The sequence below is a fragment of the Ruegeria arenilitoris genome (genome assembly GCF_013031355.1).
In the GTDB taxonomy this organism is placed as follows: domain Bacteria; phylum Pseudomonadota; class Alphaproteobacteria; order Rhodobacterales; family Rhodobacteraceae; genus Ruegeria; species Ruegeria arenilitoris_C.
The window spans coordinates 56,493-111,944 of sequence record NZ_WPZO01000004.1 but is presented as its reverse complement, the minus strand read 5'-3'; the positions used below and the strand labels follow the sequence as shown (position 1 = coordinate 111,944).

Annotated in this window: 58 protein-coding genes and 1 pseudogene (2 of these 59 running past the window's edge); 26 read left to right on the top strand and 33 right to left on the bottom strand. The window is 59.4% G+C overall.

The window, feature by feature from the left end:
• Positions 1–713: the 5' portion of an NADP-dependent malic enzyme gene (locus GOX63_RS11560; protein ID WP_170326132.1), read on the bottom strand. 1,543 nt of this gene lie to the left of the window's left edge; 713 of the gene's 2,256 nt are visible here — the first part of the coding sequence; it begins with the start codon at positions 711–713; its stop codon lies beyond the left edge, outside the window.
• A gap of 160 nt (positions 714–873) precedes the next feature.
• Here GOX63_RS11560 and mutS point away from each other — a divergent pair, with 160 nt between their 5' ends.
• The gene (mutS, locus tag GOX63_RS11555; protein WP_170326422.1) at positions 874–3,489 is read left to right on the top strand and encodes a DNA mismatch repair protein MutS; all 2,616 of its coding nucleotides are present in this window, start codon (positions 874–876) and stop codon (positions 3,487–3,489) included.
• Positions 3,490–3,520: 31 nt separating this feature from the next.
• Here mutS and GOX63_RS11550 read toward each other — a convergent pair whose 3' ends face one another.
• Together GOX63_RS11550 and hrcA are read right to left on the bottom strand one after the other, a co-directional pair.
• Entirely contained in the window at positions 3,521–4,084 is a 564-nt protein-coding gene (locus GOX63_RS11550) for a nucleotide exchange factor GrpE (RefSeq protein ID WP_170326131.1), read from the bottom strand.
• 10 nt (positions 4,085–4,094) lie between these two features.
• The gene (gene hrcA / locus GOX63_RS11545; protein ID WP_170326130.1) at positions 4,095–5,159 is read right to left on the bottom strand and encodes a heat-inducible transcriptional repressor HrcA; all 1,065 of its coding nucleotides are present in this window, start codon (positions 5,157–5,159) and stop codon (positions 4,095–4,097) included.
• A gap of 112 nt (positions 5,160–5,271) precedes the next feature.
• On the opposite strand from hrcA, the gene rph reads away from it, so the two are divergent.
• From rph to GOX63_RS11525, 4 genes are read left to right on the top strand one after another with little or no spacing between them, the layout of a single operon-like run.
• Positions 5,272–5,985 (top strand): ribonuclease PH, encoded by a 714-nt coding sequence (rph, locus tag GOX63_RS11540; RefSeq protein ID WP_170326129.1) that lies wholly within the window; start codon positions 5,272–5,274, stop codon positions 5,983–5,985.
• Entirely contained in the window at positions 5,982–6,596 is a 615-nt protein-coding gene (rdgB, locus tag GOX63_RS11535; RefSeq protein WP_170326128.1) for an RdgB/HAM1 family non-canonical purine NTP pyrophosphatase, read from the top strand. The genes rph and rdgB overlap by 4 nt, the downstream gene beginning before the upstream one ends.
• Positions 6,586–7,740 carry a radical SAM family heme chaperone HemW gene (hemW, locus tag GOX63_RS11530; RefSeq protein WP_170326127.1) on the top strand — a complete coding sequence of 385 codons (1,155 nt, stop codon included), beginning with the start codon at positions 6,586–6,588 and terminating at the stop codon, positions 7,738–7,740. The genes rdgB and hemW overlap by 11 nt, the downstream gene beginning before the upstream one ends.
• Positions 7,741–7,743: 3 nt before the next feature.
• A complete protein-coding gene (locus GOX63_RS11525) occupies positions 7,744–8,097 on the top strand; it encodes a YbaN family protein (RefSeq protein WP_170326126.1) in 354 nt (117 codons plus the stop codon).
• Here the strand turns inward: GOX63_RS11525 and GOX63_RS11520 are convergent.
• The 7 genes from GOX63_RS11520 to GOX63_RS11490 form a co-directional block, all read right to left on the bottom strand.
• Positions 8,087–8,980 carry a ParB/RepB/Spo0J family partition protein gene (locus tag GOX63_RS11520; RefSeq protein ID WP_170326125.1) on the bottom strand — a complete coding sequence of 298 codons (894 nt, stop codon included), beginning with the start codon at positions 8,978–8,980 and terminating at the stop codon, positions 8,087–8,089. The two genes, GOX63_RS11525 and GOX63_RS11520, sit on opposite strands and share 11 nt — an antisense overlap.
• 20 nt (positions 8,981–9,000) lie before the next feature.
• A complete protein-coding gene (locus tag GOX63_RS11515) occupies positions 9,001–9,804 on the bottom strand; it encodes a ParA family protein (RefSeq protein ID WP_170326124.1) in 804 nt (267 codons plus the stop codon).
• Positions 9,797–10,411 (bottom strand): 16S rRNA (guanine(527)-N(7))-methyltransferase RsmG, encoded by a 615-nt coding sequence (rsmG, locus tag GOX63_RS11510; protein ID WP_170326123.1) that lies wholly within the window; start codon positions 10,409–10,411, stop codon positions 9,797–9,799. Before rsmG ends, GOX63_RS11515 begins: the two co-directional genes overlap by 8 nt.
• On the bottom strand, positions 10,408–12,276 hold the full coding sequence (gene mnmG / locus GOX63_RS11505) for a tRNA uridine-5-carboxymethylaminomethyl(34) synthesis enzyme MnmG (RefSeq protein WP_170326122.1): 1,869 nt from the start codon (positions 12,274–12,276) through the stop codon (positions 10,408–10,410). Before mnmG ends, rsmG begins: the two co-directional genes overlap by 4 nt.
• 12 nt (positions 12,277–12,288) lie before the next feature.
• Positions 12,289–13,575, bottom strand: coding sequence for a tRNA uridine-5-carboxymethylaminomethyl(34) synthesis GTPase MnmE (gene mnmE / locus GOX63_RS11500; RefSeq protein WP_170545771.1), 1,287 nt, complete (start codon positions 13,573–13,575; stop codon positions 12,289–12,291).
• Between the two features lie 30 nt (positions 13,576–13,605).
• Entirely contained in the window at positions 13,606–14,877 is a 1,272-nt protein-coding gene (rho, locus tag GOX63_RS11495; RefSeq protein ID WP_170326120.1) for a transcription termination factor Rho, read from the bottom strand.
• Between the two features lie 122 nt (positions 14,878–14,999).
• Positions 15,000–15,449, bottom strand: a complete 450-nt coding sequence (locus GOX63_RS11490) for a CopD family protein (protein WP_170326119.1) — start codon at positions 15,447–15,449, stop codon at positions 15,000–15,002.
• A gap of 404 nt (positions 15,450–15,853) precedes the next feature.
• Between GOX63_RS11490 and GOX63_RS11485 the strand changes: the two genes are divergently transcribed.
• Genes GOX63_RS11485 through dnaQ form a run of 4 tightly spaced genes read left to right on the top strand, consistent with a single transcriptional unit; the run spans position 15,854 to position 18,588 of the window.
• Positions 15,854–16,453, top strand: a complete 600-nt coding sequence (locus tag GOX63_RS11485; RefSeq protein ID WP_170326118.1) for a Maf family protein — start codon at positions 15,854–15,856, stop codon at positions 16,451–16,453.
• Complete coding sequence (locus GOX63_RS11480; RefSeq protein ID WP_170326117.1) at positions 16,450–17,283, top strand: shikimate dehydrogenase; 834 nt, start codon at positions 16,450–16,452, stop codon at positions 17,281–17,283. Before GOX63_RS11485 ends, GOX63_RS11480 begins: the two co-directional genes overlap by 4 nt.
• Positions 17,280–17,873 carry a dephospho-CoA kinase gene (coaE, locus tag GOX63_RS11475; RefSeq protein ID WP_170326116.1) on the top strand — a complete coding sequence of 198 codons (594 nt, stop codon included), beginning with the start codon at positions 17,280–17,282 and terminating at the stop codon, positions 17,871–17,873. The genes GOX63_RS11480 and coaE overlap by 4 nt, the downstream gene beginning before the upstream one ends.
• Positions 17,866–18,588, top strand: a complete 723-nt coding sequence (dnaQ, locus tag GOX63_RS11470; RefSeq protein WP_170326115.1) for a DNA polymerase III subunit epsilon — start codon at positions 17,866–17,868, stop codon at positions 18,586–18,588. The genes coaE and dnaQ overlap by 8 nt, the downstream gene beginning before the upstream one ends.
• Positions 18,589–18,614: 26 nt before the next feature.
• Here dnaQ and secB read toward each other — a convergent pair whose 3' ends face one another.
• Together secB and GOX63_RS11460 are read right to left on the bottom strand one after the other, a co-directional pair.
• Complete coding sequence (gene secB / locus GOX63_RS11465; protein ID WP_170326114.1) at positions 18,615–19,112, bottom strand: protein-export chaperone SecB; 498 nt, start codon at positions 19,110–19,112, stop codon at positions 18,615–18,617.
• Between the two features lie 64 nt (positions 19,113–19,176).
• The gene (locus GOX63_RS11460) at positions 19,177–19,665 is read right to left on the bottom strand and encodes an FxsA family protein (protein WP_170326113.1); all 489 of its coding nucleotides are present in this window, start codon (positions 19,663–19,665) and stop codon (positions 19,177–19,179) included.
• Between the two features lie 107 nt (positions 19,666–19,772).
• Between GOX63_RS11460 and GOX63_RS11455 the strand changes: the two genes are divergently transcribed.
• Genes GOX63_RS11455 through GOX63_RS11445 form a run of 3 tightly spaced genes read left to right on the top strand, consistent with a single transcriptional unit; the run spans position 19,773 to position 22,056 of the window.
• A complete protein-coding gene (locus tag GOX63_RS11455; RefSeq protein WP_170326112.1) occupies positions 19,773–20,432 on the top strand; it encodes a Tim44/TimA family putative adaptor protein in 660 nt (219 codons plus the stop codon).
• On the top strand, positions 20,429–21,469 hold the full coding sequence (gene mltA, locus GOX63_RS11450; RefSeq protein WP_170326111.1) for a murein transglycosylase A: 1,041 nt from the start codon (positions 20,429–20,431) through the stop codon (positions 21,467–21,469). Before GOX63_RS11455 ends, mltA begins: the two co-directional genes overlap by 4 nt.
• Positions 21,469–22,056 (top strand): Smr/MutS family protein, encoded by a 588-nt coding sequence (locus GOX63_RS11445; RefSeq protein ID WP_170326110.1) that lies wholly within the window; start codon positions 21,469–21,471, stop codon positions 22,054–22,056. The genes mltA and GOX63_RS11445 overlap by 1 nt, the downstream gene beginning before the upstream one ends.
• Here the strand turns inward: GOX63_RS11445 and GOX63_RS11440 are convergent.
• From GOX63_RS11440 to hslU, 3 genes are all read right to left on the bottom strand, one after another.
• Entirely contained in the window at positions 22,053–23,273 is a 1,221-nt protein-coding gene (locus GOX63_RS11440) for an MFS transporter (RefSeq protein ID WP_170545768.1), read from the bottom strand. The two genes, GOX63_RS11445 and GOX63_RS11440, sit on opposite strands and share 4 nt — an antisense overlap.
• Positions 23,270–24,370, bottom strand: coding sequence for an alpha/beta hydrolase (locus GOX63_RS11435; RefSeq protein ID WP_170326108.1), 1,101 nt, complete (start codon positions 24,368–24,370; stop codon positions 23,270–23,272). The genes GOX63_RS11440 and GOX63_RS11435 overlap by 4 nt, the downstream gene beginning before the upstream one ends.
• Positions 24,371–24,466: 96 nt before the next feature.
• Positions 24,467–25,774 (bottom strand): ATP-dependent protease ATPase subunit HslU, encoded by a 1,308-nt coding sequence (gene hslU, locus GOX63_RS11430; RefSeq protein ID WP_170326107.1) that lies wholly within the window; start codon positions 25,772–25,774, stop codon positions 24,467–24,469.
• A gap of 198 nt (positions 25,775–25,972) precedes the next feature.
• Between hslU and GOX63_RS11425 the strand changes: the two genes are divergently transcribed.
• Both GOX63_RS11425 and GOX63_RS11420 read left to right on the top strand, forming a co-directional pair.
• Positions 25,973–26,374 carry a DM13 domain-containing protein gene (locus GOX63_RS11425; protein ID WP_170326106.1) on the top strand — a complete coding sequence of 134 codons (402 nt, stop codon included), beginning with the start codon at positions 25,973–25,975 and terminating at the stop codon, positions 26,372–26,374.
• Positions 26,375–26,483: 109 nt separating this feature from the next.
• A complete protein-coding gene (locus GOX63_RS11420) occupies positions 26,484–27,725 on the top strand; it encodes an MFS transporter (protein ID WP_170545766.1) in 1,242 nt (413 codons plus the stop codon).
• Positions 27,726–27,748: 23 nt separating this feature from the next.
• Here the strand turns inward: GOX63_RS11420 and GOX63_RS11415 are convergent, their stop codons facing one another.
• The gene (locus GOX63_RS11415; RefSeq protein WP_170326104.1) at positions 27,749–28,099 is read right to left on the bottom strand and encodes a hypothetical protein; all 351 of its coding nucleotides are present in this window, start codon (positions 28,097–28,099) and stop codon (positions 27,749–27,751) included.
• Positions 28,096–28,653, bottom strand: a complete 558-nt coding sequence (gene hslV / locus GOX63_RS11410; RefSeq protein ID WP_170326103.1) for an ATP-dependent protease subunit HslV — start codon at positions 28,651–28,653, stop codon at positions 28,096–28,098. The genes GOX63_RS11415 and hslV overlap by 4 nt, the downstream gene beginning before the upstream one ends.
• 196 nt (positions 28,654–28,849) lie before the next feature.
• On the opposite strand from hslV, the gene GOX63_RS11405 reads away from it, so the two are divergent.
• Positions 28,850–29,044, top strand: coding sequence for a DUF1127 domain-containing protein (locus tag GOX63_RS11405; RefSeq protein WP_170326102.1), 195 nt, complete (start codon positions 28,850–28,852; stop codon positions 29,042–29,044).
• Between the two features lie 57 nt (positions 29,045–29,101).
• Here GOX63_RS11405 and GOX63_RS11400 read toward each other — a convergent pair whose 3' ends face one another.
• Both GOX63_RS11400 and GOX63_RS11395 read right to left on the bottom strand, forming a co-directional pair.
• The gene (locus GOX63_RS11400) at positions 29,102–29,464 is read right to left on the bottom strand and encodes a Lin0512 family protein (RefSeq protein WP_170326101.1); all 363 of its coding nucleotides are present in this window, start codon (positions 29,462–29,464) and stop codon (positions 29,102–29,104) included.
• Positions 29,461–29,811, bottom strand: coding sequence for a Lin0512 family protein (locus tag GOX63_RS11395; RefSeq protein ID WP_170326100.1), 351 nt, complete (start codon positions 29,809–29,811; stop codon positions 29,461–29,463). Before GOX63_RS11395 ends, GOX63_RS11400 begins: the two co-directional genes overlap by 4 nt.
• 212 nt (positions 29,812–30,023) lie before the next feature.
• Between GOX63_RS11395 and GOX63_RS11390 the strand changes: the two genes are divergently transcribed.
• Complete coding sequence (locus GOX63_RS11390; RefSeq protein WP_170326099.1) at positions 30,024–30,797, top strand: hypothetical protein; 774 nt, start codon at positions 30,024–30,026, stop codon at positions 30,795–30,797.
• Between the two features lie 54 nt (positions 30,798–30,851).
• Here the strand turns inward: GOX63_RS11390 and trxA are convergent.
• The 8 genes and pseudogenes from trxA to regB all read right to left on the bottom strand — a co-directional run.
• Positions 30,852–31,190: pseudogene (trxA, locus tag GOX63_RS11385) on the bottom strand (thioredoxin); the annotation flags it as partial.
• Positions 31,191–31,232: 42 nt separating this feature from the next.
• The gene (gene addA, locus GOX63_RS11380) at positions 31,233–34,592 is read right to left on the bottom strand and encodes a double-strand break repair helicase AddA (protein WP_170545763.1); all 3,360 of its coding nucleotides are present in this window, start codon (positions 34,590–34,592) and stop codon (positions 31,233–31,235) included.
• Positions 34,589–37,516, bottom strand: coding sequence for a double-strand break repair protein AddB (gene addB, locus GOX63_RS11375; RefSeq protein ID WP_170326096.1), 2,928 nt, complete (start codon positions 37,514–37,516; stop codon positions 34,589–34,591). Before addB ends, addA begins: the two co-directional genes overlap by 4 nt.
• Positions 37,509–38,195 carry a nucleotidyltransferase family protein gene (locus tag GOX63_RS11370; protein ID WP_170326095.1) on the bottom strand — a complete coding sequence of 229 codons (687 nt, stop codon included), beginning with the start codon at positions 38,193–38,195 and terminating at the stop codon, positions 37,509–37,511. Before GOX63_RS11370 ends, addB begins: the two co-directional genes overlap by 8 nt.
• On the bottom strand, positions 38,192–39,196 hold the full coding sequence (locus GOX63_RS11365) for an aminoglycoside phosphotransferase family protein (protein ID WP_170326094.1): 1,005 nt from the start codon (positions 39,194–39,196) through the stop codon (positions 38,192–38,194). The genes GOX63_RS11370 and GOX63_RS11365 overlap by 4 nt, the downstream gene beginning before the upstream one ends.
• Positions 39,193–39,666 carry a tRNA (adenosine(37)-N6)-threonylcarbamoyltransferase complex ATPase subunit type 1 TsaE gene (tsaE, locus tag GOX63_RS11360; RefSeq protein ID WP_170326093.1) on the bottom strand — a complete coding sequence of 158 codons (474 nt, stop codon included), beginning with the start codon at positions 39,664–39,666 and terminating at the stop codon, positions 39,193–39,195. The genes GOX63_RS11365 and tsaE overlap by 4 nt, the downstream gene beginning before the upstream one ends.
• A gap of 41 nt (positions 39,667–39,707) precedes the next feature.
• Positions 39,708–41,213 carry a PAS-domain containing protein gene (locus GOX63_RS11355; RefSeq protein WP_170326092.1) on the bottom strand — a complete coding sequence of 502 codons (1,506 nt, stop codon included), beginning with the start codon at positions 41,211–41,213 and terminating at the stop codon, positions 39,708–39,710.
• Positions 41,214–41,273: 60 nt separating this feature from the next.
• Complete coding sequence (gene regB, locus GOX63_RS11350) at positions 41,274–42,671, bottom strand: sensor histidine kinase RegB (RefSeq protein WP_170326091.1); 1,398 nt, start codon at positions 42,669–42,671, stop codon at positions 41,274–41,276.
• Positions 42,672–42,761: 90 nt separating this feature from the next.
• Between regB and GOX63_RS11345 the strand changes: the two genes are divergently transcribed.
• The 3 genes from GOX63_RS11345 to GOX63_RS11335 all read left to right on the top strand — a co-directional run bounded on the left by GOX63_RS11345 (position 42,762) and on the right by GOX63_RS11335 (position 44,430).
• Positions 42,762–43,382, top strand: a complete 621-nt coding sequence (locus tag GOX63_RS11345; protein ID WP_170326090.1) for an SCO family protein — start codon at positions 42,762–42,764, stop codon at positions 43,380–43,382.
• A 76-nt stretch (positions 43,383–43,458) separates the two neighbouring features.
• Complete coding sequence (locus GOX63_RS11340) at positions 43,459–44,013, top strand: ActR/PrrA/RegA family redox response regulator transcription factor (protein WP_058283361.1); 555 nt, start codon at positions 43,459–43,461, stop codon at positions 44,011–44,013.
• Between the two features lie 27 nt (positions 44,014–44,040).
• Complete coding sequence (locus GOX63_RS11335) at positions 44,041–44,430, top strand: hypothetical protein (protein ID WP_170326089.1); 390 nt, start codon at positions 44,041–44,043, stop codon at positions 44,428–44,430.
• Between the two features lie 37 nt (positions 44,431–44,467).
• Here the strand turns inward: GOX63_RS11335 and GOX63_RS11330 are convergent, their stop codons facing one another.
• Positions 44,468–45,061, bottom strand: a complete 594-nt coding sequence (locus tag GOX63_RS11330) for an HD domain-containing protein (protein WP_170326088.1) — start codon at positions 45,059–45,061, stop codon at positions 44,468–44,470.
• Positions 45,062–45,266: 205 nt separating this feature from the next.
• Here GOX63_RS11330 and GOX63_RS11325 point away from each other — a divergent pair, with 205 nt between their 5' ends.
• A complete protein-coding gene (locus tag GOX63_RS11325; RefSeq protein WP_170326087.1) occupies positions 45,267–45,581 on the top strand; it encodes a hypothetical protein in 315 nt (104 codons plus the stop codon).
• Positions 45,582–45,682: 101 nt separating this feature from the next.
• Positions 45,683–47,071: an adenosylhomocysteinase gene (gene ahcY / locus GOX63_RS11320; protein ID WP_170326086.1), complete on the top strand. Its 1,389-nt coding sequence runs from the start codon at positions 45,683–45,685 to the stop codon at positions 47,069–47,071.
• A 57-nt stretch (positions 47,072–47,128) separates the two neighbouring features.
• On the opposite strand, the gene GOX63_RS11315 is transcribed toward ahcY, so the two are convergent.
• The gene (locus tag GOX63_RS11315) at positions 47,129–47,776 is read right to left on the bottom strand and encodes a DUF899 family protein (RefSeq protein ID WP_170326085.1); all 648 of its coding nucleotides are present in this window, start codon (positions 47,774–47,776) and stop codon (positions 47,129–47,131) included.
• Positions 47,777–47,974: 198 nt separating this feature from the next.
• Here GOX63_RS11315 and GOX63_RS11310 point away from each other — a divergent pair, with 198 nt between their 5' ends.
• Both GOX63_RS11310 and GOX63_RS11305 read left to right on the top strand, forming a co-directional pair.
• The gene (locus GOX63_RS11310; RefSeq protein ID WP_170326084.1) at positions 47,975–48,316 is read left to right on the top strand and encodes a DUF2853 family protein; all 342 of its coding nucleotides are present in this window, start codon (positions 47,975–47,977) and stop codon (positions 48,314–48,316) included.
• A 293-nt stretch (positions 48,317–48,609) separates the two neighbouring features.
• A complete protein-coding gene (locus GOX63_RS11305) occupies positions 48,610–49,599 on the top strand; it encodes an alpha/beta fold hydrolase (RefSeq protein WP_170326083.1) in 990 nt (329 codons plus the stop codon).
• Between the two features lie 9 nt (positions 49,600–49,608).
• Here the strand turns inward: GOX63_RS11305 and GOX63_RS11300 are convergent, their stop codons facing one another.
• From GOX63_RS11300 to tsaD, 4 genes are read right to left on the bottom strand one after another with little or no spacing between them, the layout of a single operon-like run.
• Positions 49,609–50,031: an EVE domain-containing protein gene (locus tag GOX63_RS11300; protein ID WP_170326082.1), complete on the bottom strand. Its 423-nt coding sequence runs from the start codon at positions 50,029–50,031 to the stop codon at positions 49,609–49,611.
• On the bottom strand, positions 50,031–50,300 hold the full coding sequence (locus GOX63_RS11295) for a YciI family protein (protein ID WP_170326081.1): 270 nt from the start codon (positions 50,298–50,300) through the stop codon (positions 50,031–50,033). Before GOX63_RS11295 ends, GOX63_RS11300 begins: the two co-directional genes overlap by 1 nt.
• A 1-nt stretch (position 50,301) precedes the next feature.
• Positions 50,302–51,264 (bottom strand): NAD(P)H-dependent glycerol-3-phosphate dehydrogenase, encoded by a 963-nt coding sequence (locus tag GOX63_RS11290; protein WP_170326080.1) that lies wholly within the window; start codon positions 51,262–51,264, stop codon positions 50,302–50,304.
• A complete protein-coding gene (gene tsaD / locus GOX63_RS11285; protein WP_170326079.1) occupies positions 51,261–52,358 on the bottom strand; it encodes a tRNA (adenosine(37)-N6)-threonylcarbamoyltransferase complex transferase subunit TsaD in 1,098 nt (365 codons plus the stop codon). The genes GOX63_RS11290 and tsaD overlap by 4 nt, the downstream gene beginning before the upstream one ends.
• A 97-nt stretch (positions 52,359–52,455) precedes the next feature.
• Between tsaD and GOX63_RS11280 the strand changes: the two genes are divergently transcribed.
• The 3 genes in view from GOX63_RS11280 to GOX63_RS11270 are tightly spaced (at most 54 nt apart) and all read left to right on the top strand, a layout consistent with a single transcriptional unit that may run on beyond the window.
• Entirely contained in the window at positions 52,456–53,169 is a 714-nt protein-coding gene (locus GOX63_RS11280; protein WP_170326078.1) for a uroporphyrinogen-III synthase, read from the top strand.
• Positions 53,170–53,223: 54 nt separating this feature from the next.
• Entirely contained in the window at positions 53,224–54,441 is a 1,218-nt protein-coding gene (locus tag GOX63_RS11275) for a COG4223 family protein (RefSeq protein WP_170545759.1), read from the top strand.
• Positions 54,442–54,451: 10 nt separating this feature from the next.
• On the top strand, positions 54,452–55,452 hold the 5' portion of the coding sequence (locus tag GOX63_RS11270) for a heme biosynthesis protein HemY (RefSeq protein WP_254435937.1). The gene runs 544 nt beyond the window's last position; only the first 1,001 of its 1,545 coding nucleotides appear in the window; it begins with the start codon at positions 54,452–54,454; the stop codon falls past the right edge of the window.

The window sequence follows — 55,452 nt, the reverse complement described above, 5'->3', positions numbered from 1 at the left end:
CACTGGTTCATGCCCTCGGTCCGGCCCTGATAGATCACGCCCTTGGTGTCACAGACGATGCAGTTCTCATGTCGCGCGCCCATCGATTTGAGCAGTTCGATACAGGCAATCCCCGCCGCGCCCGCACCGTTCAGGACGATCTTCACGTCCTCGATCTTCTTGCCCGAGATATGCAGCGCGTTCAGCAGACCCGCCGCACAGATCACCGCCGTGCCGTGCTGGTCGTCGTGGAAGACGGGGATATCCATCTCTTCCTTCAGGCGCTGTTCGATGATGAAACACTCGGGCGCCTTGATGTCTTCCAGATTGATGCCGCCGAAAGTCGGACCCATCAGTTTTACCGCTCGGCAGAACTCATCTGGGTCTTCGGTGTCCAGTTCGATATCGATCGAGTTCACATCCGCGAACCGTTTGAACAGGACCGATTTCCCCTCCATCACCGGTTTCGAACCCAGCGCGCCCAGGTTACCAAGGCCCAGAACCGCCGTCCCGTTTGAGATCACGGCTACCAGATTGCCCTTGTTGGTATAGTCGTAGGCAGTCTCGGGCGCTTCGGCGATGGCTTCACATGGAACGGCCACACCGGGGCTGTAGGCCAGCGACAGATCGCGCTGCGTGGTCATGGGAACGGTGGCCTGCACCTCCCACTTGCCGGGGGTCGGGTCCAGGTGAAAGGCCAGCGCCTCTTCTTTGGTGATCTTCGTTTTGGGCATCTTTTTGGTCGTTTCCATGACTTCGGGGCTGTCGCCTCATAGCGCAGGAGAACGCGCGCCTCAATGAGAATGAGTTTTCGGCTTTTACTGAAGATGCGGGATTTGTAAGGTCGCGCCCGGAACACGCCAGAAGGGGGCCGCCTTGTCCACAGTCACGCCTATGATGGCGCAGTATCTCGAGATTAAAGAGGCCCACGCGGACGCCCTGCTGTTCTACCGCATGGGCGATTTCTACGAGATGTTTTTCCAGGATGCCGTGAACGCCGCTGAAGCGCTGGACATCGCCCTGACCAAGCGCGGCAAGCACAATGGCGAGGATATCCCGATGTGCGGCGTGCCGGTGCATTCGGCCGAGGGCTATCTGTTAACCCTGATCCGCAAGGGCTTCCGCGTGGCTGTTTGCGAACAGATGGAAAGCCCGGCTGAGGCGAAGAAAAGAGGCTCTAAATCGGTGGTTCGGCGCGATGTCGTCCGATTGGTGACACCCGGCACGCTGACAGAAGACGCCCTGTTGGAGGCCCGTCGCCACAACTTCCTGGCCACTTATGCCGAGGTTCGGGACGAAGCCGCGCTGGCCTGGGCCGATATCTCGACCGGCGCGTTTCACGTGATGCCTTTGACCTCGGTCCGGCTCAGCCCGGAATTGGCGCGGCTGGCCCCGTCCGAGTTGATCATGGCTGACGGGGTGCAGGACAAACTGGGCGAGCCGGTGCGTGATCTGGGGATTTCGCTGACGCCGATCGGGCGCGCCAGTTTCGACAGCACGGCGGCGGAGAAACGCATTTGCGGTTTGTTTCACGTGGGCGCGCTGGATGCGTTCGGAAGTTTTGGCCGGGCCGAAGTGTCAGCAATGGGCGCGCTGATCGACTATCTGGAGATCACCCAAAAGGGCAAACTGCCCCTGCTGCAAACGCCGCTCAAAGAATCCGAAGATCGCGTCGTGCAAATCGACGCCGCGACGCGACGCAATCTGGAACTGACCCGGTCCTTATCCGGCGGTCGCGCCGGTTCGCTGCTGTCGGTGGTCGATCGGACCGTAACGCCGGGCGGCGCGCGGCTGTTGGAGCAACGCCTGTCGAGCCCCTCGCGCAATCTGGACGTGATCCATGCCCGGCTCGACGCGGTGAGTTTTGCCGCTGAGGACAGCCTGACCACCTCGGACCTGCGCGAGGCGCTGCGCAAAACGCCGGATCTGGACCGGGCCTTGTCCCGCCTTTCGCTGGACCGCGGCGGCCCCCGCGATCTGGCCGCGATCCGCAACGGGCTGACCCAAGCCACAGCGATTGCTGAGATTTGCGATGGTCAAGATCTGCCTGTCCTGCTGGCGACCGCCCTGCAAAATCTTGTTGGCTTTGATGATCTGCTGAACCTGCTGGACGAGGCCCTTGTCGCGGAGCCACCCCTTCTGGCGCGCGATGGTGGCTTCATCGCGCCTGGTTTCGACGCCGAATTGGACGAAGCCCGCACCCTGCGCGACGAAGGCCGCTCGGTCATTGCAGGGTTTCAACAGAAATACGCGGAACATACCGGCATCACCTCGTTGAAGATCAAGCACAACAATGTGCTGGGTTACTTCATCGAAACCACGGCCACTCATGCCGAGAAGATGCTGAACACGCCGTTCTCTGAAACCTATATCCACCGACAGACCACCGCCAATCAGGTGCGGTTCACCACTGTGGAACTGTCCGAGATCGAAACCCGCATTCTGAACGCCGGAAACCTGGCGCTTGAGATTGAAAAGCGGCTCTATCAAAGGCTTTCTGACGAAATTCTGGCCCTCGCCGCCCGCCTGAACCAAGCCGCCCGGGGGCTCGCTGAACTGGATCTGACCACTGCGCTGGCCGATCTGGCGCGCGGTGAAAACTGGTGCCGCCCGCAAGTCGACACCTCACGCGCCTTCGATGTGCAAGGCGGTCGCCATCCGGTCGTCGAACACGCGCTGCGCCAACAAGGCGGTGACGCCTTCATTGCCAATGACTGCGATCTGAACTCTGACGAAGGCGCGGCGATCTGGTTGCTGACCGGTCCCAACATGGCCGGTAAATCAACCTTCCTGCGCCAGAATGCCTTGATCGCTCTGCTGGCCCAGATGGGCAGTTACGTCCCGGCCGAACGGGCCCATATCGGCGTCGTTAGTCAACTGTTCAGCCGCGTCGGCGCCTCGGACGATCTGGCGCGAGGCCGCTCGACCTTCATGGTCGAGATGGTGGAAACCGCAGCGATCCTGAACCAGGCCGACGACCGTGCGCTGGTCATTCTGGACGAAATCGGGCGGGGTACGGCCACATATGACGGCCTTTCGATTGCCTGGGCCACGCTGGAACACCTGCACGCCGCCAACAAATGCCGCGCGCTGTTCGCCACCCATTACCACGAATTGACCGCTCTGGCCGGCAATCTGGAAGGTGTCGACAACGCCACCGTCGCCGTCAAGGAATGGGAAGGCGAAGTGATCTTCCTGCACGAGGTTCACAAAGGCGCCGCCGACCGGTCCTATGGCGTTCAGGTCGCGCAACTTGCCGGTTTGCCTGCTTCGGTGGTTGAGCGCGCCCGCGTGGTTCTGGACCAGCTGGAGAAAACCGAACGCGAAGGCGGCAAGCAAAAGGCTTTGATCGACGACCTGCCGCTGTTCTCGGCCGCGCCGCCACCACCACCTCCGGCGCCCAAAGCCTCACCCGTCACGGATATTCTGGATGGTGTCCTGCCGGATGAGCTGACCCCGCGCGAGGCGCTGGACCTGATCTACAAACTGAAAGAGGCGGCCAGAACCTGACCGCCTCAATATTGTTCGGATTTTAAGCTGCTTAGCTTGCAGGCGTCGACGACACGCCAACCTGCGCCGGACGCAGCAGGCGATCATGCAGCATGAAGCCTTCGGCTGAGACCTGAATGATGTCACCGGCACGAGTGCCCGGTACAGGCGCTTCGAACATCGCTTCATGAATGTTCGGATCAAACCGATCACCAACCTCGGGGGTGATTACCTGAATCCCGTGCTTCTGGAAAACGTCTTTCAGCGCGCGCATGGTCAGTTCAACACCTTCCAGCAGGCCGGCGGCAACCTCTTTCTGCTCATCGGTCGCGGCCTCAAGCGCGCGTTTCATGTTGTCGTAGACCGGCAGCATGTCGCGGGCCAGTTTTGACCCACCATAGTTTTCTGCATCGCGACGCGCTTTGTCACCGCGTTTGCGCGCATTCTCGGCATCCGCCAGCGCGCGCATGAACTTGTCCTTGTAGTCGTCCCGCTCGGCACGCAGTTCATCCAGTTCCAGCGCTTCGTCGCTGAATTCCGCGATTTCTTCGGCCAGCGCTTCCGCTTCGGCTGTTGCGATATCGTCTAGAAAATCTTCGTTCTTGGGCTCTGCCATCTCTTACCCTCTAGCTCCGGTCGGATATCAGCTTGCCGACCAGTTGCGCCGTATAATCCACGATCGGCACGATCCGTCCATAATTCAGACGCGTGGGCCCGATGACCCCGACCGCACCGATTATCTTTCGATCAGCGTTCATATATGGAGACACCACCAAAGAGGAACCCGAAAGTGAGAAAAGTTTGTTCTCAGAGCCGATAAAAATGCGCACACCCTCGCCTTCTTCGGCCAATTCGAGGAATTCGGCGATGTCACGCTTGCGTTCAAGATCGTCAAACAGGCTTCGGATTCGGTCCAGTTCCTCTTCCTGACCCGGTTCATTCAGCAGATTCGCCCGTCCACGCACGATCAGACGGGCCGAGTCGCCGCCGTCCCCGTCCCAGGCGGCCATACCGCTTTCGACCATCGCCCGCGCCAGCACGTCGATCTCTTGCTTGCGGGCATCGATCTGCGTCTGCATCTGACGGCGAACTTCGCTCAGCGTGCGCCCCTCGATCAACGCATTCAGGAAATTCGCCGCCTCGCGCATCGAACTAGGCGTTTGCCCCGGTGGTGGCGTGAACAGGCGATTTTCGACATGTCCATCGGCAAACACCAGAACCACCAGCGCTCGGTCATGGGCCAGAGAAACGAACTCGATATGTTTGATCTCGGATTCATGCTTGGGTGTCAGAACCAGCGACGCACCATGTGTCACGTGTGACAACGCCGCGCCCACGCGGTCCAGCATCCCGCCCACATCGCCCGCGTTAGAGCCTAATGTCTCGTCCAGCTTTTGCCGATCATCCGCGCCCAGATCGCCGACTTCCAACAGCCCATCGACGAACATGCGCAACCCTTGCTGCGTCGGAATCCGCCCGGCACTGACATGCGGACTGTCGAGCAGGCCCAGAAACTCCAGATCCTGCATCACGTTGCGGACCGTCGCTGCGCTGACCTTTTCCGACAGGGTGCGGGTCAGCGTGCGGCTGCCAACGGGCTCACCGCTGTCCAGATAGCTTTCGACGATCAGCCGGAACACCTCACGCGACCGGTCATTCATCTCGTTCAGAATTTTGCTTGCTTCGCTCATCGGCGGCCCCCTGCTGGGTCGTCATTAAATCGCAGGCAAATGAAAGGTCAATCGGGGTTGCATCGTAACGCCACGGGGCGTTATCCCCAACCCAGCAAACAAAGGATTTCCCATGCGACCCTCAGGACGAGATTTAAGCGAAATGCGCGCCGTTTCAATCGAAACGGGGTTCACCAAACATGCCGAAGGTTCCTGCCTGATCAAAATGGGCGACACCCATGTACTGTGCACCGCCACGATCGAGGATCGCGTGCCGCCCTTTATCAAGGGCTCGGGCCTGGGTTGGGTTACCGCTGAATACGGTATGCTGCCCCGCGCCACCAACACGCGGATGCGCCGTGAGGCTGCCAGTGGTAAACAAGGCGGCCGTACCGTGGAAATCCAGCGTCTGATTGGTCGTGCCTTGCGTGCCGGTGTGGATCGGGTCGCGCTGGGTGAGCGTCAGATCACCGTCGACTGTGATGTGATCCAGGCCGATGGCGGCACCCGCTGTGCTTCGATCACTGGAGGATGGGTGGCGCTGCGTCTGGCGGTGAACAAGCTGATGAAGGCGGGTGATGTGATCTCTGACCCCTTGGTAGACCCTGTAGCGGCCGTGTCCTGTGGTATTTACGCCGGTCAGCCGGTGCTGGATCTGGATTACCCCGAGGACAGCGAAGCTGGCGTCGACGGCAACTTTATCATGACCGGTTCCGGCAAACTGATCGAAGTTCAGATGAGCGCCGAAGGTTCGGTCTTCAGCCGCGCCCAGATGGATCAGCTGATGGATCTGGCCGAAAAAGGTGTGGCCGAACTGGCCGCAGCGCAAAAGGCCGCCACCGCATGACCCGCAAGTTCGACAGCGACAAGCTGCTGGTGGCCACGCATAACAAAGGCAAGCTCGAGGAGATGGCGCATCTCCTCGAACCCTTTGGCGTGACGGTCATTGGCGCGGCAGAGATGAACCTGCCCGAACCGGAAGAGACCGAGGATACCTTCGTCGGCAATGCCCGGATCAAGGCTCATGCCGCAGCCAAGGCGACCGGCCTGCCTGCCCTGTCGGACGATTCCGGCATCACCATCGATGCGCTGGACGGCGCGCCCGGCGTTTACACCGCCGATTGGGCCGAAACCGGCAATGGCCGCGATTTCCTGATGGCGATGACCCGCGCCCATAATGAGCTGGAGGCGAAGAACGCCGCCCATCCCCGCACCGCACAGTTCCGCAGCACGCTGGTTCTGGCCTGGCCCGATGGCCATGACGAGGTGTTTGAAGGCATCGCCCCTGGTCACTTGGTCTGGCCGATCCGCGGCGAAGGCGGGTTTGGGTATGACCCGATGTTTGTCCCCGACGGATACGACATTACCTTTGCCGAGATGGATCGCTGGGAAAAGAACAAGATCAGCCATCGCGGTCGCGCGGTGGAGATGTTCGTGAAAGGCTGCTTTGGCGGATGATTGGCGCAACGGGGGCTTTGGCCTGTATGTGCATTGGCCTTTTTGCGAGGCCAAATGCCCCTATTGCGATTTCAATAGCCATGTTTCAAGAAATATTAATCAAAAACAATGGCTTAACGCGTATCTACGCGAATTACGCCGCTCGGCTGCCGAAACCCCTGACCGCGTCCTGAATACGATCTTCTTTGGCGGCGGCACCCCCTCGTTGATGGAGCCCGACACCGTCGCTGCAGTGATCGACGCGGCGCGCGCCCTTTGGCGACCTGCCAATGACATGGAAATCACGCTCGAGGCCAATCCCGGCTCGGTCGAGGCTGGCCGCTTTTCGGCCTATCGTGATGCTGGGGTGAACCGCATCTCGATGGGTGTACAGGCCCTGAACGACGAAGACCTGCGCCGGCTGGGCCGCATTCACACCGTGGCGGAGGCCCGCGCCGCCTTTGACATCGCCCGCAATTGTTTTGAGCGGGTGAGCTTTGACCTGATCTACGCCCGGCAGCATCAAACCCCAGACGCCTGGCGCGCGGAACTGACCGAGGCGCTGTCGATGGCCATCGACCACCTGTCGTTGTATCAGCTGACCATTGAGGAGGGCACTGCGTTCGGTGACCGCTATGCCGTCGGCAAACTGCGCGGCCTGCCCGAGGATGATAGCGCCGCCGACATGTATCTGGCCACGCAAGAGATCTGCGAGGCGCGCGGCCTGCCCGCCTATGAGGTTTCAAACCACGCACGGTCCGGCGCGGAATCGCAGCACAATCTGATCTATTGGCGCTATGGCGATTATGTCGGTATCGGTCCTGGGGCGCATGGGCGCATCACACTAAACGGTCGAAAGCTGGCGACAGAAACCTATCTATCTCCAAGCGCGTGGCTGAACGCCGTAGAAACCGGATCCGGAGAAAAACAACGCACAGCGCTTTCTCCGCAAGATCAGGCAAATGAATACCTTATGATGGGTTTAAGGGTTGCCGAAGGGCTAGATATTGATAGGTTCAACGCATTGTCGGACCAAGCTCTACCGCAGGATAAGCTGTCTGATCTGGTTGAATTCGGCATGATCGAACAGACAAACGGAAGGCTGATTGCCACCAAAGACGGACGAGCGGTTCTGAACGCAGTGATCCGGGAATTGTTGGGATAGAAGATGCAATATATCTGGGCCATTCTGGGATTGATCTGCGTCGGGCTTGCGATGGTGGGCATTGTTCTGCCCCTATTACCGACAGTGCCGTTCCTGCTTTTGGCGGCGTTCTTCTTCGCCCGATCTTCCTCGCGCCTGCATAATTGGCTGATCACACACCGCTCATTCGGACCGCTGATCGTGGATTGGCAAAGCTCTGGCGCCATTCGTCCGGGTGCAAAAAAGGCGGCGACCCTTTCGATCGCCGCCGTGTTTGGATTGTCAATTCTGCTGGCCCTGCCCTCACATGTCCTGATCATTCAGGCCGTGGTGCTGAGCGCGGTGATGACCTTTATCTGGACCCGTCCTAACGGCTGAGTTTGGCGCAAAGATCGTCCAGCTGATCCAGGTTTTCATAAGTCAAAACCACCTGTCCGGTTTCGGTTCCGGCCTTGTGATTGATCAAAACCTTCATCGCCAGAATCGCGGAAAGGTCCTTCTCAAGCGCCCGTGTGTCCGCATCTTTACCTGCATTCAAATTTCTGGAGCGCGGCGCAGCTTTGGCCGGATCACCGTTCTGCTTCTTCACCAGAGCTTCGGTAGCACGCACTGACAGCCCGTCCCGCACCACGATTTTCGCCAGTTCCGACGGGTTTTCTGCGGTAATCAGCGCCCGCGCATGGCCTGCGGACAGTTTGCCTTCGATCACCAAAGTCTGCACGTCCAGCGGCAAAGACAACAAACGCAACAGGTTTGCGATGTGACTGCGGCTTTTGCCTAGGGCTTCGGCAAGTTTCTCTTGTGTATGGCCGAACCGGTCCATCAGCTGCTTGTAGCCCGCCGCTTCTTCAACCGCGTTCAGATCTGCGCGCTGAATGTTTTCAATAATCGCAACTTCCAACACTTCGGTATCGTCAAATTCGCGGACGATGACCGGAATATCGTGGAGCTGCGCCATTTGGGCGGCGCGCCAGCGGCGCTCACCAGCGACGATTTCGTACTCGCTTCCGTTGATTTCGCGCACGATCAACGGCTGAATGATGCCCTTTTCTTTGACCGAGGCGGCCAGCTCGTCCAACTGGTCGGGCGAAAACGTCCGCCGCGGCTGGTTCGGATTGGCTCGCAGCTTTTCGATCGGGACTTTCATATCCGGGCGGCGGGGTTCTGTCGGGGCCAGACCTTCGGCCTCCTGCGTCACATCTGCCATCAAGGCCGACAATCCACGGCCCAAACCTCGGGGTTTTGATTTCTTGACGGCCACTGAGCCCTCCTCACTGCCGCTCAGGCGGCGGCTTTCTTATTCTTATAAATGACTTCGCGCGCCAGATGCCGATACGCCATCGCCCCCAACGACCCCGAGTCATATTGCAGAACCGGCAAAGCGTAAGACGGCGCCTCGCTGACCCGCACATTTCTGGGTATCTTGGTTTTAAATACCATCTCACCCAGATTGTCACGCGCGTCTTTTTCGACCTGACGGGACAAGTTGTTGCGGTTGTCATACATGGTCAACACAACACCTTCGATTCTAAGGTCCGGATTCGCAGTCTGACGGACCTCTCGGATCGTCAGCATCAACTGCGAAAGCCCTTCCAGTGCAAAAAACTCACTTTGCAACGGAACCAGAATCGAATGGGCCGCAACCATGGCGTTTACGGTCAGCAGATTCAGCGATGGCGGGCAGTCGATGAGCACAAAATCAAGCTCGAACTTGTCAATTGAAGTCTGCCGCAGCGCATCGTGCAATAGATAGCTGCGCTTTTCGTTCGAAATCAATTCGATGTCAGCCGAGCTTAGATCGACGGTTGCAGGGATTACAAACAGTCCTTCGATTTCCGTCTCTTGCACCACCGCTTCAAGCGGCGCGTCGTCAAGGATCAGATCATAGGTCGTCCAGTCCCGATCCTCGACCCCCAAACCAGTAGAGGCATTACCCTGCGGATCAAGATCAACAACCAGGACCCTGCATCCTGCCTCGGCCAGTCCTGCAGCTAGATTGATCGCCGTTGTCGTTTTTCCCACCCCACCCTTTTGATTGGCAACCGCAATTATCCGGGGCCCTGAGGGACGAGACAGATCAACCACGCGATACTCCTTTGATCCTTAGGATAACAGCTTGGGGTTCAGTTAAACTTGTAATCTGCTCGCACTCGAAATTCCATTCCTCGCGTGCGGCTTCCAGCTCTTTTTTCCAGCTTGCACCTTTCGGCAACAGAGCAGTACCGATTTTTGCTAAATGTCTGTCACAAAATGACAATAATATCTTGAGATCAGCAAGAGCCCGCGCAGAAAGGACGTCTGCTTGTAGCGGCTCAACGGTTTCGATTCGCTTTGAAATGACAGTGCAATTAGCGCCGCATTCCCGTGCCACGCTGCGCAGGAACGCCGATTTGCGCTGATCGCTTTCCACGAATGTGAATTTGGATTCTGGCGCTTCTTCTATGGCCATGATCGCGCAGACCATACCGGGGAACCCGCCCCCGCTGCCCAAATCCACCCAGGTTTTGAACGCATCTGCACAGCGGTAAACCTGTACGGAATCCAGAATGTGCCGCGTCCAGATGTCCTTTAAACTGTTGCGGGATACCAGATTGATCTTGGGATTCCAGCGTTGCACCAGATCAACATAGGTCTCGAGCCGCTCGAATGTTTCACGTGAAACACTCAAACCATCAAAGATCTCGTGACTCATGCCTTGCGTACCTTTTGCCCGCGCCTCAACTTGGCCAACAGCAACGTAAGTGCGGCTGGTGTCACCCCTTCGACGCGCCCGGCCTGAGCGATGTTCACCGGTCGGGCCTGAGAAAGCTTCTGTTTCATCTCGGATGACAGACCTTCCAGAGAGGAATAGTCGAAATCCCGCGGTATTTCATAGGATTCATCGCGCTTCATCGCTTCGACGTCCTTTTGCTGACGCGCGATGTAGTTTGCATAAAGCGCGTCCCGCTCAACCTGAAGGCGGATATCTGTTTCGACCTCTTCCAACTCAGGGACAAGAGAAACCAGATCATCAAACGAGACGTCTGGGAACGCTAAAATCGCCATACCGTCCCGTCGATTGCCGTCCTGATTGACGCTAATTCCAACAGCACGCACCTCTTTCGGCGTGTATGTACGATCCGTCAACATGGATTTCGCAGAGGTGAGTTTATCCATCTTCTCGCCAAACCGGGTTTGGCGTTCCTCTCCGACACACCCAAGGTCGATGCCCATTGGTGTCAGTCGTTGGTCTGCATTGTCGGCCCGTAAAGACAGTCGGAACTCCGCCCGTGAGGTGAACATACGATAGGGTTCCGCCACACCACGCGTGGTTAGATCGTCAATCATCACGCCGATATAGCTGTCGGCCCGGGTGAAATGAACGGGATCGCGACCCAGAACAGCCATGGCGGCATTCAGTCCGGCGACCAAGCCTTGCGCCGCGGCTTCCTCATATCCTGTTGTGCCGTTGATCTGACCCGCAAGATATAGTCCCGGTGCTTCAGGTAAGGACAATGACGATGTCAGAACACGTGGGTCGACATAATCGTATTCTATTGCGTAACCAGGCTGCAGGATTTCGGCATTCTCAAGCCCTTTGATTGAGTGCACGTAGTCTTGCTGTACATCTTGAGGCAAAGACGTCGAAATACCGTTTGGATAGATCGTGTGATCATCAACCCCTTCGGGTTCAAGGAAAATCTGATGCGAGTCCTTTTCCGCAAACCGTACGATCTTGTCTTCGATCGAAGGGCAGTATCTGGGCCCCACCCCATCGATATGCCCCCCATACATAGCGGATCGAGACAGGTTCTTTTCGATGATCTCATGGGTGCGCGCGTTTGTATGCGTGATTCCGCAAGAAATCTGCGGTGCGACAACGGAAGTGGAGAGGAAGGAAAACAGCGTGGGGTCGTCGTCTCCGTCCTGACGTTCAAGATCAGACCAGTCGATTGTCCGACCGTCCAACCGTGGCGGTGTCCCGGTTTTCAGGCGCCCCATCGGCAGATCAAGACTATCCAACCGTTCTGCCAGCTTGATTGAGGGCCGATCCCCCATCCGCCCCCCTGGCCGGGATACATCGCCGATATGGATGATACCGCGCAGGAACGTGCCCGAAGTCAGAATAACGGCGCCGGCGTGGATTTCAGAATCGTCCGCCAGCCTGATTCCCACCACCTTGTGCCCGTCCATCAGAAAGTCGACGACCTCTCCGACCACGACCGACAGACGATCCTGCGCCTGCGTCTCTTTTTGCATGGCGGCCCGGTACAGCGTGCGATCGGCCTGGGTTCGGGGGCCCTGTACGGCAGGACCTTTACGGCGGTTCAGCAGTCGGAACTGAATGCCGGCCTGATCCGCGACACGGCCCATAACACCATCCAGCGCATCGATTTCACGGACCAAATGGCCTTTACCCAATCCACCGATGGCCGGGTTGCAAGACATTACACCGATATCAGATGCGGACAGAGTGACCAATGCCGTCTCAGCTCCCATCCGTGCGGCTGCATGAGCGGCTTCGGTGCCGGCATGACCGGCGCCGACAACAACAACATCAAACTTCGAATGTTTCACGTGAAACACTCCCTACTTACCCAGGCAGAAACTGGAGAATATCTCATCCAGAAGGTCTTCGACCCCGATCCTGCCGACCAATGTTTCCAAGGCACGGATCGCCGTGCGCAGTTCTTCGGCAGCGATATCATACAAGTCCGGGCCTGATTCCAGAACCGTCATCGCCGCGCCCAATGCGGCCCTAGCATCATTCAGTGCGACGCGATGCCGTTCACGGGTTGCGATACCATGACTGGTAGATCTTTCACCAAGTACACACGATATATGGGAAATTAGTTGATCGATCCCCTGCCCTGTCTTTCCAGAGATCCCGCCATTTCCATCCTCACGAAGATCGGATTTCGGCAACATCTGAATGTCGCCGTCCATCATCTGAACGCCAAGCTCTGTGGGGTCTTCGGTCAGAAACACGCGCAGATCAGCCGCATCGGCACGTTTGCGAGCCAGCTCGATTCCTAGGTTTTCGACATGATCCTCGGTATCTCGCAGCCCGGCCGTATCCAGCAACGTAACAGGCAGACCGGCCAAGTCCATACGAACCTCAATCACATCGCGGGTCGTGCCTGCGTATTCCGAGGTGATCGCTGCCTCGCGCCCGGCCAAGGTGTTCAGCAAGGTCGACTTGCCCGCATTTGGCAGGCCAACAATTGCGACTTCGAACCCGGTCCGGATGCGTTCAGCAATCTTCACGCCCTCGGCTTCGCGCTGAAGGTCCTGCATGACGCCGGTCACCAATGTCTGCACTTCTGGTGTGACGTCCGTTGGCACTTCTTCGTCGGCAAAATCGATGACGGCTTCCAACAGCGACGCTGCCCGGATCAGATCACGGCGCCAGCGTTCGGCCAATCCGCCCAACTCCCCGGCCAGAATGGTCTGCGCCTGTTTGCGCTGCGCCTCGGTTTCGGCATCGATCAGGTCGGCCAGACCTTCGACCTGGGTCAGATCCATCTTACCGTTTTCTAACGCGCGACGCGTGAACTCTCCGGGTTCTGCCAGCCGCAGCCCATCCGTATCGGACAGGCAGCGCATCACTGCGTTGACCGACGCGGTGCTGCCATGAATTTGCAGCTCAGCCACGTCTTCGCCGGTGAAGCTGGCCGGCGCCTGGAAGGTCAGAACCAGCCCGTCATCCAAACGCGAACCATCAGCCGCATGCAAGGACCGCACCCGCATGCCACGGGGCGGCAGCGGGCTGCTTGTCAAACCAGCCGCAGCGGTATGCGCCAAAGGGCCAGAGAGGCGGATCACCGCCACCCCTGCTTTGCCTTGTGCGCTGGCCAAGGCGAATATCGTATCCATTCGAAGGCCTCGCGTCAGTTAAGACCTGTGTCAGGTGTTCATCGAATCGAAGAACTCGCCATTCGTCTTCGTTTGCTTCAACTTCGACAGCAAGAACTCGATTGCATCGGTGGTCCCCATCGGGTTGAGGATACGACGCAGAACGAAGGTTTTGGCCAGATCGCCCTTGTCGACCAGCAGATCTTCTTTCCGGGTGCCAGACTTGAGGATGTCGATGGCCGGGAACACACGTTTGTCTGCGATTTTCCGATCCAGAACGATTTCCGAGTTACCGGTGCCTTTGAATTCTTCAAAGATAACTTCGTCCATCCGGCTGCCAGTATCGATCAGCGCAGTGGCGATGATGGTCAGCGAGCCGCCTTCTTCGATATTCCGCGCCGCACCGAAGAACCGCTTGGGCCGTTGCAGGGCGTTTGCGTCCACACCACCGGTCAAAACTTTACCCGAGGACGGTACCACGGTGTTAAAAGCCCTACCAAGTCTTGTGATCGAGTCGAGAAGAATAACAACATCTCGTTTGTGCTCGACCAAACGCTTGGCCTTTTCGATCACCATTTCCGACACGGCCACGTGGCGCGTCGCCGGTTCGTCAAAGGTCGAGGACACAACCTCACCTTTCACCGAACGCTGCATGTCGGTCACCTCTTCCGGGCGTTCGTCGATCAGCAGGACGATCAGATAGCACTCCGGGTGGTTCTGTTCGATGGAATGCGCGATGTTCTGCAGGATCACCGTCTTACCGGTCCGCGGCGGCGCCACGATCAGCGAACGCTGGCCTTTACCGATGGGTGCGACCAGATCGATCACACGGGCCGACTTGTCCTTGATGGTGGGATCTTCGATTTCCATCTTCAGACGCTCATCCGGGTACAGAGGCGTCAGGTTGTCGAACAGGATCTTGTGTTTCGCCTTCTCAGGGTTCTCGAAGTTGATCATCGTGACCTTGGTCAGCGCGAAGTACCGTTCGTTATCGTCCGGCGCCTTGATCTCACCTTCGACCGTGTCGCCTGTGCGCAGCGAGTGCAGGCGGATCATGTCGGGCGAGACATAGATGTCGTCCGGACCCGGCAGATAGTTCGCCTCGGGCGAGCGCAGAAAGCCGAAGCCGTCCTGCAGAACCTCAAGCACGCCATCGCCGCCAACGGTCCAGCCCTCATCCGCGCGTTCGCGCAGGATCTGGAACATCATCTCGCCTTTACGCATGGTCGAGGCGTTTTCGATCTCCAGCTCTTCGGCCATCGCCAGAAGGTCTTTTGGGCTTTTGGCCTTCAGGTCGGCCAGATTCAGGGCTTCAGTTGTCATGATATATACCTTCACCGCTGACTGCGCGGCACGAAGTGGAATTTCAGTACGGAAGATACGCCGCCCGGACGGGCGTGTTGATCCCTACATAAGCGCGGCAGCGGTTGGAGTCAAACAGGCCCTCAGAACTTCAGAATGACCGCCAGAACGATGGCAACCATCAGAATGGTCGGAACCTCGTTCATCATGCGATACTGCCGCCCAGTGAGCTTGTTTCGGCCCTCTACGAAGTCCTTGCGCCGTGCCATCAGCCAATGATGGAACCAGGTCATCCCAAGCACCGCTGCGCCCTTGACCCAGGGCCAGGACCAGTCCCAGCCCACAATGCCAGGTGTGAAGACCATGATCAGGCCACACACCCATGCCACGTACATTGCTGGTCGCATGATCACACGCAGCAACTTATCTTCCATTTCAAAGAAAATGGTTTCAGCCCCGTCGACTGCCTGTGCCTTTTCTACGTGATAGACGAACAGCCTTGGCAAATAGAACAGGCCCGCCATCCACGAGATCACGGCCATGATATGTAAAGACTTCACCCACGGGTAAATCGTGAAAAGAAGATCGGTCATTCTGGCTCCGGGCGTTGCTCGGAACTCTCCCTAATAAAAAAATAAGAAAAGAAAAAGGAAGATGGTTTTGTAGGGTGAACAAAATCCGTGGATTACTTTTTTACACATGTGTTTTCCCCAGGTGGAAATTTTTCCGGTTCAAGGGAGTGATTCTGTGAATTTCAAAATTAAGTTTCTATTTTCAGATAGTTAGAATCCATCTTCTGAGGTCTTTCTGGGGATAAATCCCGGGGTATCTGTGGAGTTCCCGTTTATCCCACCTGTTAGACTTATCCTTGTCCCGGATGGACAGGGTTCGAGCGACTCAGGGAAGTTTTGCGCGAAATTCCCGGGGTTGCGTGTCAATCTGAAAACCATACAAACCGTCCTAGAACGCTCAACGATTTGCACACGGGGTTTTCCACATGTCTGTCCCCATCATCCTGGCCTCGGGCTCATCCATTCGTGCGCAGCTGCTGGAAAACGCAGGCGTGCCGTTTTCCGTTCAGGTCGCGCGCGTGGACGAAGATGCCATGAAACACGCGCTGCTGGCCGAAGGTGCCCCGCCCCGCGATATCGCCGACGCGCTGGCCGAGATGAAGGCGCGTAAGGTCAGTGACAAAACCCCCGGGGTGATGGTTCTGGGCTGCGATCAGGTGCTGGATTTCGACGGGCAGTTGCTGTCCAAGCCCGAAACGCCCGAAGACGCTCTGGCTCAACTCAAGATGATGCGAGGCAAGCGGCATATGCTGTTGTCGGCCGCGGTGATCTATCGGGATGGTGAACCGATCTGGCGCCATGTCGGTCAGGTGCGCCTGCGGATGCGGATGAGCTCGGACGCCTACCTGCGCGACTACATTGACCGTAACTGGTACAGCATTCGTCACGCAGTCGGCGCCTATAAGCTGGAAGAGGAAGGCGTCCGCTTGTTCGCCACCATTGACGGCGACTACTTTAATGTCTTGGGTATGCCCCTGTTGGAACTGCTCAATTTTCTGGCCGTCAAAGGGGTGATCGATCAATGACGCATAACCGTATTCCGTTGGCCGGAGTGATCGGGCACCCGATTGCGCATTCCAAATCTCCGAAACTGCATGGCCATTGGCTGAAGAAATACGGTCTGGATGGGCATTACGTCCCGATGGACGTATCCCCCGAAGATTTTGAGACCGTTCTGCGGTCCCTGCCCAAGGCCGGGTTCGTCGGCACCAATGTGACGGTTCCTCATAAAGAGGCCGCGCTGCGCATTGCTGACCATGTGTCCGAGCGGGCCTCGGTCATCGGTGCGGCGAATACTCTGGTGTTTCACGAGGACGGCACGATCCATGCGGACAATACTGATGGCTACGGGTTCCTGGAGAACCTGCGCAGCGGTGCGCCGGACTGGACACCCTCGGATGGCCCGGCCGTGGTGTTTGGCGCAGGCGGCGCGGCGCGGGCGGTGATACAGAGCCTGCTGGACGCGGGCGTGCCTCAGATCTTGCTGACCAACCGCACCCGCACCCGTGCAGACCAGTTGCAGAAAGAATTTGGTGATCGGGTTACCGTGGTCGATTGGCTGCAGGCGGGAAATGTCATCGAAAACGCGGAACTGGTGGTCAACACGACCTCTCTTGGAATGCTGGGGCAGCCGGAATTGCGGGTGCCACTGGATGGGCTGCAACCCGGCGCCGTTGTGACCGATCTGGTCTATGCGCCGCTGAAAACCCATCTGCTGCAAGTGGCAGAAGAGGCCGGCTGTACCACCGTGGATGGGTTGGGCATGTTGCTGCATCAGGCCGTACCCGGGTTTGAACGCTGGTTCGGCACCCGCCCCGAGGTGACCGATGATCTGCGCGCGGCGGTTTTGGGATGAGTTTCGCGCTTGGCCTGACGGGCTCGATCGGAATGGGCAAAAGCACCACGGCGCAGATGTTCGTGGACGAAGGCTGTGCGCTGTGGGACGCAGATGCAGCCGTACATAGACTCTATTCAAGGGGCGGAGCGGCTGTCGAGCCGATGCGCGCGACTTTTCCGGACGCGATTGTCGACGATGCCGTCAGCCGCGATGCGCTGAAGAAAATCATCGCGCAGGACCCATCTGCACTGAAACAGATCGAAGCCATCGTACACCCGCTGGTGGCTGCGGATCGCGCGGCGTTCCGGGAACAGACCAAGGCAGATATTCTGGTTTTCGACATCCCCCTGCTGTTTGAAACCGGCGGCGATGCGGCGATGGATGCGGTTGCCTGCGTCTCGATCCAGGCCGATGAACAAAAGCGCCGCGTGATGGAGCGCGGCACCATGACCGAGGCGCAATTTGAACAGATCCGCGCCAAGCAGATGCCGAATGAGGAAAAATGCGCGCGGTCGGACTATGTGATCGTGACGGATACGCTGGACCACGCCCGCACGCAGGTGCAGGATGTGGTCAGGCAGATACGGGCGGGGATGGCAGATGCGTGAGATTGTACTCGATACCGAAACCACGGGATTTGACCCCGAAAGCGGCGACCGTATTGTCGAGATCGGCGCGGTCGAGCTGTGGAACCACGTGGCCACGGGCGAGACCTATCACGTCTATATCAACCCCGAACGCTCGATGCCTGAAGAGGCGTTTGGCGTGCATGGGATCGGCCCCGACCTGCTGGAGAACCCACGCCCGCCGGAAAAGGGCGAGGTCACGCTCAAGGACAAGCCGGTTTTTGCCAAGGTGGGTCAGGGCTTTCTTGATTTCATCCAGGATTCCAAGCTGGTCATCCATAACGCATCCTTCGACATGAAATTCCTGAACGCGGAACTCAGATGGTTGGGGCTGCCGCAGATTCCGATGGATCAGGCGCTGGATACGCTGGCGATTGCACGCAAACGCTTTCCGGGTTCGCCCGCCTCGTTGGATGCACTGTGCCGGCGGTTCAACATCGACAATTCGAACCGGACTCTGCACGGCGCGTTGCTCGACTCGGAAATTCTGGCCGAAGTTTATCTGGAATTGATCGGGGGGCGGCAGCCGGATTTCGGACTGTCCACCTCAGCGGCCTCGGGTGCCGGAGGGCAGGACGATTGGCGTCCGACGGCGCGCCCGACACCGCTGGCGTCGAAGATCACCGACGAAGAGCGCACGGCGCATGAGGCATTTGTGGAAAAACTGGGCGAAAACGCCCTGTGGACCCGCGCCTGAGGTCAAACCCGGCGCGGGTCAACCGATCAGGCTTCGGTTTTCTGGGCTTCGGCCTGACGACGCATCAATTCGTTGCGGTACAGGCTGACAAAATCGATGTTGTCCAGGTTCACCGGCGGATAGCCACCGTCGCGGGTGATGTCGCTGACGATGCGGCGCAGGAACGGGAACAGCATCCGCGGGCATTCGATCATCAGGAACGGGTGCAGCTGATCTTCGGCCACGCCTTCGATGTGGAACAGGCCGCAATAGTCGATCTCGCACAGGAACAGAACGTCCTCCATGCCCTTGGCTTTCGACTTGAGGTTCAGCTTGATCGCCACCTCGTATTGATGCTCGACCGAACGCTTTTTCGCATCCAGGTTCACCTGAACCGCGATCTCGGGCTGAACGTCACCGGACACGCCTTTTTGCGCCATCACGTTTTCAAAGGACATATCGCGAATGAATTGTCCCAGAACGCGCATTTGAATTTGCGGGGCGGCCTGTGCCGCGGTGTTTTCTGCAGGGCTTTCGTCAGCCATGGATCTACTCCGAAAATGAAATTCGCCACTGCTTAGCAAGTTGGGCGCGGCACCTCAATGCAGGTCACGGACCTTCGACCCATTTCGATGGCTTTGAGGGATCCTGACGGGGGTGGACCTCGGTAAAGTCGCCGTCGATCACGTCATCGTCAAACGGCGTGGGGCCGGACCGGAACTGTGCGCCGGTGCCCATCTGGAACTGCGTGATCGTCACTTTCGATTTCAGATAGCGGAACACCGCCACCCGAACGCTTGGGATCAACAGCGCAAAACCGACCGCATCGGTGAAAAATCCGGGCGTCAGCAGCAGAACACCCGACAGCAGGATCATCGCGCCATGGGCCAGCGGCTCGGTCGGGTCGTCCAATTCGGCAAAGGATCGCTGCAGATTGGCCAGGGCCATGCGACCTTGTGTCCTGACCAAAGCGGTGCCCAAAACGGCCGTCAGCACCACAATCGCAAGGGTCGGCCACAGTCCGATCAGACCACCAACCTGTATGAACAGGGCGATCTCGATGATCGGGACCAATAAAAATGCCAAGAACAGGTACATTTGCGTTATCCTTTACAAGAGGCCGGGCGGTGGACTTGCCACGAACTGTCACCTACATAGTGGCATGAGGCCGTGTATACAAAGTCACGGCCTGAAAAGAGGATGAAATGAACGAACCGATGATCCAGTTGCTGGTCCTGGCCGGAATTGCCGTTTTCCTGATCCTGCGCCTGAAAAGCGTGCTGGGCACGCGTGAAGGTTTTGAAAAACCTCCTGTTCAGCAGCAGCCCGATTCACAGAACGCCCGCCGCGGGTTCGAGGTGATCGAAGGCGGCCCGGATCACGACATTACAGACCATGTCGCCGAAGACAGCGAGCAGGCGCAAACCCTGACCGCGATGAAGCGGGTTGAGCCCAGCTTCTCGGTCAGTGAATTTGTGCAAGGCGCGCGCGGTGCCTATGAGATGATCGTCATGGGGTTCGAAAAAGGAAATCTGGACGAAATCCAGCCTTTCCTGTCCGAAGAGGTGTTTGACACCTTCGTTTCGGTCGTGGCCGACCGCGAAGATCAAGGCCTGACCATCGAAGCCGAGTTCATTGGTGTCCGCGAAACTTCGCTGGCCGATGTGAAGTTCGACAAGGATACCAATCAGGCCGAGATCACCATGAAATTCGTGGGTGAGCTGACCTCGGTCGTGCGGGATCGCGGCGGCGACATCATCGAAGGCAGCCCGAACACCGTCAAACGCCAAAAGGACAGCTGGACCTTTGCCCGAGTCATGGGCAGCGACGATCCGAACTGGCTGCTTGTTGCCACGGACGCATGATTGCCGCACTCCGGTCGCTCTTACTGGTGGGCGCCATGACCACCGCAAGCGCCGCCGGAGCCGAGGCGACGCGCTCTATCCTGTCGTTTGATGACCTTGAGGGCTGGGCCGCTGATGATCACGGGGCGGCCCTTTCGGTTTTTCTGAACACATGCGGCGATCTGGATGATCCGGATTGGCGCGCGCTGTGCGGTGTGGCGCGGACATATGAGGCCGATGCCGCGCGATCCTTCTTTGAGTTATTCTTTCGCCCGGTTCTGGTCGAAGACGGCAAGGACGCCCTGTTCACCGGGTATTTCGAACCCGAACTGGACGGATCACGCACCCGGACCGACCGTTTCAAATACCCGATCTACAAAATGCCCCCCGAGGCCCGGGCCGAAGGGCCCTGGCTCAGCCGCCGGGAAATCCTGACCGGGGATGCGATGGTCGACCGGGGACTAGAGATTGCCTGGGTCGATGACCCGGTCGAATTGTTCTTTCTGCAGATCCAGGGCTCGGGCCGTATTCGCCTGGCCGGTGGCGGGGCTTTGCGTGTGGGTTACGGCGGGGCCAACGGGCATCCCTATCGGTCCATCGGTTCGGAATTGATCCGGCAGGGCGCGCTGGCGGCGCATCAGGTCAGCGCCCAGATGATCAAGGCTTGGGTGCGCAAGAACCCCGAAGCCGGAGCGGAATTACTGTTCCACAATCCCTCTTACGTGTTCTTCCGTGAGGTCACCCGCGTTGCGCCTGAGTTTGGGCCGCTGGGTGCGATGAATCGGTCCGTCACCACCATGCGCAGTATCGCTGCCGATCCGGCCTATACGCCGCTTGGCGCTCCGGTCTGGGTGGAAAAGGACGGGAAAGAGCCACTGCGCCGGCTGATGATCGCGCAGGATACGGGTGCGGCCATCAAGGGGGCGCAACGGGCGGATATCTTCTTTGGCACCGGGGATGAGGCTGGACAGGCCGCCGGACGCCTGAAAGATCCGGGCCGGATGATCCTGCTGCTGCCGATCCAGCGCGCCTATGCCCTGATCCCGGATGAATTCTGATGCCCCGCCGCAAACTGACCGAAGAAGAGATCGAGCTGTGGCGCAAGGTCACCAAACAGGCCGAACGCCTGCACCCTGAGCTGCCGCAATCGGTGCATCCGACTACTCTGCCCAAACCCAAACCGACCAAAGCGCCGAAATTCCGGCTGGATGGGTTTGAAGTTGGTCAGAATGCACCAAACAAACCTTCGCGCCACGCGTTGAAACCCTCGGTGACCGACAATCTGCGGGCTAGCCCGGTGCAGATGGACACCAAGGCCTTTGGGCGGATGAAACGCGGTAAGCTCAAGCCTGAAGGAAAGCTGGACCTGCACGGGATGCGGATCGATACGGCGCATCCGGCGCTGATCCGCTTTGTTCTGACATCGCAAGCGCAGGGCAAGCGGCTGGTTCTGGTCGTGACCGGCAAGGGCAAGGACCGGGATGAGCCCGGCCCGATCCCCACCCCGCGCGGAGTGCTGCGAAATAACGTGCCACACTGGCTGTCGATCCCGCCGCTGGCGCAAGCCGTGCTGCAGGTCACGCCTGCGCATATCAGCCATGGTGGGGACGGGGCCTACTACGTCTATTTGCGGCGCACCCGCTAGAACTCGGTCCGGGCGCGGCGGATACCGATCCAGGCCAATACGCAGACCAGCACAAAGAAGACGGCGATCCACAGGAACTGAGTGCCTAGCGAAACGCCCCGGTCGATCAGCACTCCGGTCAGCGCCGGGCCGATGGCTGATCCCAGCACCATCACTGCCGTTGCCAGCGCCTTGATCGCGCCGATGTGCCGTGTGCCGTAGAACTCGGCCCAAAAGGCGCTGGGCAAGGTGTTGTTGGCGCCGACGGTCAGGGCCAGAAAGATCAGGCCGATCAGTGCTCCGCTGATTGTGTCGACGGCCGAGAGGATGGCAAAACCAACCGCCATGGGCAGTTGGTAGAACGGCATGATCCGTGCGGTGCCCCATTTATCCAGCGCCCAGCCCGCCGCAAACATCGACAGGATCGAAACGCCGGTGAACACCGGAAACAGGGCGACCAGTTGGATATGTGGCCAGCCCTTGACCGCGGCCAGATGGACCTGATGAAAGAAAAAGGCAGTGATAAAGGCCGATGGCCCCAGGATCGCAGGTGCCATGAACCAGAACAGTGGATGAAGCAACGCTGCGCGGCGGGTCCAGTGCCGATCCTGCATGCCGGTGGCGGTGTGGTCGCCGGAGAGGCTCTGCGGGGTGCGCTCCTGCCGTAGCAACCCCATCAGAACCGGGATGCTCAGGATTGTCACCCCCGCGGCAATCACCCACAACCAGCGCCAGTCCAAAAAAGCCATCGCCGCCACAAAGATCAGCGGCAGCAGGGATTCCCCGATCGCATAGCCCAACGAGGCGATGGACAGCGCCTTGCCCCGGGTCGCGGTGAACCAACGCGCCATGGCGACCTGGGCCAGATGGATGCTCATCCCCTGCCCGAACAGGCGCAGCAGAAAGATCACGAAGGGCAGCAAAAACAGCGCGCTGTTCGTCGCCATTGCCAAAGTCGCAAGCGCCAGACCACTCAGAACCACCGGCCCCAGTACCCGAACGCGGAAGATGTCGGTCAGCCCCCCCGCCCAGATCATCACCACGGCGGACACCGTGGTGCCCAGCGAATAAATCACGCCCCACGATCCGTGACCTAGGCCGAATTCAGCGCGGATCTGGCCCGAGAAGATCGAGATGAAGAAGGTTTGCCCAAAGCTGGACAGAAAGGTCAGAAGGACACCTGCGCTCAACCAGTTCGCATTATCGATCAGATACCGACGCAGGCTGAACGGCGTCACGGAGTGATCACCTCGGCCTCGCCGGTTTCGGTCAGGACGATCTCGGTCGCGCCATCCGGGTTGCGTTGGCTGCGCGGCACCAGAACGTCAATGCCGGGGCGCTCGTCCGGGCCGAATGTACTGCTGACGCGGCGGACCGAACTGAGGATAGCCAGCAATGCTGGAGAGGTCGCGGCCACGAAATGCGAGGACTGAGCATCGCTGTTGAAGGCCGTGGTATCGATGACGTTGATGGGAAACTCAGCCAGCGCGCCGATTGAGCTGATATTGCCCAACCGCTCGCCCTCGGCCGTTCCGCGTAGGCGGGCCGAGATGTTCAGGATCTTGTCCTTCTGAGACACCATGACCACAAACGGATCAGGGGGCGACTTGATCCGCTTCATCTGCGAGCGGAACAGGTCCACATCCAGATCGGGCGAGATCAGAATAACCCCTTCGAGGTTTCGTTTGGCCCAGCCGGGTTCCTGTAATTCGGCCTGCCGCATCATCTCCATCGACAGGGCGCTGCCCATCGAATGCGCCACCAGAACGACCCGTTTGACACCCATGGATTTCAACTCACGGATCGTCCTCTCCAACCCGTCGCGGGCGAACAGCATACTGTCCAGATCGTAGGCATAGCCATATCCTGTCGCACGGCTGGGCCAGGAATAAACAAAGATCTGTCCGGGAAGGCCGATGTCATGGGACAACTGCGCAGCGCGGAAGATGGTTTCCGTCTGGGTCGAGTTATATCCGTGCACAAAGATTGTGACGTCGTCTTTCCCACGCAGGTGTTCCCGCAATCCCTGTGGCCCGCCCAGTTCAGTTATGTCCGCCAGCACGAATTCTTTTTGCGGATTCGGGTTGGCGTAGGAGAACTTCAGCGTTCCCGGCGTGTGGTTTGGCGGGATCGAAACCTTGGTTTCCAGAAACTTCAGCGTTTCGCCACGCCGGAACCCGTATGACCCATCCGACTCGCGGGCGCGGGTCGTGCTGGCAAACACGGTCTGGGGCGTGCCAACGGTCAGGGCCGAGGGTACGGTTTCCGTAATCGTTCGGTCGACACAGGCGGCCAACGACAAGGAAACAACTAAAAGGATAAAATAGCGCAGCACGGAAAACCCTCGGAACCTTTTGCGCCAAGCTATCGATTTCTGGCCCCACGTCCAGTGACATGGGGCAAAGGGAACGGCAAAAACCGGCTGGCCGTGTTACAGAACGTAACGGCTGAGGTCGGTCGACTTGGTCAGCTCACCCAGATTGTCGTCCACGAACTGCGCGTTCACGGTAATCTCGGCCCCGGCCTGATCAGGGGCGGTAAAGGACAACTCCTCGAACACCCGCTCCATCACAGTGTAAAGCCGCCGTGCGCCGATATTCTCAACGGTCTGGTTCACATTCGCGGCGATGCGTGCCAGTGCTGCGATCCCGTCCTCAGTAAAGCTGACGGTGACCTCTTCGGTGCCCATCAGGGCGGTGTACTGAAGGGTAAGGGCGTTGTCGGTTTCGGTCAGGATGCGCACGAAATCCTCTTCGGTCAGCGCACGCAGTTCGACACGGATCGGCAGGCGACCCTGCAATTCCGGCAGCAGGTCCGAGGGTTTGGCGATGTGGAACGCGCCTGATGCGATGAACAGGATATGGTCGGTTTTCACCGGGCCGTGCTTGGTGCTGACGGTGGTGCCTTCGATCAAAGGCAGCAGGTCGCGCTGCACGCCTTCGCGGCTGACATCGCCGCCGCGTGCTTCGGCGCGGGCGCAGACCTTGTCGATCTCATCCAGGAACACGATGCCGTTCTGTTCGACCGACTCCAACGCCACGCGGTTGACGGTTTCGTCGTCCAACAGCTTGTCGGCCTCTTCTCCGATCAGCGCATCATAGCTTTCGGCGACGGTCATGCGTTTCTTGACGGTGCGCCCGCCGAAGGCCTTGCCGAAGATATCGCCCAGATTCATCATGCCCATCTGGCTGCCGGGCTGGCCTGGAATGTCGAACATGGGCATCGGGCTTGAGCTGTCGGAAAGCTCCAGCTCGATCACCGTGTCGTCCAGCTCACCTGCTTTCAGCTTTTTGCGAAACATCTCGCGCGTGCCCTCGCGGGCATCCTCACCGGCAATGGCTTCGATCACCCGGTCCTCGGCCGCCTGATGCGCCTTGGCCTTCACATCCTCGCGCATGTATTCGCGGGTTTGGATGATGGCGGCATCGGCCAGATCACGCACGATCTGTTCCACGTCACGGCCGACATAGCCAACTTCGGTGAACTTGGTGGCTTCGACCTTGATGAAGGGCGCGCGGGCCAGTTTGGCCAGACGGCGGCTGATCTCGGTTTTACCGACGCCGGTAGGGCCGATCATCAGGATGTTCTTCGGGTATACCTCATCGCGGATGTCATCGGCCAGTTGCTTGCGCCGCCAGCGGTTGCGCAGCGCCACGGCCACGGCGCGTTTGGCGTCTTTCTGTCCGATGATAAAGCGGTCCAGTTCCGAGACGATCTCGCGCGGGGTCAGGTCGGTCATGTCAAATCTATCCGTCTGTTTCGCAGCGGAACCTAATCATACAGCGCGAAAACACAAGCCGATCACGGAAACATCACGCCAACTCACGGTAAGCACACGCATTTTCGTGGTGATGTGAATCGCCTTCCGCGCATGCGCTGCGGCATAACTTTTATCGATGGGCAAAGCCGCCTGCATTTATCAACGGAGATACGCATCATGATGACTCGTCGTTCGCTTTTTGTGAAAGCTGCAGCCGCCGGGGCGGCCATGACTTTGGCTGGCACCGGTGCTGCATTGGCCGGTGGCGCAAAGAAGAAAGGCACGTTCGAGGGCCGTTCGAACCACATCACCAGTGGCTCGGTGAAACTGGTTAAAGAAGGCGACCGTTACATCGTGGAACTGGGCGACGACTTCTCGCTGGACGGCGGCCCTGATCCGCGTGTGGCTTTTGGCAAGGACGGCGCCTATGCACCCGACAGCAAACTGGGTGCGTTGCTGCATCTGACCGGCAAGCAATCCTATGCCGTGCCGCCGACCATGGATGTGTCGGGCTATAACGAAGTGTACATCTGGTGTGAGGTCGCCGGTGTGCCGCTGGGTGTTGCTTCTCTGAAGTAAACGCGTTGGTCAGAGGCCTACACCCACCCTGGCCTCTGACCCCCCGTTAGGTAACAAAGCCATCGTCTGTTACACTCGCCCCAAGGTATTGGAACCGGGGGCGTTTTTTATGACCAAGATTGCCAAGATCACCTTGCTGTTTGTGGTATTCGTCGACCTGATCGGGCAAGGGCTGGTTTTTCCCATCATCAACTCATTGATCATGGAGACCAAATCCGGGTTCCTGCCCGACAGCACGCCCGATGGCCGCCGCCACTTCTATTACGGGCTGGTGATCGGGTGTTTCTTTCTGTCGTGGTTTCTGGGGGTGGTTTACGTCTCGAAGGTCTCGGATTCCATCGGGCGCAAGAACGCGCTGCTGGTCTGTCTGGGTGGTGCACTGGCGGGTTATGCCATCACCATCGCCTCGCTTTACATGGACAGTCTGCTGTTGTTGATCCTTGGGCGGTCGATCACCGGGTTCACGGCTGGCAATCAGCCGATTGCGCAGGCGGCGATGATAGATGGCAGTACCGATGCTGCGGACCGGGATCGTAACATGGGATACATCGTGACCGGGGTCAGTTTTGGCCTGGTTGGGGGCCCGATCATCGGCGCTGTTCTGTCGGATGCGACCTTGCTGGGCAGTGTCGCCACGCTGAAAACCCCGTTCTATGGCGCCTTCGTTCTGGTGCTGATCGCCATTTTCCTTGTGCTCTTTTTCTTCAAAGACACGCGCACAGAATGTGCGGCCTTTGTCTTTCGCCCCCGCGACATCACCGACAGCCTGATCGCGGTGCGCGGTCATCCGATGGTTCTGAAAATCCTGCCGGTCTATGCGTTCTTCATGATCGCCAACGTGACCTTCTACGTGTTCGTCGACAATTTCCTCACCAGTCGCTTTGGATATGGGGTGATTGGCGGCAGTGTGGCGATGGTGGTGATTGGCTTTGCGCTGGCCTTTTCCAGTACGTTCCTGGTGAAACCCGCGCAGGAGAGGTTCAGTAAGCACCAGATCGTCTATACCTCGCTGATCGTCATGGTGATCTGCGGCTTTGCCTTCGCCTTCAGCCCCAGCGGGGTGCTGAGTTACGTGCCGGTCTTCTTCTTCTATTTCTTCTTCGGCGTCTCTTACCCAACCCTGTTGGGACTGTTTTCATCCAGCGTCAGCGAGACGGATCAGGGCTGGGTCATGGGCGTGACCACGGCGGTCTTCTGCCTCGCCGGAGGGGTGATGTCGCTGATCGGCGGCGGGCTGATGAGCATCGACATCCGAGTGCCCTATTACATCGTGATCATTGCCGCGATTTTTGGCCTGATCGGGATGCACCGCCGCTGGAAAGGGAAAGAGATCAAGGCGCTGTTGGCCTGAGAAATCCAGAAAACGGTAAGGGTCTATCTCTGATCCTCGCCAGCATTTTTATGGTCGTTCTTACGTAGCTCTTCGGCAAGCGGGGCTCTTTCGATGAGTGCCCATGCTTCTTTTCCAGACGCTAAGTTCGCGCCCCGTGCACCAAGCTCAATCAACAGAGTCCTTGTGTCATCTTCACTACAGCCAATCGTTCTGCTTAGTCTTTCCAGTGATTTGAACGTCCGTTCCGGATCTTCAAGCATCGATTTAAGAAGCTTCTTTCGTGGCTCTGTCCACTCACTCCTGCGTTTCCATGACCGATACTCATCCAAAACGATTGGCCCGATAATGCTGCCGATCAAAGCGCCAAAAATGGCCGCGAGAACTTCGCTCATGAGCTAATCGTTTCGACCGTCAGATTGCCGTTGGTGTAAACGCAGATATCGGCGGCAATCGCCATCGCCTCACGCGCCACCTGCTCGGCTTCTTTGTCGCTGTCCATCATCGCGCGGGCTGCGGCGAGGGCAAAGTTGCCGCCAGATCCGATGGCTGCCACATTGTGTTCCGGTTCCAGCACGTCCCCTGCCCCGGTGATCACCAGCAGGTCCTTGCCGTCAGTGACGATCAGCATCGCCTCAAGCTTTTGCAGGTATTTGTCGGTGCGCCAGTCCTTGGCCAGTTCGACCGAGGCGCGGGCCAGTTGGCCGGGCGTGGCCTCAAGCTTGGCCTCCAGCCGTTCCAGCAGAGTGAACGCATCGGCGGTCGATCCGGCAAACCCGGCGACAACCTCGAACCCGCCGGGGGACAGGCGGCGCACTTTGCGGGCGGTGCCCTTGATCACGGTCTGGCCCAGGCTGACCTGTCCGTCGCCGGCAATCACCACCTGGCCGCCCTTTTTGACGCCAATGATCGTTGTGCCATGCCAACCGGGAAAATCGCTGTCTGCCATCAGGGCCTCCGTTCTTCGCTGGCATCCTATATGGGCCGGACCCGTCCGCAGCGCAACAGTTCACAAACTGCTTAAAAGATATGCAAGAATCGCAAATCGGGGTTACCGGACTAGCAATTGTGAGACTCGGCGTCTGGTCCTAAATGAGACTTACAACCGACGAAGGGTCGGCTGTTTCAGTTTAAGGAATGCGCAAATGGCAACCACCGCAAATATCCATGCGCCGCTCGGAGCAGCTACCATCCTGCATGTAGTGGACGCGTTCACCGCAGCTTTTGAAAAAGCAGCTGAGTGGAATGAAACCCGCAAGACACGCGCGCTTTTGGCAGAGCTGAGCGACGCACAGCTGGACGATATCGGCCTGTGCCGCGCGGATATCGACAAGATCTGATCTGCGATCAGTACGACCGTAAAAGATGAGCCGCTCATTCGAGCGGCTTTTTCTTTGTCAGGACAATTTGTACTGGCCCGATAGGTCCGGCAGAAACGCCTCGATCGCGGCGGTTGCCACGACATGCCGGGTTCCGGCCGCGGTATCTTCGACGTCCAGACCGCCTTTGACAGCCCGCACCTCGGCCCGCCCGCGGGGCAGATCAGCGGCGACCAGATCACAATCCACTTGGCTTGGGTCCTGCACGCCGATTGTAACCAGCACGCGCATCTCGGCATGGTCGATACCCAGTTTGGAAAACAGGGTGATCGAGGAATGGTGCAGCGCATCCTGCACCGCCCGCCGCGCCGCCTTGGTATAATCCTGACCATAGAGGTCGTTGCCAGTGCCCATCTCAAGAATGATGCGTTTTTCGGTCATACCACGGCCTCCATGTCGAACGAGACAACGATGGCCGCATTGGCGGTGACGGTGCGTCCTTCGGTATGCGGTTTTTCGATATCCAGCCCACCGTGCGTGACGGTGATATTCGGCTGGCCGTAGGGAAAGATGGCTTTCAGTGCGTCCTTGTCCACCTGATCGGGGTTCTGCACGCCAATCTCGGCATCGATGATCATTGCTTCCTTGGGAAAACCGAACAGTTCGGCCATGTTGACTGAATTGTGCCACAGCGCGTCTTTAATAGCCCGCAGCGCGGCCTCGGTATAATCCTCACGCCGCAGCGACGTGCCCATGCCGAACTCAACAAGAACCCGTGTCTTTGCCATCTGTGCCCCTTTTGCTTTTGCGCATTTGTCTGCAGCCACAGCAAACCGAATTCACCGGCACGTTCAAACAAAAAAACACCGAAATGAGGCTGGCAACTGATCAGATCGAGTGTGCTTTCCGGCTTGTTCCGAAGCCAATCAATGCTGGAAATCCGTATCCGCACATGACAAGACAATGGAACCACACAGAAATTACCTTCGGCGGAGCCCACATGCTGACCACGCCTGGACCTGACATGACAACGGCTGATAGGCGGGCATTTCTTGCCGAGGTCATCAGACCCCATGATCTTGGGTACAAACTTGTCCGCGTGGGTGATTTTGGCGATGGCGGCTACCTTCTGCCCAACGATCTTGATGATATCGTAGCCTGCTTTTCACCGGGCGTTTCCCTGCAATCCAGTTTTGAAATGGATCTGGCGAAACACGGGATTCCGTCATTTATGGCCGATGGTTCGGTTGACGAGCCGATGCTGAACGTTCCGGGTGCGGTTTTCGTCAAGAAGCATCTGGCCGCCAAAACGGGTTCGGACGTGATCTCGCTTGAGGATTGGATGGCAGAATATGCGCCGTCCGAAGGCGACATGATCCTGCAGATGGACATCGAAGCGGCCGAGTATCCGGTTCTGTCCACCCTGCCCGCCGCGCTTCTGAACCGGTTTCGCATCGTGGTGCTGGAACTTCACCGCATACCGTCGATCCTGATGAAGCCGGCTGCGTTCCAGCGGGCCTATCCTGCGTTGGCGGCGCTGAGTGACGGTTTTGTCTGCGCCCATATCCACCCGAATAACGCATCCGGTACGGTGGATATCGAAGGTGAAACCTTTCCCCGCGTGATCGAGGCCACCTTTGTGCGGCGTGATCGCGTGAAACAGATGGTCCCGGCGACCCGGTTCCCTCATCCTCTGGACCGGCGGCACAGGCCGAACGGACCGGTTTTCAAATTGCCGCAGGAATGGATCGGTCCAAGGTCGAGCGCGACATAGGCAATAAAAAACGGGCACCGCACAGCGATGCCCGTTGATCAGAATACGCTTGGATCAGATGGATTCTTCGATCCAGCTTTGCAGTGCCGCCTTCGGAGCCGCACCAGCGCGGTTCGAGACAACCTGACCGTCCTTGAAGATGAACAGCGCCGGGATGCCGCGCACGCCCATGGCTGCGGCTGCGTTCGGGTTGCTGTCCACGTCCACCTTGGCGATTTTGATCTTGTCACCGTATTCAGCGGCCAGCTCTTCCAGAGCGGGGCCAATCTGCTTACAGGGGCCACACCATTCGGCCCAGAAATCGACAACAACGGGGATGTCGGAATTCTTGACTTCGGCGTCAAAGGTATCGTCGGTTACGGCTACGGTCGACATTTTATGTCTCCTGAATGGGGTAAACTCGGGAACAGAACGTAGGGTCGCCGCTGTCCGAGGTCAAGATATCTGGGTGTCGGCCAGCGCATCCGTCACAAGATCGTGTGGCAACCACATAAGCTCGGCCGTGCGGGTCCACAGGATCGCCGTGCGGATTTCGCGATCCGGATAAATTTGGGCCAGGGCCTGCGCGTAAGCTCCCATCTGCCGCAACAGGCCTTCGGGGCAGGTCGCAGGGCTGTTGGGAACCGTGGCATTTGATTTGAAATCAATCACCTGCACACCGCTCTTGGTCACGATCAGCCGGTCGATCACCCCGTGCATTCGCCGCCCGTTCAGCTCGGCGGTGACCGGAACCTCGGCCAGCGCATCGTCCGCGAATACCGCTTGCAGATGTTCTGCCGTCAGCACATTTTGCGCCTCGGTCAACAACTCCTGCCGCTCCGCATCCTGCATATCGGGCACAACCCGAGCGCAGAGCTGCGGCCATTTTTCCTGCGCAATCGACGGCAGATGTTCCAGCAGCAGGTGCAGGCGCGTGCCGCGCAGCTTGGCGGCCTCTTCATCCTGACCAGAATCACCGGGCAAGGCTTTGGCTCCACCCAGATCGGACGGGCTGATCGTTTCCGGCGCGGGGTCCGGTGTCGTTGCGGGGCTCAGGAACTGATCCGGCAGCGGCGTATGGGTAATTTCGGGTTCTGCATGTTCGACAATCGGCAGCGTATCCCAATCGGCATGGGACAGGCGCAACGTGTCTGACTCCGGCAGTTGCGTGGCCCCTGCCCGCGCCATCGCGGCTTCAACCATCTGATACCAGCTGGTTCCGTCCTTACCGACATCCCCCGCCGCACCTACGATCAACCACTTTTCGGCCCGTGTTAGAGCCACATAAAGCAGGCGCAGCCGTTCATTCTCTTCCCGCGCCCGGGCCTCGGCCCGCGCTTGTGTGATCAGGGCTGGTGACGCATCCGCCGGGACTTTCCACAGCGGCGTGCCCTCACCCACCATGATCTCGGCGTCACGCGGGGCCTGTCGTTTGCCGGTATCGGGGAGGATCACGATCGGCGCCTCAAGGCCCTTAGAGCCATGCACCGTCATCACGCGGATCATGTTTCCGACGCCGCTCATCTGCCGTTTGATTTCCAGATCGTCGGTCTGCATCCACACTAGGAAGCCTGTCAGGCTGGGGATATCAGTACGTTCATAGGCCAGCGCCTGCGACAGCAGCGCGTTGATTCCATCTTCGGCCTCGGCCCCCAGACGGCCCAGCAGTTTGCGCCGCCCGTCGTGGCGGGTGAGAATCCGTTCGATCAGGTCGTAGGGGCGCAGAAAGTCGATCTGACCGCGCAGATCGTTGAGAACGTCCAGCGTTTCCGGGAACTCCTCAGCCCGACTGCGCAGAGCCGCCCACAGGAATTGTTCCTGCCGTCTGTGCGCCAGATCAAAGAGCTGTTGTTCGTTCCAACCAAACAGAGGGGATTTCAGCACAGTCGCCAGCGACAGGCTGTCCTCCGGCGTGGCCAGAAAGCTGAGCAGCGCGGCCAGGTCTTTCACCGCCAGTTCCGCACCCACTTTCAGCCGGTCGGCCCCGGCAATGGGCAGGCGCAGGGCCTTGCACGCGCGGATGATCTCGGCAAACAGATCGGATCGGCGCTGCACGAGGATCAGGAAATCCCCCGGTTGCACCTTGCGGCGCACGAATGTGCCGGGCGTGTTGCCATCCTCGGGGATCGTCTCTCCGCGGTCGATCATGTCCTTGATAGACTGAGCCACCTTCTCGGCCAGAATGACGGTGTGATGCCGCGCGCCGGGGCGATCAACCGGATCGGTCCAGTCGCCATCATCGTCTTCGTCGACCTTTTCAACCACCGGCCACAGATCGACCCGACCGGGCAGGTCCGCCTTGAAGGCACGGTGCAGGCTGTCTTTGTGAAACCCGGCCTCAGCCCGGTTTTCGAACAGGATATCGACCAATGACAAGATCGCACTGGAGGACCGGAACGAGTATTCCAGCGTCGAATCCCACAGTTTAGAGCCTGATTCCGCCAATCTGCGTCCAAACTCTTGCTGCATCCGGTCAAAGGCCTGCGGGTCGGCGCCCTGGAAGGAATAGATCGACTGCTTCTTGTCGCCGACCACGAAAATCGTGCGTTCAACCCCGGATCGGGCCCCTTCCCCGCTAGTGAATTCCTGCGCCAGTTTCTCGACCACGTCCCATTGGTCGGGGCTGGTGTCCTGAGCCTCATCGACCAGAATGTGGTCGATACCACCGTCCAACCGGTACAAAACCCATTCCGCCACTGCTGGGTCGTTCAACACTTGCCGCGCGCGCAGGATCAGATCGTCGAAATCCAACCAGCCGCGCAACTGCTTGCGGCGTTCGTATTCCGGTAGGAAGGCGGCCGCAAAGCGGTGCAGCACATGCGTCTTGCGCGCCGCAACCAGCGCCAACCTCTGCTCGCGCGCGGCCTCAATGCGCAGCATGAAGGATTCCAGAAGAGGCATCTGCGCGGCCAACGCGCCTTCGCGCAGGGCCTTGGTGGGGAAGCTGTTGATCTTGGCCGCAAAGGGTTCCTTTGCGGATTTCCCTGTCAGAAACACGCTTTCCAGTACAGGCAGGCTACCAATCCGAACCTCGGTGAAGGCCGACAGTTTGGCGGCCGCTTTGGCGTTGTTGCCGCCACTTTCGGTTAGCGCAGGCAGGATCGAGCGGATCAGCTCAACCTCACCACCCATGAAAACGCGGGCTTGCAGCGCGTCTTCGTCAAACCCCTCTGGCAAGTCGAAGCGGAGCAACAGATCGGACCAACCCAGCGATTGGGCAAACAGGTTGCGTTTGTGGGTGATCGCAGCCGTCAGGTTCTCAAAACCGGTATCAGTAACAAATCGCGCCACATCTTCGATCAGCGCGGCCTTCGGGCCTTCGGCGAAATCCTCGACAATCTCTTCACGCAACAAAGCTGCAGCACGGTCTTCCATCTCGGAGAATTGCGGACTGACCCCGGCCTCCAGCGGAAACCGCCGCAGCAATGAGGCGCAGAATGAGTGGATCGTCTGGATTTTCAGCCCGCCTGGCGTCTCAATGGCGCGGGCAAACAGGGTGCGCGCCTGTGCCAGCCGGTCCGGGTCGATCACCCCGGGCACGCCCAAATCGGTCAGTTGGGCCAACAGCGCGTCGTCGCCCAACATCGCCCACTCACCCAACCGTTTGAACAGGCGGTTCTGCATCTCGCTGGCGGCGGCTTTTGTGTAGGTCAGGCAGAGGATGTGCTGCGGTTGCACACCGCCCAGCAGCAACCGCGCCACACGGTCGGTCAGAACCCGCGTCTTGCCTGACCCTGCATTGGCCGCCAGCCAAGTTGAGGCATCGGGCCGTGCAGCCTGCACCTGCCGCTCGGTCGCGTCGTTGCGGGCGTTCATTTCAGCACCTCGGGATCGGTCTCATCGGTGCGGTCCCATTCGCCGAAGCGGGCCAGATGGTCATAGTCGCCAATATCGGTGTCCTTGTGCAGCATCCGGCGCGATGTGAAGCCCTGATCAGGCTCTAAATAAGCCGAAACAAGCTCTTTTAGCTCGGCCAGAACCTTGTCGGGCGGTTCCTTGGCCAAGGGGGCTGCGACCTCTTTGTAGCTGCCACCCATGCCGATAAAGACAGCCTCAGCCACCGGCAGCGGGTCTATGCCTTCGACGGCGCCCTGCTCGGCCATCGCCGCCTCGATCAGCAGCTGTTTGTCGAACTTAGCCTGCTGACTTTCGGTCGGAGGGGCACCGGTCTTGTAGTCCACAATCCGCAGCGCGCCGCGACTGTTGTGGTCGATCCGGTCCGCCCGTCCCGCGATGGTGAAATCCAGAGGGCTCAGCACCAGTTTCATCGCCGCCTCGAAGGCCACCGGCCCTCCGTCCCCGCGTCGGGCGGTTTCGGCGGTCAGGAAATCGTCGGCAATCCGTTCCAGGCGGGCCAGCCACAACTTGCGGGCCGTCGGCCAGGCGACATGCTGATCCAGCAGGGTCTCGGCCCGTTTCAGGAAATTTTCGCGCGTCAGCAAAGCATTGTCCAACACGCTGTCCTTGACGAAATGTTCGAGGATTTCGTGGATGACGATCCCACGCAGCAAGGCATCCGGGGCCTGCACCAAAGGATCCAGAGGCCGCAGCCGCAGCACATGCTTGGCGTATATCGCATAGGGATCACGGATCAGACGCTTGATTTCGGTGACACTCAGACGGCGCGGGCGCGCGGTGATCGGCGGGCGGGGGGACGGGCGCGGGGCCGGATCGATCCGCGGTGCGGCCTCGAGCTGTTCGGACCAACGCAAATATGTCTGACCCCGGGCGCGCATCGCCGACAAAGCAGCCCGACCACCCTGCCCCGGCAAGCCCTGCAACAGGTTGGTCATCCGGTTCAGCCAGCGCGAAGGCACGGTTTCGGCATCGTCCGACCGGGTGGCGCGGGTCAGCCAGACCTCGGGCGCGCCGACGGCTTGTTGGAAATCATGGGCCGACAGGCCAATGCGGCGTTCGGGCAGCAACAGCCCGGCCTTGTCGCGCATCTGACGATTCAGCCAGGGGTCCGGCGCGGCGGCCTCGGGCCAGCTGCCTTCGTTCAGACCGCCAAGGATCAGCAGATCGGCCCCCTGCACACGTGCCTCGAGCGTGCCCCAGATCATGATGTGCGGATGCGGCGCGTCGCGGTCGCGGACCTCCGCACCGGCCAGCAAAGCCCCCAGCAGGTCGGCGAAGTCGTGGGCGGTCATCGGGCCGCCATGTACGGCCTCATCCTCCAGTGCGGTCAGAACCTTCAATGCCTTTTGGCCCGCGTTCTTCTCCCACAGCGGTCCGAATTCGCCCTCACTACCGGCTGAAATCGCCTCGGCCAAAGCACGTAGGCGCGCCACCCAATTCGTCAAAGGTAGCTCACCCGATATATGCTGGTCGCAGAAATGAGCGGTGAGCCATCGCATCCAGCCTTCGGGTACTTCTTTGCGGATGGCAAACGCGGTCAGGCTGGCACTGTCGGGGAACGGAGGGCCATGCCGTCGCAAATCCAGTTCCAGATCGCGACTATGCAGCAGATGCGCGCCGCGATCGCCGCCCCCGTGGCAAAGCGGGTGTTTCAACAGGGTCAGCAGCGCCTCACCTTCCAGCCGCCGGGCAAACAGGCTAGCCACATGGCGCAGAAACCGTCCCGGAGGTGACAGCTGCAGTGGCAGGCCGGCACTGTCATCGGGCAGGATGTTCCAGCGATCCAGCGCGGCGCTGACTTGACGGGTCAGCATCCGGTCGGGGGTGATCAGCGCGGCGGTCTGGCCGGTTTCGGCGGCCTCGCGCAGCCGCAAAGCGATGGCCAGCGCCTCGGCCCGTGGGGACTGCGCCTCGACCAGTGTGAGGTCTTGCGTGGAACCGTCCAGATCGGTCAGTTGAGGGCCTTCGGACATCCAGGCATCGGTGATCGGTGCAGGGCGTAGGGCCAGTGAAATCAGTCTGTTACGCGCAGGTGAGGGGGCGGGTACATCAGTCCAAGGCGCGATTTGACCGGGTTGCATGTCAAGCCGCGTCATCAGCTTGCGGAACCGGTATTGCGGGTGATCTTCCGAGGTCAGTGCCTCGTCCAACCCGCGCCAGACATGATCCGGTTGATCGAAATCGTAGCCGGGCAGGATCAGCGCCCCTTGGGGTAAGCGGGCGACGGCCTCCATCAGCATCAGGGTCGTGCCGCGCGATCCGGTTGACCCTGCAAGGATCACCGGATGCTGCGGTGGCGCCACTTGCCAGCGGTCGATCAGGTTTTCCACCACCCGCCGTTGCCGCGCCTGCGCGTCCAGCGCATCCGGGCCGGAGTCGATGAAGTGATCGGCGATCCCGATAAAGGCCTGCGCGCGGGCCCAATGGCCGGACATATCGCTGACATCCAGTTGGCGGATCGCATCTGGGGAAACACCTTCGCCCTGCATCTCGTCAATCAGCGCGGCCAAACTGTCGGAGAGATCAAACAGCGAGGACCGTGCGGCCAGATCAGGCTGTTGCTCCAATAGCTTGGCGACCAGTTGCGTCAGTTCCAACCTGCGTCGTAGGGCCGGGATGGCGGGTGGAATTTGCGCCAGATCGACGCTTTCCCCAAGGTCGGTGACCAGCGAAAGCCGCGGCAGCAGGCAGGCCGGACCCTGATCGAACAGATCGCGCACGCGGCGCGCCATGCGGCGGGTGTTCACGACAAGTTGCACCCGTGCCAAGGCCTCGGGCGGGTGTTCGGCGCTGCGCTGTCGCAGCCCATCCACAAGCGCTTTGGGGAAATCCGATCCAGGCGGAACGGCAAAGACGCGGGGTGTGGCGCTGGGTTTAAACATCCGCGATCAGCCCTTCGGCCAGGGCGATCCCCTCCGGGCGGCCCACATCGCACCAGCGGCCGGGATAGGTGGCAGCGAACAGACGGCCCTGACTATGCATTTGATCCCAAATCAGATTCAGCGAGAATGCCTTGTCCGGAATGGACATCAACCGGTCTGTTTTAAGGATCTGCGCCCCGCCATAAACCAGGCCGGGTCCACGGGTGATCCGGCCTTCGGCATCGGCGGTGAAATCTCCCGTGCCGGTGTGGCCGATGGTCTGGTTGGTCGGAATGCACATCAGCAACGCGTCCATCCGGTCAGGGTTCCACGCATCGCGCAACATGGTCAAAGGGTTCGGCCCGGCCCAGATCGCATCGGTGTTCAGAGTGTAAACTGGGTCCGGCCCCAGCAGGGGCAAAGCGGCCCGCAGCCCGCCGCCCGTTTCCAGAATCTCATGCTCTTCGCGGGACAGAAGCACGCCTTTGGGGGCCAGATGTGCCTCAAGCTGATCGGGCAGATAGTGCAGGTTGGCCACCACGCGATCCGGGCCGAGATCGGCCACCAGATCCAGCGCGTGATCGATCAGGGGACGGCCCGCGACCTCGATCAGAGGTTTCGGCCGATCCTTGGTCAACGCGCCCATGCGGGTGCCAAACCCGGCGGCAAACAGCATCACGGCTTCGGGATGTCGGGTCATGTCTGTCTGAGCCTGTCCAGATTTTCCGGTGTTGGCGCGGGCAGGGCTGTACGCAGCAGGTCGGCCACGGTGGCCAGCGCAGGATGGTCCAGATCGCGCATCAGATGCGCCCATGTGGCCGGGATCAGATCAACATACTGAGGTTTGCCGTATTCCGTCGCCAGACGGGCAAACACGCCCAGAATCCGCAGGTTTCTTTGCGCCCCCAGCACGGCGTAGGCGGTGCGGAAGTCATGATCGTTCACGCCTGTTGCGGTGAGATAGCGGTTGATCATCCGCATCTCGGTCCCCGGGGCCACGTCGCGGCGGACGTCCTGTAGCATCGACACAAGGTCATAGGCCGGATGGCCCAGCATGGCGGTCTGAAAATCCAACAGGCCCACCCGTTTCACACCGTCACGGTCCGGCAGCCAGATCATGTTCTCGGCGTGGTAGTCGCGCTGGATCACCACTTTGGTCCCCGAGGTTTCCTGATGCAGAATGTCCGAAAACCGGTGTTCGAATTGTTCCCGCGCGTCCGTGTCGTGCTGACCCAAAACCGCCTGTGCGTATTTGGTGAAGGAGAGCGCGGCCAGCTCTGTCATCAGTGCCGGGCCGTATGAGGGCAGAGACAGGGTGGGGGCCTGGTGCAGTGTGATCAGAACATCGGTAGCGGCCTCGTATAGCTGCCGCTCCATCTTTGGGTCTTGCTTCAGAATGCAAGCAAACAGGTCGTCGCCCAGATCTTCCAGCAACAGAAAGCCGAATTCCGTGTCCTCGGCGTAAATCTCGGGCGCGCTCAGGCCGATGGACCGCAGGTGGTTCGCCATGCGCACAAAGTCCTCGACCGGTTCGGCTTTGCCCGGAGGGGAATCCATCAGCACGACGGTTCGGCCGGTTTCGGGATCGGTCAGACGTTCGTATCGACGGTTCGAGGCATCCCCGGCCAGTGGCGCACGCCTTGCGTTGGCCCACGGTGTTTGTGCTATCAGCGCCTCGGCCAGCACGGCCCTGTTAGTCATTCGGCGCTCTCCAGTTTTTGGGGCCATTTCGGATCGGACCAAGACAGGGTCAGATGACGGTTTTCCATCGTATTAGGATCTGTTTCAAAGCTCAGTTTCAGGGCGGTTTCAGGAGTCAGCGGGCCCAGTTTGTCGGGCCATTCGATCAGGCAGATGGCTGTGTCGAACGCCTCGGTCAGGCCCAGTTCCTCAATCTCTTCCACGGCGCTCAGCCGGTAGAGATCGCAATGCCAAATCTCGCCCGCCGCGGTGTCATAAGCCTGTACCAGCGTGTAGGTGGGCGAGGGCACATCCTCGGGCACAGTCATCAGGGATTGGATCAGGCTGCGGGCGAAATGGGTCTTGCCACTGCCGATCTCACCTTCAAGCAGCACCACGTCTCCCGGACGCAAATCCGCCCCCAATTGGGCGGCGAACTGGGCTGTTTCTTCGGGCGAAGTCAGGGTGATTGAACGAGGGTGCAACGTCATGGCGCCACAATGACCTCAGGCCCTGTCGGCTGCAACCCGGTTCAGGCGCTGATTTGGCGGATTGGCTGTGATGTCGCAAGCTCGTCCACCACGAACCGGACTATGGTTGCGCCGTTCTGCATCGGGCTGACGACACAGGTCAGATCGGTGCCGTTGCGCATACGTATGTCTCCAGACCATTCGGCTCGGTTGTCGCGCATCTCGACAAAATCGCGAACCTCACCCAGCAGCGGTGTGGCGGCACATTGGTCCTGCCAGCTGCGGGTCACGTCCAGCACGGAATCCGGTTCGAATCCGGTCTCATCAGAGGTTCCCCACAGTTCTTGATAGGCGCGGTTGGTGAAGGCCAGCGTTCCGTCATCGCCGAACACCGCGATTGCATCGGCCAGCTTGTCCAGAACCGATTGCATCAGGTCCATTTCCGAGCGGAACCTGCGGGTCAGGGTAATCTCGGCGGTAATGTCTTCGAACAGGAACGCCACCGCCCCGTCAGGATGCGGGCGCCCGCTGACCGAATAGACAGACCCCGACGGCAGTGACCAGGTTTCCTGATAATTCCCGTCCTCGGCAGCCTCGAGAAGGTCGTTCATCTGGCTGCGCCAGCTGCGGTAATTCTTGGGTTCCGGCATCATGTGCTGATCGCGCAGCCGGTCGAAAAAACTGGACAGGCTGGGGCGGCAACTGAGGAAATCCGGGGGCAGGGTGGTCAGGTCGATCAGGGCCGGGTTGAACAGCGCCAACTGACGGTTGCGGTCGAAGATCGCCAGCCCGATGGACAGCTGGGCAAAGGTCTTGGTCATGGTCTGAACGAATTTGCGCTGGGCGGTTTCGGCGGCAACAATGGCATTGATATCAACCGCATAACACAGGTGACCTTCGGGGTGATCGACCAGCGTCAGGTCGAACCACAGCTTGTTCTCACTACCCTCGGTCGAGATCGAGATGCGGGTTTTTGCGCCCAACCGTGCATCGCCGTCCGCCCCGGGAAACAGCGGCGCGGTCAGATCGGTATCCGGACCACGGACCTTTCTGACCAATGCGACATAAGCGGCATTGCACCAGCGGACATTGCCTTGATGATCCAGCAGCCAGACGGGGTATGGAGCTTGTTCCATCGCCAGACGGATCGGATCCTGCGCGTCGCGCTGGACCGGGGTGGGGCGTTCGGCGCTGTCGCGCAGTTGAACGCGGACGATGCCGTCAATCCACTCGCACAGGATGTCCCGTTCGACGGTACAGTCGATGGCGGGAATGACCAGCGTGCCCTGACGGCGGATATGGTCGGGTGTTTCTGGCAAGCTGGGAAAATCCCGCTGCAGCAGGCGGCGCAGGTCGGGCCAGTCGCGGACGGCTTCGAACCCTTCAAGCGCGATGTCGGAATGGCTGATCAGGCGGTTGCCGTCGAACAGAAACACCGCATCATACAGCGATGCGGGTGCAGACAAGCCGAAATTGTCGCCCCTCTGCCGGCGGCGGGGCAATAGCCATTGCACCGCCAGGCTGGCGGATACCAGGCTGATCGCAGCCAGAATGATCCAGTCGACCATGCGCTCTCCGGAATTGATACCGGAAGGACTATGCGTACAAATGGTTAACGGGGTCTTAATTCAGACCTGGATCTGCTGGTTCTCACCAGATGGCACAGGGGTATCGCCGGTCTGGGCATCCACCAGATTGCGCGGCCACGACACCTTTACAATCGCACCCCTGCGTTCGGGGTTGTCGCAGAGGGTTTGGTAAGGGTCCGAGCCGTTGGCAAAATCCAACTCAGCCCCGCTGCGTTCCAGCAGGGTCTTGGCGATGAACAGGCCCAGACCCATGCCCTCATATTCCGGGCGGGTACTTTGTTCTTTCTCGGCCCGGCGACGGCGCATGAAAGGGTCGCCGATCCGGCCGATCATCTGTGACGGGTAACCGCGCCCGTCATCCATGATGTTGACGGTGATCTGATCCGAGGTCCATTCGGCCTCGACCCAGACATTGGCACGGGCAAAATCCACCGCGTTCTGGATCAGGTTGCGCAACCCGTGAATGATCTCGGGCTTGCGCAGGATCGACGGTTGCTGCACATCGCCGTCCCCCGCCGGGCCTTCGGCAAAATGAACGGTCTTGCCCCGATGAAGGTGCGGCTCGGCGGCCTCATGTACCACGGTGGACAGGGGGGCCTGACGCAGATGCAGATCGTCTTTTCCGGCCCGGCCCATATCGCGCAGGATATCGCGGCAGCGGTTGGCCTGTTCACGGATCAGGGCGGCGTCTTCTTTCAGGTCGGGGCGGTCGTCCAGTTCCTCGATCAGTTCGGAACTGGTCAGTTTGATGGTGGCCAGTGGCGTGCCCAGCTCATGCGCAGCAGCTGCAACCACACCGCCCAGATCGGTCAGCTTCTGTTCCCGGGCCAGCGCCATATGCGTCGCCGAGAGCGCCTCGGACATCGACTGGACTTCGGAACTGACGCGGTGAGAATAGGCGCCGATAAAGACGATGGCGATCACCACCGCTGCCCAATTGCCGAACAGCAGCATACCGGGGATTTCCAGCATCTGCCCCGCCTCGGTACGCAGCGGCAGGTGAAATTCGACCAGCAAAGAGGTCAACGCAATCGCCACCGCCCCCACAATCACGGTCGAACGGGTGCTCATAACGTTGGCTGAAATCGTTACAGGACCCAGCAAAAGCAGTGCAAAGGGGTTGTTCAGGCCGCCGGTCAGGTACAGCAGGATCGCCAGCTGCAACAGGTCGAACAGCACCATCAGGAAGTTCTCGAACTCGGTCAGGCGCTTGTTTTTCGGAAACAGCAGGATTGCGGTCATGTTGCCCATGACCGAAACGCCAATGGCCAGATAGCACAGCGCCAGCTCCAGCTGCACCTGAAAATACTGCTGTGCTACCGTGATCGCCGTGAACTGACCGATGATGGCCACCCAGCGCAGCAGGATCAGCGTGCGAAGCCGGATCCAGCTGCTGCGTTCCTGACTGCGCCATAATGTGATGTTGGAATTTGCCATCGGTCCATTTTGTCCTGTTGCATCGGCTGATCATCTTGATAGGTGTCCCGGCGGAAACGATCAACAACCCCTCATGTCAGGATTGATGTCATGATCCGTCTTTACGCTATCCTTGCAACCGTTGTTCTGGCCGTCGGTCTGGGCGCCATGTGGCTGCTGACGCGGGGGGCGGGATCGGACGATCAGTTCGCACAATGCCGGTCGGCCCAGATCGCGGGTGGTACAGCTGCAATCGGCGGCCCGTTCGAGCTGGTCAACGGCAAGGGTGAGACGGTCACCGACAAGGATGTGATCACCGAACCGACGCTGGTTTACTTCGGCTACACCTTCTGCCCTGATGTCTGCCCGTTTGACATGTCCCGCAATGCCGAGGCGGTGGATATCCTGGCCGAGCGCGGCCAGTCGGTGACGCCGCTGTTCATCTCGATCGATCCCGACCGGGACACGCCGCAGGTGGTGGACGACTTTGCCTTCAACCTTGGCGGCAAGACCATCGCGCTGACTGGCTCGCCCGAGCAGGTCAAGGCCGCCAGCCAGGCTTACAAGACCTATTACCGGGCGCATGACAAAAGCGACGAGTTCTATCTGGTCGACCATTCCACCTTTACCTATCTGGTAACGCCCGAGCATGGCTTTCTTGAGTTTTTCAATCGTGATGACACGGCGGAACAGATGGCCGACAAGGTCGGGTGTTTTCTGGACAAGCTCTGATGCGTTTGACCTTTGGAATGGCGCTGCTATTACTCATGTTTAAGCCAAAGGCGTGAAATAGCGGAAAGAACAGAATATGGCGGACAGCTCAGACCTCGATATCGGCCCCGATAAATCCCTGCTTCTGGTGGATGACGACGAGCCGTTTCTGAGGCGACTGGCCAAGGCCATGGAAAAACGCGGGTTCGAGGTTGAAACCGCAGGCTCCGTCGCCGCAGGCCGCGCCATCTCCACCGCCCGCCCGCCTGCCTATGCCGTGGTCGATCTGCGGCTTGAGGATGGCAACGGTCTGGATGTGGTTGAAGTGCTGCGCGAAAAACGCCCCGACAGTCGGGTTGTCGTTCTGACCGGATATGGTGCAATTGCCACCGCCGTGGCCGCCGTCAAGATCGGTGCGACCGATTATCTGTCCAAACCCGCCGACGCCACCGACATCACCAGCGCATTGCTGGCCAAGGGCGACGAACTGCCCCCGCCGCCGGAAAACCCCATGAGCGCGGACCGCGTGCGCTGGGAACATATCCAGCGGGTCTATGAACTGTGTGACCGGAATGTTTCCGAGACTGCTCGTCGCCTGAATATGCACCGCCGGACCTTGCAGCGGATTTTGGCGAAACGCAGTCCGCGGTGACCCGCGCAAATAGCGCTTGTGACAAAAATGCTCAGTCTAGATAACTGGTCGTTGGATCTCGGAAACGTTTTCATCGTTGCGGATGAAAGTGACCGTATCGTCTCTTTGGAGAAAAATGATGGAACAGGGTCAATTACGCTGTCCGTTTACTACAAAGATAGTCCAGTTACTGAAGAAGATTTGATAGAGTTTCTGCAAGATTTTGCGGGGCAGAAAATCGGACATGATCAAGTAAGCAACGGAAGCGTAAAAGGCGTCTGCGCAGCTTATACAAGTGACCACAGTTTCTGGAGAGTTTGGTTTTTCAGAAGCGGTAACTCTATGCTTGTAGCGTCATACAATTGTTCCGAGGAACAAAGAGGCGTTGATGACGAGTTAATTGATGAGTTGTTTTCAACGCTAGAAAGGAGTGCCTAAACATTCATAGCGAGCTGACTCAGCTTCATTTTTGACTTTAGGCCTTTTCTAACAAGAAAGCATGTCGGTCCATATACGCCCGCCGTACCTCAACCGGTGGTCGTAGAACGATCTCCAACCCCTCCATCACCGCTTTGTCCGGGCGGCCAAAGAACTTGGTGGCCTCAGACTCGGAAAACCCCGCAATCTGGGTGGCCTCCATCCAGGCGCTGATCTTGTCGGCCTTTTTGATCTGTCGTTTCACCGTTTTCGGCACTGCGGCGGGCAGGCCAAAGCGGATGTGGATCGCTGCCGCCAACCGGTCATCCAGCGCGCCGTAATCGGGGCCGACGGCAGATTTGACCGGCGAGATCATATCTCCGATCACATATTCCGGCGCATCATGTAACAAAGCCGCGAGACGCCATTTCACCGGTGCTTTTGGCGCAATCCGGCCAAAAAGCTCTTCGACCAGCAGGGAATGTTCGGCCACGGAATAAGCAAAATCCCCAGCGGTTTGGCCGTTCCAGCGGGCCACAAAGGCCAGTCCGTGGGCGATATCTTCGATTTCGATGTCTACAGGGGTCGGGTCCAGCAGGTCCAGCCTGCGCCCCGACAACATCCGCTGCCATGCTCGTGCTTGTGTTGCCATAATGCCATGCCTTGTGAAGTGGGACACGTAAATTTCGCGTTTTTGTGCTATGATGTACCTGTCGAGATCACCAGCTGCCAACTTTTTCTTGACCAGCCGTGCTTTGAATTGGCGCGTGGTGATACCGACATTTGTGCTGAGGGGGGTGCATGCTCCTCCTGGTGTGCCCCTCTCGGAACGTAACTCGTATCGAAAGGAGCTAGCTATGTTTAAGCGACTGTTTGGAATTACCCTGGCCTTTGGAATGGCCGCCACTGCCCCACCCGCATTTGCCCAAAGTTGTGCGCAGCGCGAGCACGTGATCGCCAAGCTGCAGGACAGCTATTCGGAAGAGCTGGTCTTTGGCGGATTGCAGAAAACGCGCGGCGCGCAAACGATCATGGAGGTCTGGACCTCGAAGGAAACCGGAAGCTACACGGTTCTGGTGACCCAGGCGAACGGCATCAGTTGTATTGTCGCCGTTGGCACAGATTTTTTTGAAGCGATCCCAAAGATTAAGCTAAAGGGTCAACCCAGCTGATTTGAGCGGCGGAAAACCCCGTTTCCGGCCATTCGCGTTGCCACCTGCCCCAAGGAATGCTAGGGGCAGCCCGAACGTGATTTACCTCAATGGAGCACCTGATGGCCGGGGACTATATCGTCAAAGACATTTCATTGGCCGGGTTCGGCCGCAAAGAGCTGGACATTGCCGAAACCGAGATGCCGGGCCTGATGTCCCTGCGCGCAGAATATGGTGAGGCAAAGCCGCTGAAAGGCGCGCGGATCGTCGGTTCGCTGCACATGACAATCCAGACTGCTGTTCTGATCGAAACGCTGGTCGCGCTGGGCGCCGATGTGCGCTGGGCGTCGTGCAACATTTTCTCGACCCAGGACCACGCGGCTGCCGCGATTGCCGAGGCTGGTATTCCTGTCTTCGCCATCAAGGGCCAGACGCTGGAAGAGCATTGGGATTACCTGGACAAGTCCTTCCTGTTCGACGAAGGCCCGAACATGATCCTGGACGATGGCGGCGACGCAACGCTGTACATCCTGCTCGGCGCACGCGCCGAAGCCGGTGAGGACATCATCCCCGTTCCGGGTTCGGAAGAGGAAGAGGTGATCAAGAAGCAGATCGCCAAGCGAATGGCGGCATCCCCGGGCTGGTTCACCAAAATGCGCGACCAGATTCAAGGCGTGTCCGAAGAAACCACCACCGGTGTGAACCGCCTGTATCAGCTGGTAAAAGACGGCCACCTGCCGTTCCCGGCGATCAACGTGAACGACTCGGTCACCAAGTCGAAATTCGACAACAAATACGGCTGTAAGGAATCGCTGGTCGACGGTATCCGCCGCGCCACCGACACCATGATGGCGGGTAAAGTTGCCGTTGTCTGCGGTTACGGCGACGTGGGCAAAGGCTCGGCTGCATCGCTGCGCGGCGCTGGTGCCCGTGTGAAAGTGACCGAAGTTGACCCGATCTGCGCCCTGCAAGCTGCGATGGACGGCTTCGAAGTCACCCTGCTGGAAGATGAAGTCGCATCGGCGGATATCTTCATCACCACCACCGGCAACAAGGACGTGATCCGCATCGAGCATATGCGCGAGATGAAGGACATGGCCATCGTCGGCAACATCGGCCACTTCGACAACGAAATTCAGGTCGCCAGCCTGAAGAACCACAAGTGGACCAACATCAAGGAACAGGTGGACATGATCGAGATGCCCTCGGGCAACCGCATCATCCTACTGTCCGAAGGCCGTCTGCTGAACCTCGGCAATGCCACCGGTCACCCGTCCTTCGTGATGTCGGCCTCGTTCACCAACCAGGTTCTGGCGCAGATCGAACTGTTCACCAAAGGCGACGAGTATAAAAACGACGTCTACATCCTGCCCAAGCATCTGGATGAGAAAGTGGCCCGCCTGCATCTGGACCGCATCGGCGTGAAGCTGACCAAGATGGACAATGAACAGGCTGCATACATCGGTGTGAATCCCGAAGGCCCCTACAAGCCCGAGCACTATCGTTACTAATTTCCGCAAATGTCGGAAATGAAACGGCGGCCGATTGGCCGCCGTTTTCTTTTGCCGTCAGCGCAGCGGTGGTATGAAATCCCCCCGGCCCTGCGGTGTGAAATCCAGTATGTTCCACAGAGGCCAAGCCGCATCCACATGCCGCGGATGCCAGTCGCTTGGCTCGAAAAACAGCTCAGAACTCCAGAAGTGAGTGATCACATCCTTATCGCGCTGAAAGACGTTCAGGATCGGCAACTGGCGTCCGTCCTCGCTCTCGGCCAGATAGTCGCGCTGATAATCCGTACCAAGCGCGGAATACAGCGGCAGATCGGTCCATCCCATCTTTGCTTTGAGGACAGACAACTTTTCAGAGGTGTTCTGCGCCACAACGGCAAAGGCAATTTTTTGGGCAATATGCGCGACTTGCCCATTCAGGCCGTCCAGAAACGCCGAGCACATGGGGCAGGGCGCCTGTGCATCCGGACCATACATGAGCGAATAGATTGCCAATGTGTCGTGAGCGCCGAACAAGGACGACAATGCCGCAGGCTCACCCTGCTCTGAGCGGAATACATAGTCCTGAGGAATCTCCCCGCCTTTTGGCAAGCCGCGCCGCAGGTTTGCAACGTTTTCGACTTTTGCTCGAAGCTCGGCTTCTGCCTGCAGCAGAGCGTTTCGAGCGGATCTGTATTGCGGGCTTTCATTTGGTAGCGACACGGGCATTGTGACCTCCTGATTCCAAGTGGTTAACCTTGTTTAACATAAATGTTAAATAAAGGCATGCGAAAATCAAACTGAGGGTCAAACGCGCGGTTTTAGGGGGAATGCAGCGAATTTTTCCCTTTGTGCAATTTTTGGTGCCCGTTACCGTGTTTACGGCGCTGGTATAGCCTGAAACCAATTTTGAACCAGGAGATGACAATGGGTAAACGCGACGAGCTGATCGCCAAATATGCGGAAGACCTGAAAGGCAAATGCGGGATGGACCCCGATATGGACCTGCTGACCAAGGTTACCATCGGTTGTGGTCCGGCGATCTATGACGCCGACGCGTCGACTGTGGCGGCTACACAGGAAGGTGAGCTTGAGACGGTCAAGAACAACTTCCTGATCAAAAAGCTGGGTTTGGCAGAGGGCCCCGAGCTGATGGAAGCGATCAACTCGGTTCTGGAAACCTATGGCATGTCCGAACGCAACAAATACCGCGCCGTGGTCTATTACATGCTGACCAAGCATTTCGGCAAAGAGGCCGTCTACGCCTAAGCCACACGTTTTTCCGATGAAACGCCCGCCTCCCCATCGGCGGGCGTTTTGTATTTGAGCCTTATTTTAAAGACTTGGTATTTGAAACGCCTGACGAAACCCGGCTATGGTCCAAGTATGACCAGGACGGTCAGAACCAGATATTTCCATACGCGTGTGGTGAGTAGGGAGCACGCGGGGGTAGGGAAGGTTCTGCATCCGTCAGGACCTTCCCTTTTTTCACAAACTGCTTTGAGATCAACGGTATCGCCAGATAGGCTTGGCCGATATTTAAAGTTGTTTGTGAGAGTTCCATGCCATTCAAGAACCGAACCAGCGAAGACAAGCCGGGTGTATCGATCAAAGAGGCCGGAAGTTTCTTTGCTGGTGGGCGCCGGGTGACACTTACCGGTCAGCCGGTCCAGAAGATACAGGTAGCGCGGAACGCACCTGCCCGAACGGTCGACTTGAATGGAGATTACATCACCGGGCAATGCTACGTTCAGTATCTGCTTCAATCCGCACCTGAATTCGATGCGCCGCTTATGTTCTGGCACGGGGGTGGAATGACAGGTGCCACATGGGAATCCACACCTGACGGCCGCCCCGGATGGCACAACTTCTTTCTGAACGCGGGCTTTGATACGTATCTCTGTGACGCGGTCGAGCGCGGCCGGGCAAGCTGGTCACCCTATCCTCAGATCTACAAGGACAATCCTGTGTTTCGTACTCAGAACGACGTCTGGACCATGTTCCGATTCGGGCCAGCGGGTGCGTATGAGTCTGAGGAAAGCGCAAGAAACCCTTTTGACGGGATCAGATTCCCCCTGAATGCGCTGGATATTTTGGGTGCTCAACTGGTGCCACGTTGGACAACCCATGCGGAAATGACGCTTGATGCCTATTATCAGGCGCTTGCGCGGGTTGGTCCGGTCTGGTTGATCGCTCACAGTCAGGGTGGCAATTTTGCGTTGGAAGCGGCCGCAACGCACCCAGAGTTCTTCAAAGGAGTTGTTGTCATCGAACCGGCCTCGGCGCCTCCAGCCACAGGGAAGGCTGCGCAAGTACCGCATCTGTTTGTCTGGGGCGATTTCATCGATGAGTTTGCGATCTGGACCTCCTATCGTGCGAAGGCAGATCAGTATGTGGATCAATTGCGATCACAGGGCGGTTCGGTTCAACTTCTCGATCTTCCCGGCGAAGGGATCACCGGGAATACGCATGTCATGATGATGGATGACAACTCGGACCAGATCGCCGCTCTGGTTCTGGATTGGATCAGGAAAACGGCGCAATCCGCGTAACCGAGTTGCTCAGTCCGCCTGCGTATCCCCGAGCGCGCAGATCACCTGCCATTCGGCTTCGCTAACTGGCTGCACCGACAGGCGCGAGTTCTTCACCAGCACCATATCGGCCAAACGCTCATCCGCCTTGATCTGGTCCAGCGTCACCGGCGTTGTGAACGGCCGCACCGCCTTGATATCCACGCATTCCCAGCGGTCATCATCGGTGGTGCTGTCGGGATGGGCCTCGGCGCAGACCTCGACGATGCCGACGATCGCCTTGTCCTTTTGCGAATGGTAGAAAAACCCGCGATCACTGACCGCCATCTGCCGCATGAAATTGCGCGCCTGATAGTTGCGCACGCCGTCCCATTCTTCGCCTGCATCCCCTTTGGCAACCTGCTGGTCCCAGCTCCAGGTCGATGGCTCGGATTTGAACAGCCAATATGCCATCAGCCGATGACCTTCTTCCACGGGATCAGGTCGACGGACTGGAACAGCCCAGCCTTTGCATAGGGATCATTCTCGGCCCAGATTTCGGCCGCGGCCATGTCTTCAACCTCCAGAATCACCAACGAGCCGATCATCGCGTCACCATTCAGCAACGGACCGGCCTGCGAAACGACACCGGTTTCCTCGATATAGGCCAGATGGGCGGCGCGGTTGTCCAGCCGGGTTTGCAGGGCGCCGTCCTTGTCACGGGCGATGAGGGCGATCAGCATATTATTCCTCCTTGAGGGGTCGGTTGAGCAGGGTGTCGATGGCTTGCGGTACACTGTAGATACCGTGGCTCAGGTCCGCCACCGTGGCGCTGATGGGCATGTCCAGCCCTTCGTTTGTAGCGATCTCGGACATGGCCCGCGCTGTGGCGACGCCTTCGACCGTTGTCTGGGTGTCGAAAGGACGATTCAGACCCAAACTCAGGCCATAACGGTAGTTTCGCGACAGTTCGGACGAGCAGGTAAGCACCAGGTCCCCCAACCCGGACAGCCCCATCAGGGTATCGGGCCGTGCGCCGCGCATCAGGGCAAAGCGCTGCATCTCGGCAAACCCGCGGGTCATCAGGGCTGCGCGGGCGCTGTCGCCAAGGCCCGCCCCGATGGCGGCCCCGCAGCCGATGGCCATCACGTTTTTCAACGCGCCGCCCAATTCCGCCCCGATCACATCAGTGGTGCGATAGAGGCGCAAGTTGGCCGTGGTCAGTTCATGCTGCAAGTTCTGGCTCAGATTGTCATCGGCACAGGCCAGCGTCAGCGCCGTGGGTAAGCCACGCGCGATGTCATCGGCAAAGCTGGGTCCGGTCAAAAGGGCAGGGTGCGCGTCCGGGATGGTCTCGCGGATCACCGAAATGGGTCCGAGGCCCGAGGACAGCTCGATCCCCTTGCAGCAGGCGACCAGTGTTTTTCCGGCCAGAACAGAGGCATGCTCCGTCAAGGCCGTGCGCAGTTTCTGCATGGGCACGGCCAGCAAAAGCACGTCAGCGGCAATCGCGTCTTGAATATCGGCCGTCACTGAGATCGCATCGGGCAGCTTCACATTCGGCAGTCGCGCAGTATTCTTGCGGCTGGTCTGCATGTGCCGGGCCTGTTGGGCATCTCGCGACCACAGCGTGACCGGCCCGTTTCCGGCCAGCGAAATCGCCAACGCCGTGCCGAAGGCCCCTGATCCCAGAACCGAAACGCTCATGCCTTGGCACCTTTCTTGCCGCTGCCCAACATGGCGGGGCTGGTTTGGTCCAAGGGCCAGCGGGGTCGGGCGGTCAGGTCCAGACCATCGCGGGCACCGGTGCGAAAACGCTCCATCCCGGCATAGGCGATCATGGCAGCGTTGTCAGTGCACAGGGCCAGCGGTGGCGCCGTGAAACGCGCGCCTTTTTCGGCACAAACAGTCTCTAACGCGGCGCGAATGGCTGAGTTTGCAGCGACACCCCCGGCTACAGCGATGACCGGGTCCGACGGGCTTTCCTCCAGATACCGGTCCATTGCCCGGCGGGTTTTCTCGGCCAGAGTGTCCACGATGGCTTGCTGAAACCCGGCGCACAGATCGGCGCGGTCCTCACGGGTCAGACCGCCTTTTTCCGCGACGATCTGATCCCGCATCCGCATCAGCGCGGTCTTGAGCCCTGAAAACGACAGATCACATCCCGGCCGATCCAGCAGAGGCCGGGGAAAGCGGAACCGTTTGGGGTCACCCGACCGCGCCTCGGCCTCGACCGAAGGGCCACCGGGTTGTGGCAGGCCCAGCAGGCGGGCGGTCTTGTCGAAGGCTTCACCGGGCGCGTCGTCAATAGTGCCGCCCAGGCGGGTAAATTGCTCCGGTCCGTGGGCAATAAGGTATTGGCAATGGCCACCTGAAACCAGCAGCATCAGATAGGGAAACGCGACGCCGTCAGTCAGGCGCGGCGTCAGGGCGTGGCCGGCCAGATGGTTGACGCCGATCAGCGGCAGGCCGGTCGCGGCGCTCAGCCCCTTGGCGCACATGACGCCGGACATGACGCCGCCGATCAGGCCCGGCCCGGCGGTCACCGCAATGGCGTCCATGTCAGAAAGGGTCAGGCCCGCGGCTTCCAACGCCTGCTTCACGCAGATATCCAGTTTCTCGGCATGGGCACGGGCCGCAATCTCGGGCACCACGCCGCCATAGGCGCTGTGCAATTCGGTCTGGCCATGCACGATGGAGGACAGCACTTCGGCCCCGGCGCCATCCGTTTGGCGCACCACGGCGGCGGCTGTGTCGTCACAGCTGCTTTCCAGCCCGAGGACGGTAAGTGTTTGCACCATTGGCCCGATCCGTTACACCTTGATTGCCAAGCGGGGTATCACCCCGCGCGGATGCAAACAATCCCAAGGCGGAAGGCGCCGACTTTTGTATTTGCTGATGACCCGCCCGCGTGCTGCCTCAGAACGGTTCGTTGCGCAGCTGCCAACCCGCACCAGATCCCGGGTCGAGGTCATCTATTCTCCGATCCTCGAAATCAGACCCCTGACGGTCAAGGTGGATGCGCAGGGTATGCGCGGGCTGATCTTTACCTCGGCCAACGCGGTGAATGCCGCCGCGTCGCTGGGCGTGGCGCGGGACATGCCCGCCTTTTGCGTCGGCCCCGCCACCACCGGTACGGCAAAAGGCGCCGGGTGGGACGCGCAGATGGTTGGCGCCACCGCCGAAGAACTGGTGGCCTATTTGCTTAAACATCGGCCTGAAAGCCCCCTGTTGCACCTGCGGGGCGAACACAGCAGGGGCAATATCGCCTCGCGCCTGACCGAGTCGGGCCTGACAGTGCGCGAACAGCCCGTCTATCAGCAGCGCCTGTTACCGCTGACACCCGAGGCGGCCACGGCCGCGGCCGGAGATATACCCGTCATCGCGCCCCTCTTTTCGCCCAGAACGGCGCGACAATTTGCCGATATCTGGGCCGGTTCGGCACCCTTATGGCTGGCTGCGATCAGCGAAGCGACGGCGGAACCCCTTTATTCCTTGGACTATGCGCGCCTGAAGATCGCCAAAGAGCCGACCCCGAAGAAAATGCAGAAAGCCGTGAAAAAGCTTGTGAAACATGCGATGCGGGTTGAGGGAGGCGAGACCACCGATTAACCTAGAGTGGCCTGTTATTCATGTGAAATTGGATTCGATAAGGGGAACGTTGCGGTGGCTGGTAAGAAGAAATCCGATCAAAAGCCGGTGGAAGACCCCAAGTCCGAGGAGACGGTCGAATTCACCTCGCAGCGGGAAGAGCCGCCTGTTGACTCAGACGTACCTGTAGAAGAGGCGCTTTCCGAAGCCGAAGCCGAAGCCGAAGCCGAAGCCGAAGCCGAAGCCGAAGCCGAAGCCGAAGCCGAACAAGTTGTGGAAGAGCCCGTCGCGGCGGTCGCAGACATTCCAGCCGAACCTGAACAGGAAAAGCGTAGCGGCTTTGTGCCGGCCCTGCTGGGCGGTGTGCTTGCGGCCGGGATCGGGTTTGCTGCGGGCAGCGCGGGTTTCTTCGGGTCTGGTGAATCCGACGGACTTGCAGCGCTTGAGGCGAAGCTCAATGAACAGTCCAGCCAGATCGAGGCACTGACGAAATCCTTGGCCGACAGTTCAGACAGTTCCGATGTGGACAGCAAAATCGCTGCCCTGACCGATCAGATCACGCCAATGGGCGCGGAATTGGATGCGGTGAAATCCGGTCTCGACGGGCTGGCGGGCAAGATCGACCCTCTGGCCAGCCGCCTGAGCGATCTGGAAAGCGGTGCGCTGACGCAAGGCGCCTCGCCTGAGGCCTCGGCCGCGTTTGAGGCCGAACTGAAGAAACTGCAGGACTCGCTTGCCGCGCAGCGGGCCGAGGTCGAGAAAATGGTCTCGGATGCACAGGCGCTTGAGGCGCAGGCCGCCGCCAAAGCGCAGGCGGCCACAAATGCATCAATCCTGTCTCAGGTGCACAGCCAACTGGACGCGGGACAGCCCTATAGTGATCTGGTGGCCGAACTGACGGCTGGCGGCGTGACCGTACCCGATGCTCTGTCAGCCCCGGCAAAAGAAGGCGTTGCCACCTTGGACACTCTGCGGAGTTCCTTCGCGCCTGCGGCCCGAACCGCGCTGGCCGATGCGCGGGATGCAGACAATGCCACGGGTCTGGTCGCATTCCTGCAACGCCAGACCGGCGCGCGCTCGGTCACCCCGCAAGAGGGCGACAGCCCCGACGCGGTCCTGTCGCGGGCCGAGGCTGCGCTGGCGGGTGGTGATGTTGCTGCCGCGCTGAGCGAACTCAAATCTCTGCCCGATGCGGCCAAGGCGGCACTGGCGGATTGGGAACAGACGGCCCAGACGCGGTTGGCTGCCGTGGACGCCGCAAATGCGCTGCAATCCAGCGTAAACTCGAACTGAAGGACCTGCCATGCTGTGGTCATTGTTAAAGATCCTTGTTTTTGTAGCGATTATCGGCCTACTGGCCATGGGCGCCATGTTCCTGATGGAAACCAGTGGCGGCGTGCAGATCACGGCGTGGGGTCAGGAATTCACGCTGGGACCCCTGCAATCGGTGATCGCGCTGGGCGTGCTGGTTGTCCTGATCTGGGTGTTCTTCAAGCTGCTGACGCTGCTGATCGCGACTCTGAAGTTCCTCAACGGGGATGAAACCGCCCTGTCGCGCTATTTCGACCGCAGTCGCGAAAAGCGGGGCTATCAGGCGCTGTCCGATGGTCTGATGGCACTGGCCTCGGGCGAGGGGCGCGTGGCCATGAACAAGGCGTACAAGGCCGAAAAGCTGCTGAACAAGCCCGAGTTGACCAACCTGTTGGTGGCACAGGCGGCCGAGATGAACGGTGACACCAAAAAGGCGTCCGAGACCTACAAGAAGCTGGTCACGAACAACGCCACGCGCTTTGTCGGTGTGCGCGGTATCATGAAACAGAAACTGGCCGAGGGCGATGACGATACCGCTCGCAAGCTGGCTGAAAAGGCGCTGGCGATCAAACCGCGCCATGCCGAGACGCAGGACATTCTGCTGGGTCTGCAGACCAAATCGCAGGACTGGGCCGGCGCGCGCTCGACCCTGACCGCCAAGCTGAAGGCCGGTCACCTGCCGCGCGACGTGTTCAAGCGCCGCGATGCGGTTCTGGCCCTGTCGGAGGCCAAGGATATTCTGGCCGAAGGCGCAACGGTCGAACAGCAGGAACACGCGATCGAAGCCAACCGCCTGTCGCCCGATCTGGTGCCTGCCGCCGCCATGGCCGCGCGGGCCTATATCGAAAAGGGCAAGCCGCGCGCCGCGACCAAAATCCTGAAAAAAGCCTGGGAGGTGCAGCCGCACCCCGATCTGGCCCATGCCTTTGCCGAGATTGCACCCGATGAAACGCCCGAGGCGCGGATCAAACGCTTCACGGCGTTGACCCGTAT

Coding starts and splice junctions, on each gene's coding strand:
- GOX63_RS11525 (WP_170326126.1), top strand. CDS start 7,744: ATGCAATATATCTGGGCCATTCTGGGATTGATCTGCGTCGGGCTTGCG.
- GOX63_RS11425 (WP_170326106.1), top strand. CDS start 25,973: ATGATGACTCGTCGTTCGCTTTTTGTGAAAGCTGCAGCCGCCGGGGCG.
- GOX63_RS11390 (WP_170326099.1), top strand. CDS start 30,024: ATGCTGACCACGCCTGGACCTGACATGACAACGGCTGATAGGCGGGCA.
- regB (WP_170326091.1), bottom strand. CDS start 42,671: ATGGCAAATTCCAACATCACATTATGGCGCAGTCAGGAACGCAGCAGC.
- tsaE (WP_170326093.1), bottom strand. CDS start 39,666: ATGACGTTGCACCCTCGTTCAATCACCCTGACTTCGCCCGAAGAAACA.
- mltA (WP_170326111.1), top strand. CDS start 20,429: ATGATTGCCGCACTCCGGTCGCTCTTACTGGTGGGCGCCATGACCACC.
- GOX63_RS11415 (WP_170326104.1), bottom strand. CDS start 28,099: ATGAGCGAAGTTCTCGCGGCCATTTTTGGCGCTTTGATCGGCAGCATT.
- addA (WP_170545763.1), bottom strand. CDS start 34,592: ATGAACGCCCGCAACGACGCGACCGAGCGGCAGGTGCAGGCTGCACGG.
- GOX63_RS11355 (WP_170326092.1), bottom strand. CDS start 41,213: ATGGTCGACTGGATCATTCTGGCTGCGATCAGCCTGGTATCCGCCAGC.
- mutS (WP_170326422.1), top strand. CDS start 874: ATGATGGCGCAGTATCTCGAGATTAAAGAGGCCCACGCGGACGCCCTG.
- hslV (WP_170326103.1), bottom strand. CDS start 28,653: ATGGCAGACAGCGATTTTCCCGGTTGGCATGGCACAACGATCATTGGC.
- GOX63_RS11300 (WP_170326082.1), bottom strand. CDS start 50,031: ATGGCATATTGGCTGTTCAAATCCGAGCCATCGACCTGGAGCTGGGAC.
- GOX63_RS11370 (WP_170326095.1), bottom strand. CDS start 38,195: ATGACCCGACATCCCGAAGCCGTGATGCTGTTTGCCGCCGGGTTTGGC.
- GOX63_RS11490 (WP_170326119.1), bottom strand. CDS start 15,449: ATGACCGATCTTCTTTTCACGATTTACCCGTGGGTGAAGTCTTTACAT.
- hrcA (WP_170326130.1), bottom strand. CDS start 5,159: ATGAGCGAAGCAAGCAAAATTCTGAACGAGATGAATGACCGGTCGCGT.
- GOX63_RS11460 (WP_170326113.1), bottom strand. CDS start 19,665: ATGTACCTGTTCTTGGCATTTTTATTGGTCCCGATCATCGAGATCGCC.
- GOX63_RS11335 (WP_170326089.1), top strand. CDS start 44,041: ATGCTCAGTCTAGATAACTGGTCGTTGGATCTCGGAAACGTTTTCATC.
- ahcY (WP_170326086.1), top strand. CDS start 45,683: ATGGCCGGGGACTATATCGTCAAAGACATTTCATTGGCCGGGTTCGGC.
- dnaQ (WP_170326115.1), top strand. CDS start 17,866: ATGCGTGAGATTGTACTCGATACCGAAACCACGGGATTTGACCCCGAA.
- GOX63_RS11290 (WP_170326080.1), bottom strand. CDS start 51,264: ATGAGCGTTTCGGTTCTGGGATCAGGGGCCTTCGGCACGGCGTTGGCG.
- GOX63_RS11455 (WP_170326112.1), top strand. CDS start 19,773: ATGAACGAACCGATGATCCAGTTGCTGGTCCTGGCCGGAATTGCCGTT.
- tsaD (WP_170326079.1), bottom strand. CDS start 52,358: ATGGTGCAAACACTTACCGTCCTCGGGCTGGAAAGCAGCTGTGACGAC.
- GOX63_RS11550 (WP_170326131.1), bottom strand. CDS start 4,084: ATGGCAGAGCCCAAGAACGAAGATTTTCTAGACGATATCGCAACAGCC.
- addB (WP_170326096.1), bottom strand. CDS start 37,516: ATGTTTAAACCCAGCGCCACACCCCGCGTCTTTGCCGTTCCGCCTGGA.
- GOX63_RS11280 (WP_170326078.1), top strand. CDS start 52,456: ATGACCCGCCCGCGTGCTGCCTCAGAACGGTTCGTTGCGCAGCTGCCA.
- GOX63_RS11485 (WP_170326118.1), top strand. CDS start 15,854: ATGTCTGTCCCCATCATCCTGGCCTCGGGCTCATCCATTCGTGCGCAG.
- secB (WP_170326114.1), bottom strand. CDS start 19,112: ATGGCTGACGAAAGCCCTGCAGAAAACACCGCGGCACAGGCCGCCCCG.
- GOX63_RS11345 (WP_170326090.1), top strand. CDS start 42,762: ATGATCCGTCTTTACGCTATCCTTGCAACCGTTGTTCTGGCCGTCGGT.
- GOX63_RS11315 (WP_170326085.1), bottom strand. CDS start 47,776: ATGCCCGTGTCGCTACCAAATGAAAGCCCGCAATACAGATCCGCTCGA.
- rdgB (WP_170326128.1), top strand. CDS start 5,982: ATGACCCGCAAGTTCGACAGCGACAAGCTGCTGGTGGCCACGCATAAC.
- GOX63_RS11420 (WP_170545766.1), top strand. CDS start 26,484: ATGACCAAGATTGCCAAGATCACCTTGCTGTTTGTGGTATTCGTCGAC.
- GOX63_RS11400 (WP_170326101.1), bottom strand. CDS start 29,464: ATGACCGAAAAACGCATCATTCTTGAGATGGGCACTGGCAACGACCTC.
- GOX63_RS11395 (WP_170326100.1), bottom strand. CDS start 29,811: ATGGCAAAGACACGGGTTCTTGTTGAGTTCGGCATGGGCACGTCGCTG.
- GOX63_RS11330 (WP_170326088.1), bottom strand. CDS start 45,061: ATGGCAACACAAGCACGAGCATGGCAGCGGATGTTGTCGGGGCGCAGG.
- GOX63_RS11340 (WP_058283361.1), top strand. CDS start 43,459: ATGGCGGACAGCTCAGACCTCGATATCGGCCCCGATAAATCCCTGCTT.
- mnmE (WP_170545771.1), bottom strand. CDS start 13,575: ATGGATACGATATTCGCCTTGGCCAGCGCACAAGGCAAAGCAGGGGTG.
- GOX63_RS11295 (WP_170326081.1), bottom strand. CDS start 50,300: ATGCTGATCGCCCTCATCGCCCGTGACAAGGACGGCGCCCTGCAAACC.
- GOX63_RS11480 (WP_170326117.1), top strand. CDS start 16,450: ATGACGCATAACCGTATTCCGTTGGCCGGAGTGATCGGGCACCCGATT.
- rsmG (WP_170326123.1), bottom strand. CDS start 10,411: ATGAGTCACGAGATCTTTGATGGTTTGAGTGTTTCACGTGAAACATTC.
- GOX63_RS11445 (WP_170326110.1), top strand. CDS start 21,469: ATGCCCCGCCGCAAACTGACCGAAGAAGAGATCGAGCTGTGGCGCAAG.
- hslU (WP_170326107.1), bottom strand. CDS start 25,774: ATGACCGACCTGACCCCGCGCGAGATCGTCTCGGAACTGGACCGCTTT.
- GOX63_RS11305 (WP_170326083.1), top strand. CDS start 48,610: ATGCCATTCAAGAACCGAACCAGCGAAGACAAGCCGGGTGTATCGATC.
- GOX63_RS11365 (WP_170326094.1), bottom strand. CDS start 39,196: ATGACTAACAGGGCCGTGCTGGCCGAGGCGCTGATAGCACAAACACCG.
- GOX63_RS11310 (WP_170326084.1), top strand. CDS start 47,975: ATGGGTAAACGCGACGAGCTGATCGCCAAATATGCGGAAGACCTGAAA.
- rho (WP_170326120.1), bottom strand. CDS start 14,877: ATGACAACTGAAGCCCTGAATCTGGCCGACCTGAAGGCCAAAAGCCCA.
- GOX63_RS11405 (WP_170326102.1), top strand. CDS start 28,850: ATGGCAACCACCGCAAATATCCATGCGCCGCTCGGAGCAGCTACCATC.
- coaE (WP_170326116.1), top strand. CDS start 17,280: ATGAGTTTCGCGCTTGGCCTGACGGGCTCGATCGGAATGGGCAAAAGC.
- GOX63_RS11325 (WP_170326087.1), top strand. CDS start 45,267: ATGTTTAAGCGACTGTTTGGAATTACCCTGGCCTTTGGAATGGCCGCC.
- rph (WP_170326129.1), top strand. CDS start 5,272: ATGCGACCCTCAGGACGAGATTTAAGCGAAATGCGCGCCGTTTCAATC.